Consider the following 57671-nt stretch of genomic DNA (forward strand, 5'->3'; position numbering starts at 1 on the left):
CTTCTTTCTTAGGTTTAGATTCTACAGGTGGCGGTAACGGAAATGGAGGTGGAACAGGAAGTGGTGGCGGAACAGGAACTACCGGAACTAAAGTTTTGGCAAAAATCAATACCTTTGATGATAATGGCGATCCTTTTTCTTTCAGTTTTACTTACGCCAATAAAGCAATTTCTAAAATCACTACTTCTGATAATTCTTATACTTCTATCATTTCTTACAATAATGGTAAAATTTCTAAAGTGGTAAGTGTTTTGGTAGATGCAGAAACCTCTGAAGATGTTACCATTACCTCTATTGTGAGTTATAACGCAACAGGAAATATTGCTAAAGTAGAAGCTACAGAAGTAACCAAATTAAGCGGAACTCTTATTAACACTACCCAAAAAGTGAGCACTTATGTCTATAATGCTGCAAACCAGGTTGCTAAAGTTACTCAAGAATATTCTATGGCAGGAATTTCTACCCAAACTGGAATTTTTGAATATACTTACTCAGGGAAAAATCTTACTAAAATGGTGTTTACAACTAAGCTGAGTTTAGGTCAAATTCCAGATGTAATTGTTACGACCAATTTTTCGGGATATGATAATAAGATTTCGCCAACTTCTACCTTAGGAAATAATTATAACGAGTTTTCTATGTCAGAAAAAGGATTAGGCGTTTACGGAATGTCTAATAATTTTACCAAAGTAGAGATGACAGAATCTATGATGGGAACCACAACTACAGAAACGGTTTCTTACACTTATGACTCACAAAATTATGCTACTTCTATGACGGTTTCAGGTGAGAAAAGTACTTTTGAGTATATGAGTTTATAAAATTTATAAAAACAAAATTTCATCTCAATCTTCTACAAAGGTTGGGATTTTTTATTTTCAAAAAATTATCTTTGCAAAATCAATAAATATTCATGAAATACTTAATCGTAGGTTTAGGAAACAAAGGTGAAGAATACGCAGAAACGCGTCATAATATTGGTTTTAAAGTAGCCGAAAAAATTGCACAAACTTTAGAAGCTCCGTTTAAATCAGCTAATTTTGGTTGGATTTCTGAAGGAAAATACAAAGGCAGAAAAGTTTTTGTTCTTAAACCAGATACCTACATGAATCTTTCTGGGAATGCCGTTCGTTTTTGGATGCAGAAAGAAAATATTCCGTTAGAAAATGTTTTGGTGGTTACGGATGATTTGGCACTTCCTTTCGGAACTTTAAGATTAAGAAAAAAAGGTTCTGATGCTGGTCATAATGGTTTAAAAAATATTCAGGAAGTTTTACAAACACAAAATTACGCAAGATTGCGTTTCGGGATTTCTGCAGATTTTTCCGAAGGAAAACAAGTAGATTATGTTCTCGGGAAATGGAATGAAGAAGAACTCAAAACTTTGCAAGACAGAATAGATATTTTCGCAAAAGCGTGTTTATCATTCGTTTTTGCAGGAGTTAATAATACGATGAATACTTTTAATGGGAAATAGTTGACAGTTGTTGGTTGTCAGTTGATAGAAAATGCCGACAACCAACAACCATCAACCAACAACCAAATTCTTCCTAAAAATACAATACTCTTTATATAGGTTAAAACCTTCCAATTTCTCAATTTCGCCACGCATTTTGGTGTTGTCTTTCATAATTAAATGAGAATCCACCGTTTTGAATCCTAATTTCAATGCAGAACCGAAAAGCATGGTTGCCAAAACCGCATCCAGACCTTTGTTTTGATAATTGGGATGAATCGCGCCCAACAAAAGTTGAAGCCTTTTTGAAGTCTTCATTGCCCATAAAATTCTCGCCCAACCAAAAGGTAAAATTCTACCACGTGAATTTTTTATCGCTTCGCTTAAATCTGCCATTGCAATGATGAAAGCGAGCAATTCGCCGTTTTCATCGGTAATCATTTTGATGAGTTTTGGATTAAGAAGTGGCAAAAAACGTTCGGCAAATTCCGTCATTTCGTCTTCGGTAAGTTTTGTGAAGCCGTAAATTTCGGTGTAGGTTTTGTTGATGAGGTCAAAAACAGGTTTTACATAAGGTTTCACCGCTTTTGTCGAGGTAAATTCTACCGTTTTTATCTTTAAATTTTTAGAAACTCTTTCGTTGAAATTTTTATATCTGTTCAGAATTTGTGCAGTAATCGGAACGTCATATTGCACCAAATCTACAAAATTTTCGTAATGATTTTCCTTGATGAAATCTACCATAAAAGGAAAACTGTGATTGGTGACGAGCATTGCTTTTTCTTCGAAACCTTTGGTAAGAAAACCTTGAGGTTCTTTGTCTGAAAATGCCATCGGTCCGATGATTTCTGTGCAGTTTTTAGATTTTGCCCAAGTTTCCACCGCAGAAATTAAAGCATTGAAAACTTCCTTATTTTCAAAGCATTCAAAAAAGGAAAATCTAGCGTCATTTTTTCCATGAAATTTATTGTAATCGGTAGGAATTACGCCCATAATTCTGCCAACAGCTTTTCCGTTTTCGTGTGCAAGGAAAAGAACTGCTTCATTATGTTTAAAGAGTGAATTTTTGTCTTTGTCAAAGAATTTTTCATCATCCATATACAACGGATGAAGCCAATTTTTATGGTTTTTATGAATTTTTTCGGAAAGATAAATAAACGTTTTTAAGTCTTCTCTGGTCTTAACTTCTTTAATTGAAACGGACATCCAATTTATGGTTTAAAAATTTGTAAAACTTAAAGGTAAGAAAAAATACAATCGGCGCAGAAATAAATCCCGCAACTACATCTACAAAATAATGCGCCTTAATGTAAACCGTAGAAAACATCAATAGAACAACAAACGGAATGAAATATTTTACTGATTTTCTAAAATTTTGATACAACCAAAAAATAACAATCCAAGAAATTCCTACGTGTGAACTTGGGAAAGCAGCGGTGGGAACTTCGCCATTTTTTTGAATGAGTTTGACCATATTTCCGAAAATTCCTTTGGCTTCAATCGTGTTTTCTGGAAACGGAAAATAAAACTGAGGACCTTCTGCTGGAATCAATATAAAAGTGAAATAATACAGTAAAAATGAAGCGATTAAAATGAAACTAAATTCTTCTATTTTCTGTGGAATTTTGAGATAAATAATCAAAAAAGTAGCCAATGGTAATAGGTAATATGAAAAATATCCGAAGTAAAATAGTTCGCTGAAATACAATGAATTAAAGTGTTTTGAAAATTCGATGGAAGGCTGAAAACCGAATATTTTTTGGTCTAAATGAGATAGAAAACCATCAATTTTTGGGAAAATTAAAGTATTTAAAATCGCAGTTTCTTTGTATAGAAAAGTCATCAAAGCGTAAATCGTAATTCCTTCGACTAAGTAAAAAATCTTGGAAGAAATTTTATTTTTCAAAAAAAGAAATGCTAAAAAAATAATTAAAAATAAAAGTCGGACTCCAAAAAAATTGAGGTCTAGAAAAAGGCTTGGTTGTGTAAAAAGTACTACTAATTCTATTCCGCAGAAATAGAAAAGAATGGGCAACCAAATTATAGATATGTTTTTCAAGAGGGTGAAAATTTCATCAAAAGTACAAAAAAAGCCCCTAATTAAGGGGCTATAGCGAGAAAGTGTTAATTAAAAATCAAAGTTATATGAAGAAATTCTCGCTTGTGTTATATGTTAGTCGCAAAAACTAGAGCCATGTTACAACTCCAGTTTCCACATCGTAATTTGCACCTACAATTTTTATCTTTCCTTCTTTCTCTAAATTTCTTAAAGTAGAACTTTGGTGACGAATATCTTCGATGGTTTTTTTGATATTACAAAGCGTTAATCTATCTAATAAATCATCATTTTTAGAAGAACGTTCTTCTCCTTCTTTGATGATTTCGTGGATGCAAGGCTCGAAATGATAGATAAGGTGATTAAGATTGTCCATCCCGAGTCCTTCAATTTGAGGAGCATCTAGTCCACCTTTTAGAGCGCCACATTTGGTATGTCCTAAAACCACCACCAATTTAGAACCTGCTACATTACAAGCAAATTCCATAGAGCCTAAAATATCTTGATTGGCAAAATTTCCTGCAATTCTGATGCTGAAAATATCACCCAAACCTTGGTCGAAAATAAGTTCTGCAGAAGTTCTACTGTCAATACAACTGAGTACCGTAGCAAAAGGCCATTGTCCTTCTCTGGTATCGTTTACTTGCTCAAGAAGGTTTCTGTTTACTTTAAGATTGTTTACAAATCTTTGGTTTCCTTCTTGTAAAAAAAGAAGTGCTTTTTCTGGGGTAATCGTAGATTGAGTTTCTGAAGTATGTGCTTTCATAATTTTTTCTTTTAATTTTTTTAAAAACCTTTTCGGAACGCTGAAGTTGGTTCCGAAAAGGAAACAATGTTAATTTAATAGGTATGAAGTTATGATTTTAAATTACTCTTCTGTGTGAGATGGTAATGTGTGAATGTTGGTCGTTTTCATATTCTTTGTAAGAAGTTTTGAAACCTTCTAAAACCACTTCTATATCTTCTTCTCTAGCTCTTACATTGGCAAAATCCGATATTAAATCGATGATGTCATCCGATACATAAGAAGTTTTCTTAGCATTAATTATCACTTTAGAGTTGGGTTTAATATTTTTAAGCGTTTTTTTGATGGCTGCTTTATTTAAGAATGAAACTTCTTCTGCCAAATCTATGGTGATTTCATCAGCGCTTTCTAGATCTTCTCTGCTCAAATAATAAGCACGTTTCATGTTTCCGAGCAACAAGAACAGAATACTGATGGCTAAACCAATTCCTACTCCTTTTAATAAATCTAATGCCACCACTGCAATAATAGTAGCGATGAAAGGAATAAATTGATATTTTCCTTTGCTCCAGAAATGGCTAAGTTTTGCAGGACTTGCTAATTTATAACCTACCATTAATAAAACTGCTGCTAAAGTCGCCAAAGGAATTTTGTTCAATAAGAATGGAATAGATAAAACAGATACTAACAATAAAATACCATGAACAATAGCCGAAATTTTACTTGTTGCACCAGCATTAGCATTTGCAGAAGTTCTTACTACCACCGAAGTCATAGGTAAACCTCCAATAAAAGAAGAAACTAAGTTGCCAATACCTTGTGCTTTCAACTCTAAGTTAGTATCTGTTATTCTTTTGTGTACGTCCATTCTATCTGCAGCTTCTATACATAATAATGTTTCTATGGAAGCTACTACTGCGATAGTTGCACCAATAATCCAAACTTGCGGATTAAGAAATCCTGAGAAATCTGGAAAGGTAATTAAGTTTTTAAAATCTTCTACCGATTGAGGAACCGGAAGTGTTACCAAATGTTCACTAGAAATTTCTAGAGAGCTTCCTCTGAAAACTTCATTGAATAAAATCCCAACAATTACCGCTACTAAGGCTCCTGGTAAAAGTTTAATTTTTTTGAGGAAATTCACTTTTTCCCATGTAATAAGAATAGCCAATGAAATAATCGTTACCAAAACGGCTCCTGGTGTGATGGCATTTGCTAATCCTGATAAATATTCAGATAAATTAAAACCATCAAAAATCTGAAGGTTTCCTTCAAAATCTTTGTCGTAACCTATTGCGTGAGGAATTTGTTTTAAAATAATAATGACTCCAATTCCGGCTAACATTCCTTCGATAACGTTATTGGGGAAATAGTTAGAAATACTTCCTGCTCTTAGAAAACCAAGTGCCAATTGTATAAAACCTGCAATTAAACCTGCAGTTAAAAATAATTCGAAACTTCCTAAATCGGTTATGGCTCCTAAAACGATGGCTGCTAAACCTGCAGCTGGTCCAGAAACGGAAATGGGAGAGTTGCTGATGAATCCTATCACGATTCCGCCTACAATTCCTGCTAAAATTCCAGAAAGTGGTGGTGCACCAGATGCTAATGCAATACCTAAACAGAGTGGTAATGCTACGAGAAATACTACAATTCCCGAAGGAATATTTTCTTTTATTCCGCCGAATAAAGTGTTTGTTTTTTTCATTGTATGAATATCGATATGAGTTTACAATCAATTACTTAGAGATGAGTAATCAATTCTAATGTTTGAAAATTTAATTTGTTAAAAAGCGTCAAGGAACAGCCCATTTTTTTGAAAAAAGGCATAATTTTCCTATGAAATTTTAGAAATTAAACTTCTGGTGGCGGAGAAAATATCGATTTGAAAGGACTTAGATGAATAGAATCGTCCTTAAGGATGTATTTACTGATTTTTTTATCAGAAAAGAAAACGCCAATGAAATCTTTAGAATTATAAGGTTTTGGCGGAAACTTTTCATTGTAATTGGCGAGATTATTTTTAACCTCTTCTTCTGAAATATTATTATTGAGCGTAGGAATTTCCCAATCAAAAATCACAGCGATACTTGGTAAAGCTGTAAAATTGATGAAAACTGCCAGAACAAAAATGCTCAAATACTTCATATCGTAAACTTTCTTAGAAGTTTTTATTATTTTTTCTGCTCATCACCCAATCAGAATTGGTTAGGTCATAAACTTTTTGAATATTTTTCAATATTTCTTCGAAATCTATATTTAAGTCAATTAATTTCCCTGTTTTTAGGTCGAAAACCCAACCGTGAACTATAGGATATTGGTCTAAAATATATCTTTCTTGTACGCAAGCCATTTTAATAACGTTGATGCATTGCTCTTGAACATTGAGTTCAATCAATCTATCATAGCGTAATTGCTCGTCTTTTATCGCGTCTAATTCTTCTTGGTGCAATCTGTAAACATCTCTGATGGTTCTTAGCCAAGGATTCATTAATCCAAAATCTTGAGGCGTCATCGCTGCTTTTACACCACCGCAACCATAATGGCCACACACAATAATGTGTTTTACCTTTAAATGTTGTACTGCATATTGAATGACAGCGGTAGAACTCATGTCTAAGGTATTCACTAAATTGGCAATATTTCTATGCACGAAAACTTCGCCGGGTTTCATGCCCATTAATTCTTCTGCGGTTGCACGACTGTCGCTGCAACCTATGTAAAGATATTCTGGACTTTGACCTTCTGCTAATTTTTTAAAAAAATCAGCATCTTGACCTAGTTTTTCTTCAATCCACTTTCTATTATTTTCGAAAATAGTTTCGTAGCTTTTACCCATAATTTTTCAGTTACAAATGTAGAATAAAAAATTTTTAAATACATCTAAATTCTGATAGATAGCGTCAATTTTTATTCCAAAATAAGGATTTTAAGACTTTTTAACAGTCTAGTTTGTGGTGCAAATTTATACTTTATGATTGATATAATCTTCAGTAGCATTAAGTTTTGATATAATTTGAGCAGGATTTCCTACTACTACAGAATTGTCGGGAACATCTGTGTTGAGATAAACATTTGGAGCGATTAAGACATTATTCCCCACTTTTACTTTGCCCACGATGACAGCATTTGTGCCAATCCAGACCTCGTTTCCAATTTCTGGAACGCCTTCATGTTTCCCTCGGTTCGCTTGTGCAATGGTTACTCCATGCATAATATTACAGTTTTTGCCAATTTTTACTTTTGGATTAATCACCACCGTTCCCCAATGTCCTAGATAAAAACCTTCGCCAATTTGTGTTTCTGGATAAATTTGAAAACCATATTTAATCTGATGATGGCGCAAAACGAATCTCCAAAAAATTCCCAAAACCGATTTCTTGGAATGTTGTTGGCATTTTCTCAAAAGATAAACGTAATGCAAATTAGGATTGATGCATTTTGCCCAAATTTCAGTTGTAGAAAGCCATTTTCCGCTTTCTCTGTAAAAATCTTTTTGGATGATTGTTTTCTCTGACATACGGCAAATGTATAAAAACTCTCGCTGATTAAGCAGATTTTGCTGATTAAAAAATATCTGCTTAATCAGCGCAATCTGCGAGATTTATTATTCGTCAATAATTTCCATAATTTTATTCACGGAATTTTCTAGGTTGAACGGCATTTTATAGTCTTTCAGATTTTCTTGATATTGAGAAAAACTTTCAGGATTGGAAAGTGCTTTTTTCATGCCTTTGTAAATTCCTTGTTCAGAATTTTCTACAATTAAACCGAGTTTTCCGTTTTCTAACATTTCTTGAACTCCTGAAACATCAGTGGCAATGATGTTTTTCTTCAAAGTGATGGCTTCAAATAAAACGGTAGGGAAACCTTCGTATCTTGAACTCAAAATGTAAAAATCTGCTGCTTTAACATAAGGGAAAGGATTTTCTGTAAAACCAAGCATTTCGGCAGTTTTACCTAAACCGAGTTCTGTTTTTAAATTTTTAATATTTTCAAAATCATAGCCATCTCCGATGATTTTAATTTGATGTTGATAACCTTCGTCTAACAATTTTTTGTGAACTTTTAGCAATCTGTCGAATCCTTTTTGCGGAAAAACAGTTCCCACCGAAACAAAGGTTGGTTGATGATTTGTCATGCTGAGCGGAGTCGAAGCATCTGACTTATTCAAAATCTCTTCTGTGTTCAAAGGATTATAAATCCTCACAATTTTATATTTTTCGACTTCGTTTTGGGCTAAATTTTCAAAATCTTTTTGGATGTGTTCAGAAATAACCATGATTTTATCAAAACCAAAAAACTTGCGAATTTCTTGGTCGGTATAGTTGTGAAATTCAGTTTTTCTTAAGTCATTGTGAATCCAAACGATTTTTTTAGAAGATTTGATTGGTGAGTTCAGAATGTCATCTCTCATTCCGTGAATGGCAGCAAATTCTACATCATATTTCTTATTTTTCAGAATCGTAGAGTAGAGAATTTTCGGAAATGTTTTCAATAAATTTTGATACAAAACACGATAAGCTTTCTTCGGAATATCTTGAATTCTGTTGGTGGTAATCATTCCACCTTTGTTCAAGTAAAGTACATTAATCCAATCAGGAACTTCTGCAAGATATTTTCCAGAGTATAAATTCAGCAATAAATCTATTTCGTATTTGTCTTTTGGAAGATTTTTAAGAAAAGTCACCAGAACTTTTTCTGCGCCACCATGACGCAGAGAACCAATTCTGATGAGGATTTTTTTCTTTTCCAAATTATTTTAATTTTTGATAAATTATTGAAAAAGGGAGTGTTATAATTCCTAAAAATTTTATCCAAGGATTTTTAATTTTTGTAAATATAGAAGAAATTTTTCTTCCACTTTTTAAAGCATAGGTTTGGTAACCAATTAAGTTTCTAAGCAATGCTTTGGGATAAAAAAACAATTGATTTCCGTATGAATTGAGAAATGAAAGATGACCTTCTGTCAATCCAAAAAGATTTTTTCCGCTCCATCTTGTATTGGAAACAGAAGCTTCATCGTCATCATCTTTTAGGTAAAATCGCACTATTTTATTCACAAATCTGGTCTTAATTCCTCTAGCATCATAATCATTGAAAATCACACTTTGCGGAATATAACCTTTGCCTTCGTATTGACTAAAATCTTTGCCGGAAATTTCTCTTTGATAGGTTTTGGTAATAAAAATCCCAAATTTATCTCCTCTAACTTTGTATTTGTAGCGCATCTCGAAAATGCTTCCATCAAAACCATTATTTGGATATTTATCACCAACAATTTTGCCGTTTTCATCAGCAGAAAGTCCCATCACAGAAATATAATCGTCTTGATTTTCTATTTTTTCAACTTCTGAAATTAAATTTTCTAAAGCGTCTTCTGGATATGCATCATCAGAATCTACCACCATAAAATAAGGTGTTTTCACCATTTTTACGCCTTCCAAAACCGTTAAAAATTTATGGCGGTTTTTATCTTTTTTATAAATAATTTCAAAAAAAGGATTCAGCAATTGGAAATTTTCTACCACTGTGGAAGTATTATCCGTGGAACCATCATCTAAAATAATCCAAAGAAAATCTTTGAAACTCTGATGAAGAAGAGATTCAAAAACTTTCGGGAGCGTTTTTGCCCGATTGTAAGTGGGCGTGATAATGGTAATTTTTTTCATTGGAGATACGAGATACGAGATACGAGATACGAGATACGAGGTTTTACTCGAAACTCGAAACACGCATCAATTTATTTTATTAATTTTTTATATTGTTGTTCAAAAACTTCGGTGACTTGTTGATAGATTTTCTTTTCATCAAATTTTTCATCAGCATTTAGAGTTCCTTCGGTGATTTTTTTGACCAATTCGGGTTCGATAAGAAACCTTTTCATGGCTTCGAAAATTTCATTTTCATCAAAGTTAACTAAAATTCCGTCTTTTGCATCATCTATCATTTCTGGAATTCCGCCTACATTGGTAGAAATGATTGGTTTATGCAATCCCATTACTTCGCCAATCGTTAAAGGGTAACTTTCAGATTTTGAAGGAAGTACAAAATAATCAGCCGCTTTTACATAAGGCCAAGGATTTTTTTGAGAATCTAGAAGCAGAAACGTTTTTTCTACGCCCAATTCTTTTGCTTGATTTTTCAAATTTTCCATCTCGTTTCCGCCACCAATTACAGCGATAGAATGCATCAAATTTTCGTCTAAAAGTCTTTTATGAACACGCATCAGTTCGGCATAACCTTTTCTATGATGCAATCTTCCTATGGAAATAAAAGTAGGTCTTATCTCAAAATCTGCTTGAAATTCTTCTGCTTTTTTTCTTACTTCTGGGAGTTTTATCACGTTGTAAATCACAGAACTTTTTGGGTAAGAAACACCGTATAAATCTTCTATCACTTGTCTGGTTTGCGCAGCGCCAAAAATCATCCAGTCGAATTTTTTCATCAAATTGATGCGTTTCATGACTCTGTTTTGGTCTGTGTCATAACTTACATCTGTGTGAAACCAACCGATTTTTCTAGATTTTTTGTTGGGAGAATTCAGCACCATTTCAAATTCCGCATAACCTGGCGAAACTTCTATGTCAAAATCTTCCTTTACTTTTAAAGCATATAAAATGGAGGGGAATTTATCGAAAATTTCTAGTTTTAGTCTTCTTAATCCGAGTTGAAATTTTTGGATAAAAGGATTTTTCGACATTTGTTCACGGCCTTTTTCTACCACGATGAGTTTAATGTCTTTCGGAATTTCTGTAACCAATTCGCCTTGATACAAATTGAGCATCAATGTAAAATCAAATTTATCCTTAGGTAAATTTCTCAATAAATCAAGAACTACTCTAGGAACTCCGCCCATTTCTAATGAGCGAAGCCTAAAAAGAACTTTTATTTTTTTTTGATTCTCCATTATTCTACTTCACAGCCTAAATTTTTGTACTGATTTTTAAATTTTAGCACCCAATTTCTAAATGCTGTTTTATCTATTTTTTCGTTTAAAAATTTCTCAAAATATTCTAAAGAAAAATCTTTGGGGAAATTTTGCATTTCATCAAAACTACCATTGAGCCAAGCCTGATTAATGAGATGATTAAAGTAATTCACATCAAAATCATCACCGTATTTATGGTAAGAATTGGTTGCCGAGGATTGGAAAGTGGTTTTCAGTGCTTCTTTTTCTAATTTTGCAATAAAATTAGGATTGTCTTGATGTTTTCGGTAGTAATTAGAAGCATTTCTGAGTTGTTGTTTTTCGTCTACTTTTCCTTTGGCGTTTTTCCAAATGTGTAGCCAATATTCTTTTTGCCAAAATCCCATCAAAATAGAATTGAGCGCCCAATATTTTTGTTTGGTGGCATTATCTACGATTCCTAATTTGTAAAGAATGGTAAATAACTTGAATTTATTATAAAAGAATAAATCGTTAAAAAATTCTGGAAAAAGGAGTAAGTTTTTCGGTTCCACTCGAAGAATTTCTTCTGTTATTTCTGAAATTTCTACAAATTCATCATCCTTTTTGTTGCCTAGCCAACCTAACTTTAGCAGTGAAATTTGATTTTTTTTACAAATTTCTTGTAAATCATTCACGTTAATTTTATGAGTAAACCAAACGTCATCTTCTATCATCATAAAGTATTCCGAAGCGTTTTTTGCAGTTCTGTACCATAAATTGGTAGGAATAGTGAAGCCGTCAATTTCTTTTCCAAATTGTAAGTTTTCTGCAATTGCTGCAACTTTATTTTGATAATTTTCAGATTTTATAATTTCTATTTTTGGGTGCTTTTCTTTGATTTTAGAAAGATAGATTTCTGGGGTTCCATCATCAAGCACTTTTACGCAAAAATCCCCTTCTACAAAGCTTTCTATGCTTTGCAAACAGCGGTCTAAGTAAAACGGACGGTTAAAGGATTTGATGAAGATATTTACCATGAAAATAGTTTTTTTAAAACTCTGAAAAATGACAGTGGAACACTAGAAAACAACACGTACTTGAAAGGAATCTTTTCTTTGGGATAATATTTTTTGATTTTTCTTATGAGAAGAACTATTTTTTCTTTTTTATTGAGTTTAATGGCTGTTTCTAATGCGAAAAATAATTCCTCTATTTTGTGTTTAAATTCGAAGTTGTTAATCTCTAATACTTCTTCATTGTTGAAGGTTTCGTATAAATCTTGTCCGTTTTCTTTTCTTAATTTATAAAAGTAAAGTGCTTTCTCTACCATTAACTTTTTTACAAAATTATCTCCTTTTCTAGAAATAGAACTTTCTAAAATTCTATAATGGAGGAGCTTTTCATTTATGTTTGCGAGTTTTTTTCCTTGGGTAATTAAATTGAGATAAAGGTCGTAATCTTCACAATAGATGAATTTTTCTCTATATTTTATGTTTTGATGATTTCTAAACATGATGACTGGGTGAAAAAGTTGAATTTGAGAAGTTATTTTATTTACGATTTCTTCATGTTCTAGTGCACCTATTTTTTCTCCGATGATTTCATTTTTTTCGTTTATAAAATCAATCTGAGCTCCAACCATAGATATTTCAGGATTGTTTTCTAAAAAAATGACTTGTTTTTGGAATCTTTCAGGCAAAGAAATATCATCTGCATCCATTCTTGCAACGTATTTTCCTTGTGCCATATTTAAGCCTACATTTAAGTTTTTTATAAAACCTTTTGGACCTTCATTTTTCTCTTTTTGTATGATTTTTATTCTGTTGTCTTTCTCTTTGAATTCTCTTAAAATTTCTAAGGTTTTATCAGTAGAACAGTCTTCAATAATGATAAACTCAAAATCAGTAAAAGTCTGATTTGTTATAGATTCTATGGCACTGTGTAAAAACTTTTCCGCATTGTAAACAGACATTATTACAGAAACTAGAGGAGGATTCATGGTTTTATAGCGGTTTTATTACCAATTCTTGTTTATTAATCACGATAGAATTAGCAGGAATATCTTTGTGGATTACACAGCCCGCTCCTAGAATTACATTGTCGCCTATTGTTACTCCTTTTAAAATGATGCAATTAGCACCAGTCCAAACGTTATTTCCGAGTTTTACAGGAGCGGTATTAAATTCTGTTTTAGATACAGAGAAAGGTTCGGTAGTATATTGATGATTATGGTCGAAAATTTTCATTCCTTCCCCTAAAATACAATTTTCGCCAATTTCTATTTTTTCATAGCACGCAATGGTAGCTCTTGTAATATAGGTGTTTTTTCCGATGATGAACTGACCATTTTTCTTGAGGGCAATATTATTAGATTCATTGATGGTTACTCCTTCTTCTATGGTAATTTCTGCGTTTTCAGAAATGTCTATATAATTGTTAATGCCTAATTTAAAAGAAGAATTAACGCTACTTTTTTTGTTTTTAAAGAATTTTTTTCTCTGGTCTTCAGAAATTAATTTTTTTTGGAGATTATAGAGTTTAATCAGTAAAGATTTCATTTTTCATCGGTTTTCTATTACAAATTTATCAAAATAATTCTATTTTTGCTTATTAACAAATGTTTTAAACTAAGTTCCATCCATGAATCTTCCTTTAGTTACCATTTCTATACCCATTTATCAATGCGAAAATTATATTATTAATTGCTTGAAATCGGTAGTGAGCCAAACGTATCAGAATTTAGAAATACTTTTGGTGGATGATTTTGGGAATGATAACAGTATGCTTTTAGTAGAAGATTTTGTTCAGAAAAATCTTCATTTAAATTTCAAAATTTTAAAAAATAAGAAGAATTCTGGGCTTTCAGTCGTGAGAAATGTAGGAATTGATAACGCTCAAGGAAAATATATTTTCTTTCTAGATTCAGATGACGAAATTACGCCAGATTGCATCTCGAAAATGGTAGAAATTGCCGAACGTGGACAGGTAGAAATGGTTTGTGGAAATACTATTGGTTATAAAGTTTCTAATAAAATCTCTAAAGAATTATTTATAATTAAAAGTGAGAAAGACATCATCACAAATGCAGATGATGCTTTTGATTCTTTTATTAATGGGGAATATCCTGTGAATTCATGTAACAAACTAATACGAGTAGATTTTTTAAAAAAGAACAAGTTATATTTTACAAGAGACTTGTTTGCTCAGGATTCTTTACAAAGTTTTGAAACTGCTCTTAAACTTCAAAGAATTGCTTTTCTAAAAGAGTCAACATATATTTACAACCTTCATGATGAATCTGTAATTCATAATAGGAATAAAAGAAATTTTGACAATTGGATTACGATTATTTCAATCATTGAGAAATATTATAAATTAGAAAAAAATAAATATAGAAAGAGTAAAATTCTAAGTCATATAGTTGAATATAAGGATGCAACGCTTCTCATGAATTGGAAGGCACAGAAAAATGAGCAACTCTGGAAGTACAGTTATGATGCCTACAAAAAACTCGCTTCTCTAGCTTTTGCAGATTATTGGAGTTCTGATTTTTCTAAAGAGACTAAAAAGAAGAACTTCTTACAAAACCTTCCGACGGATATTGGTTATAAAATTTTTAGAAAAAGATTTGGGAGCTAGTAATATCTTTCTAAAATTCTCAGCAAATAATTTTCCTTGTTGGTCAGCTGATGTTTGATGAAATATTGCTCTACTTCTGGAATAGAGATTTTATATGTTTGTCCGCTTTTGTGTAGTTCTGTTTTGGCATTTTTAGAGAAGAATTTTTCTAAAATTTCTAAAATTTCTGAAGTTGAAAAATTCTCCAAATAAGCTACATTAATGATTTGATTTAATCTTCCTTGGTCGATTAATTCTAACGTAATATTTTTAATGTCATCTCCGTCAATAAGGTTTCTGGTGGCCAAAGTATGTACATTGATGATTTTTTCTTCTTTCACAGAATTGACCAAATAATTCATCAAAAGATTGGGATTTCCACCTTTGCCAACTGCGTTACTCACACGGAGAATTAAATATTTATGTGCCATATCTTCTACCAATCTTTCCATTTTTAGTTTATGATTTACGTAGAGACTTCCATTTTTAGAAGAATCATAAATACTACAAGTAGAAAAGTAAATGAAGATTTTTTTAGGATTTTCTGTGAGGTGTTTTCTAAGAAGGTTTTCTTCTCGCAGAAACGCAGATTTTTCGGTTTCTAGAGAGTTAGAAACGCCACTTGCAAAGAAAACTACATTTTCTCTGTCTTCATTTTTAAATAAATTCGCAATGAGTCCGTTTCCTACAATCATTTGATTTTTAGTTTTTTAAAAATTTGATTCTTGAGATATTTCACTAAATAAGAAAGCGGGATTTGATTTAAAACTTTCTCTATTTCTATTTTCTGATGATTGTACACTACGTTTTTTACATTGGTTTTTCCGTCTGGAATTTCAGAGAAAAGTTTCATCAAACCATACGTATTGACTAGATTTTTATAGGTGTTTTTTTCTTCGCTCCATGCTCCATGCCAAGAACCAGAAAAATGATGTGCAATATAATTCTTCGGTAAATCTAGAGAAAAGTAAGTGGAAGGAAAAAGTTTTACCCCGAATTTCAATTCCTGAAAAGCATCTTTTTCAGCATCAGCTCCATATTTTTTGACCAATAAATCAGAGAAAATATGGGTGTTCGGAATTTCTTCGAATGTATTTTTGTCCAGATAATATTGTAAAATGTCTTTTGCCAGTTCATGATTTTTTTCAACCGCCCAAAATGCAGAATAAGGAATTCCCTTCATTTCAAAGCCACAAATAGCTTGATTTTCTAAAAATTCATTGAGCGGAAGTTTCAGTTCCATGTCTGTATCTAAATAAAAACCGCCATGTTCGAAGAGGACTTTAGCTCTTGCAAAATCTGAAACGTAAGCCCATTTTTTATTTTCGTAGGCTTTTTGGGAGAATTCGCATTGGTTTACATCAAAGTTATCTTCTGTCCATTCTATGATTTCAAAGTCTGGTTGGATTTTTTGCCAACTTTCTATACAATGCTTTACAAGAGGAGACTTTTCACCTCTTCCAAACCAGAAATAATGTATTTTTTTAGGAATCATTAAGAGTTGTTTTTAAGCATTCAGTTTTAATCTCATATTTTTAAAAACATCAAAAAGATGAATTTTTCTGTTTCTGAGCAATGAATAATCTATTTTTCTAAATTTTAAATCACTTTGTAAAAATTGTAGTGCAGCATTAGGAAGTTTTGAAATTTCTTTCAATTGAGATAATCTTTCTTTCTTGGAGACATCGTTTTTATACATTCTGTCTAGAATATTGATTCGGAAATGCTTTTCCACCTCGGCGATTATTTTTTTCTTATCAGTTTCAGAAATTTGATAATTTTTAAGAGCGAAAACAAAGAATTTTGTTTTGAACTCAAAACGTGTAAGTTCTCTATCGAAAGGTCTTTTTTGGTTAGAAATAGAACCGGGATTATAGATGTAATGATAATTTGCCTTATCTATGAATTTCATTTTTTTGATGTGAACGAAATATTCAAAATTCCATTTTTCATCATCTGCTAATTTTATGGCAGGATCGAATTGTAGATTGTTTTCTTTAATGATTTTAGCAGAATAAATTTTATTCCAAGGATAACCACCGGGAACGTAATGTGCGTTTTCGTGAAATAATTTCCCAAAATCTTCTTTTAAAACAAAAGATTTATTCTGAAATCCAAAAAAATGTGTTTCAGACTTTTCGTCATTATCACGATTACAATCTTGTATAATCAGCGTTTCGTCATCTTCTATGTGGTCTACAAAATCTTGAAGAAAGTCTTTTTCTGCCCAATCATCAGAGTCTACAAAAACATAAAAATCGCCAGTTGCGAGTTCCATTCCTTTATTTCTAGCATTACAAACGCCACCGTTTTCCAGATGAAGAACTGTAATTCTAGGATCTTTTTCTTTAAACTCATCACAAATTTTTCCGCAATTGTCTGGTGAACCGTCATTTACTAAAATCAGTTCAAAATCAGTAAAACTTTGGTCAAGAAGAGAAGAAATACATTTTTCTAAGTATTTTTCTACATTGTAAATGGGAACAATTACTGAGATTTTAGGATTCATAGTTTAATTTTAACAAAAACAAATGTAAAGATTTAAAAAATAATATCTTTACAAAAATTTTGAGAAAGTATGAAAAAGTATGACCATCTGATTGTAGGCGCTGGTTTTTTTGGAGCGATTTCTGCGTTTGAACTGACTAAGAAAGGATATAAATGTTTGGTGATAGAAAAAAGAAATCACATTGCAGGAAATTGCTATACCGAAAATGTAGAAGGCATCAATGTACATAAATACGGAGCGCATATTTTTCATACGAATGATCAAGAAATTTGGGATTATGTAAACGCTTTGGTAGAGTTTAATAGATATACCAATTCGCCCGTGGCAATTAATAATGGGAAATTGTACAACTTGCCATTTAATATGAACACGTTCTACCAAATTTGGGGCGTAAAAACTCCAAAAGAAGCTGCCGATAAAATTGCAGAACAGACAGAACAGTACAAAGATATTACTCCCAAAAATTTAGAAGAACAAGCACTAAAATTGGTAGGAGATGATATCTATAAATTGCTCATCAAAGAATACACCGAGAAACAGTGGGGAGTAAAAGCTACAGAGCTGCCTGCTTTTATCATCAAGAGATTGCCTGTGAGATTTACTTTTGATAATAATTATTTCAATGATAGATTTCAAGGAATTCCTATGGGTGGTTATACTAAAATTTTTGAAAAATTATTAGAAGGAATAGAAGTACAATTGGAAACAGATTTCTTTGAAAATAGAGCCTATTTCGAAAATATTGCCGAAAACATTATTTACACCGGTCCGATTGATAAATTCTTTAATTACGAAGCAGGAAAACTGAATTACAGAAGTCTAAGATTTGAAAATGAAACCTTAGATATGGAGAATTTTCAGGGAAATGCCGTGGTGAATTATACCTCTCACGAAGAAGCTTTTACCAGAATTATAGAGCATAAACATTTTGAATTCGGGACTCAAGAAAAAACCATTATTACCAGAGAATATCCACAAGATTGGAACGAAAATTTAGAGCCATATTATCCAGTAAATGATGAGGTGAATAATACGATTTACAATGCATACAAGAAAAAAGCAGAAGCGCTAGAAAATGTAATTTTCGGAGGAAGATTAGCGGAATATAAATATTATGATATGCACCAAATTGTAGGATCTGCTTTGGCAAAAATGAAAAAAATTCCTGCTAAAAATTAACCTAAATATTCTATTTTTTGGTAATCGCCAATTCTGAAAATATTTTTCACCCAGTTTTTAATGCTGTATTTTTCAAAAATTTCTGGTGGTAGTTTTTGATAAGGAACAGAGATGAAATCTTTAATCTGGTCTTGATATTCATCTATTTTATCGAAATCTACAATTAAAATATTTTCTGGTCGGTAGAAATCATAGTTTTTCACCGTTTCATTGTCGGTAATGAGTTTTACTTCGTAATACATACATTCGAAGAAGCGAAAAGATAACCCAATGTGATGTTTTTTTCTGATGTCTATTACGATTTTAGAAGATTTCGTTTTCTCCATCGCTTCGTGATAAGAAACGTAATCGTAGATGTATTCAATTTTTGGGTTTTTCAGTTTTTCGTATTCATTTAATAGAAAATTTTTCTCCAAATGAATTTTGACCTCAGTTTTTCCTGTGAAGTTTTTTAATAATTTTTCTAATAATAAATCACGTCTTTGTTCAGGTAATTTTCCACCAAGAGCGCCTATGTAATATAAATCCAGTTCTTTAGCATTGTAATTTTCTCTGTTTTCATCAAAAACATAATAATTGGTCAAAAAATCCATTTTCAGCTCTGGGAATTTCTTGATGTCGTTTTGGTCAAAAGAATAAAGATACTTGAAATATTTTCTACTTTTATGTAGACTTTCTAAGAAAAAAGGTCTTATTCCGTCCCAAATGTAACCAACAGTTATTTCGCCTAATTCAGATGCTTTTTTGATAAATTTCGGTGTAAATTCGTCAGGTTTTATGATGAGAACAAAATCAAATTTTTGATTTTTAAAAAGTTTTAATTTTTCTAAATTGAAACGATTGTAATGATTTTTTTCGGCTATATAAATGTAGGTTTTATCTTTCTTTACAATTCTGTGATAAATATTTTTCAGTTTATCATCCCAATTTTTATTTTGAAATTTTGGCGGATTTTCTACTTCTAAAAACTCAACTTTTAAGCCTAATTTTTTCAGGTTTTCAATCATAGGTTGATGTAAACCTTCGGAAAATTTTCTCCAAGGTTGATAGATCACCAATATTTTTTTTCCTGAAAGTTCTAGGTCTGTCATGCTTATCTGTTCATGTCTTGCATCATCGCCATTTTTCTGAATCTTTCTGAATTTTGATAAAGTTCTGCGTAGTTTCCAGAAGCGATGATTTTTCCTTGGTCTAGAAGATAAATTACATCTACATCTTTTATGGTAGAAAGTCTGTGCGCGATGATGACCATGGTAAATTTACCTTTTAGACTATCAATATTGTCTTTAATAATCATTTCTGTTTCAGAATCTAGTGCCGAAGTTGCCTCGTCCATAATCAGAAGTTGAGGATTTTTATAGAGTTCTCTTGCAATAGAAATTCTCTGTTTTTGTCCACCAGAAATAAGGATTCCGTTATTTCCTAAAGGAAGATTTTCGTCATTTTTGTGAAAAGCTAAAAATTCTTCCAGAGAAGAAAGTTGAATGGCTTTTTTAAATTTTTCTAAATTTTCTGGTGTTTTAGGAGCCCAAAACGTGATATTATTGTATAAAGTGTCATCAAAAATCACAGATTCTTGGGTAATGTATCCTACGTGTTCGCGGAAACTATTGATATTATAGTCGGCTAGATTTTCTTTTTCTTTGAAGAATATTTCCCCAGAACTTGGCGCAACCAAACCACAAATAACATTGGCCAATGAAGTTTTTCCAGCACCACTTTCTCCTACCAATGCGATAGAGGTTTTTGGTTGAATACTAAGGTTGATATGGTCTAAAACCAGATGTTGATCGTATTGAAGAGAGATATTGGTTAATATAATTTTTTCAATGCTTTCTACGATTTTCGGTTTTTCTGCTTCCGAAGATTTTTTAAATTCTGAAAGCATCTCTTCCACCGAATTGAGACCAGGAATATTGGTTAGAAACCTATTCCAGTAGGATTGCATAGAGGTTAAGTAGCTAAGAGAACGATGGAATAAAAGTAAGCTAGCCATCATAGAAGGCATGTTTCCACCCATAATGTTGATTTGAACAATGATTACGATTACTATAATGATAATAATAAGAGGCTCTCGTAAGCTATCTGAAATAGCGGTTATTTTCCCGATTTTGTATTGATTTTCTTCGGAGAGTTCTATTTCTTTTTTTATTTTTTCTTGGTAAGGTGCTATATAATTGGTGGCTTTCAGATATTTAAAATGATTGATATTTTGAAGCAAAAATGCTTGGAAATTTTTACCAATTTGTGATAATCTATTGGCGTATTTTTTAGTGAAAATATTGAGGTATCGGAAAATGAAATTGGTAATTAAACCGCCGAGTAAAACTAATAATGCAAACTGCCAGTTAGATAAAAATGCTAATCCTAAGTATGTAATCACCATGATTACATTTTGCAAGGTGAAGAAATAAAGAATCAGCGATTGTACTAATCTTCCTGTTTCACCGGTCATGTTGTTTTGGATAACGCCAGAATCTATTTTAGAAAACCCAATGTAACTGGTGTCTCTTAATCCTTCTACTAATCTAAATCTTATTTTTCTTGTAGAAGCTAATTGAATTTTACTGAATAATATAGTTCTGATGTAAGATAAAATACCTTTCAAAAAAAATATTATAACCATCAAGATTAATGCGACGGTAAGCGTTAGCTGAAAACCTGTTTTTTCTATCAAGTCTACCAAAAATTGTAATTTTCCTAATGATTGGTTGTCGCTTTTTGTATTCGTAGAAAGGTAGAGTAACGGGATGAATAAGGTGAGGCCAATCCCATCAAGAAGTCCCACTAGAAAATTAAGAACAACATATACGTAAAGTTTATACCCTACAATTTTTCGGTAATAATTGAAAAAACCTATAACAGATGTATGTTTAGATGAATCTGCCATGCATTAATTCACTAATTTTTTTAAATAATCACCATAACCACTTTTGCCATATTTTTCTGCAGCTTGCAAAAGTTGTTCTTTATTGATAAAGCCTTTCTTGTAGGCTATTTCTTCTATGCAAGAAATTTTGAAACCTTGTCTTTTTTCTAAAACTTTTACAAATTCTGAAGCTTCGTGAAGAGAATCAAAAGTTCCTGTGTCTAGCCAAGCGGTTCCACGAGACATTACGCCCACTTCTAATTCTCCTTTTTCTAGATAAATTCTATTAACATCTGTAATTTCTAATTCTCCTCTTGGCGAAGGTTTCAGATTTTTGGCAATTTCTACTACAGAGTTATCATAGAAATATAAACCTGGAACTGCGTAATTAGATTTTGGGTGTTGAGGTTTTTCTTCGATGGATAATGCTTTGAAATTCTCATCAAATTCTACCACGCCATATCTTTCGGGGTCAGAAACTTGATAAGCGAAAACGCAACCTCCCTTTATGTCTGTTTTGCTTTCTAAAAGTTGAGGTAAGCCACTTCCGTAGAATATATTATCTCCCAAAACTAAGGCAACAGAATCCTCGCCGATGAATTCTTCTCCTAAAATAAAAGCTTGAGCCAAACCATCTGGAGAAGGCTGAACTTTATATTCAAACTTACATCCAATAGAAGAACCATCTCCCAATAATTTTTTGAAACTTTCTTGATCTTGAGGCGTGGTGATAATTAAAATCTCACGAATCCCTGCCAAAAGCAATACAGAAAGCGGATAATAAATCATGGGTTTGTCATAAACAGGCATAAGTTGCTTGCTTACTGCAATGGTAAGCGGATACAATCTAGTTCCTGAACCTCCTGCGAGAATAATTCCTTTCATAATATTTACACGAATTGCACGAATTTTCTCTAATCTATCGAATTTTTCGTTGAGTTATAAATTAATTATTCTTTTATATTTCAAGGATTTTTCACCGAAATTGATGAGCAGTCCTAATTTTTTATCTGTAGCTTTTAAGTAGTTTAATGTTTGTTTTGTGAAATTTTCATGAATGAAAGAAACTGCTTTAATTTCTAATATTATGTTATCAAAACAAATAAAATCTGCTTTATATTTTTTATCTAATTTTTCGCCATTGAAAAATAAATCAAGTTTTACCTCTCTCTTATAAGGGATATTATTTTTAACAAATTCTTTTTCTAATACCTCACAATAAACAGCTTCTAAAAATCCATTTCCTAAAGTAGAATGAATGTTCATGCAAATCCCAATAATTTTATAGCTTTCTTCTTTAAAAATTATTTTTTCATCCATCAATTAGAGAAATTCCTTTTAATTGGAGTTATTTAGAATATTGCGAAGCATAATACTTCTGATAATCTCCCGAAGTTACATTGTTTAGCCAATCTTCATTTGCCAAGAACCAATCGATGGTTTTCGCTAATCCTTCTTCGAAAGTTACACTTGGTTTCCAGCCTAAATCTTTGTTCAATTTTGTTGCATCAATCGCATAACGTTTATCGTGACCTGGTCTATCTTTTACGAAAGTAATCAATTTCTCACTATAACCTGCTGGTTTTCCTAATTTTGCATCCATTTGTTTGATGAGTTCTTTAATCAAATCTATGTTTTGCCATTCATTCCAGCCACCGATATTGTAAGTTTCACCTGTTTTCGCTTCATGGAAGATTTGGTGAATTGCTTTAGCATGATCTACTACATATAACCAGTCTCTGGTGTATTTTCCATCGCCATAAATTGGCAAAGGTTTCTCATGGATAATATTATGAATGCAAAGCGGAATTAACTTTTCTGGGAAATGATTCGGCCCATAATTGTTAGAACAATTAGAAATCACGAAAGGCAATCCGTAGGTGTTTCCATAAGAACGCACGAAATGGTCAGAAGCTGCTTTGCTGGCAGAATAAGGCGATTTCGGGTCATAAGAAGTTTCTTCGGTGAAGAATCCTGTTTCGCCGAGCGCACCATAAACTTCGTCTGTAGAAACGTGGTAAAAAAGGTTTTCTCTTTTTCCTTCAGGAAAGTTTCCGTGGGTGTGTTCTGGATTGAGCGTCCAAAATTCTTTACATAAATTCAGAAGATTTGCCGTTCCAAAAACATTGGTATTGATAAAAGCATTCGGGTCTGTGATGCTTCTGTCTACGTGAGACTCTGCAGCCAAATGAATGACTGCATCAGGATGATGTTTCTCGAAAACTTTTCTGAGTTCTTCAGGTTGGGTAATATCTGCTTTCTCGAAAAAATAATTGGGTTCGTTTTCTATATCCTTTAAATTCTCAAGATTCCCAGCATACGTTAAAGCATCTAGGTTAATGATGTTATATTCTGGATTGTTTTTTACAAATTCACGAACTACGTGCGAACCTATAAATCCCGCTCCTCCTGTTATGATGATGTTTTTCATATTGTTGCAATCGGCTTTCAGCAGTCAGCAATTAGCTTTTTTAATATTTTACTTGTATCTTTTTACTTTTTACTTGGTTCTTACCTAACGGTTTTTCTTCCGATAGATTTGTAGAAGAAACCACTTCCTTCTGCTTGTTCCATAGAGAACATATTTCTACCATCGAAAATCACTTTGTTTTTCAGTTTAGAAGCCATTAATTCAAAATTAGGATTTTTGAATTCACTCCATTCTGTGGCAATTAATAAACAATCTGCACCTTCTAGAGCAGAATACATGTCTTTTGAGTATTCTATTTTGTCGCCTAAGATTTTTCTTACATTTTCTTCTGCGATGGCATCATAAGCTACGACTTGAGCTCCTTTTTCTAATAAAAGTTCTATATTATCTAAAGAAGAAGCTTCTCTAATGTCGTCTGTATTTGCTTTAAAAGCCAATCCCCACATTGCAATCTTTTTACCTTGAATATTTCCTCCGAAATATTTTTCGATTTCGTCTACTAAGATTACTTTTTGTTTTTTATTGATGTATTCTGTGGCTTCTAAAATTTTAAAATCAAAATTTTCTTCTTTTCCTGATTTGATTAATGCTTTTACATCTTTTGGGAAACAACTTCCTCCGTATCCAATTCCTGGGAAAAGAAAACGATGCCCAATTCTATCATCACTACCCATTCCAAGACGAACTTTGTCTACATCTGCGCCTACTTTTTCGCAATAATTGGCGATTTCGTTCATGAACGTAATTTTCACTGCTAAGAAAGAATTGGCAGCATATTTGGTTAATTCTGAAGATTTTTCATCCATGAAAATAATCGGAACTCCAGTGTTGGTAAATGGCTGATAAATTTTTGCCATAATGTCTTTTGCTTTTTCAGAAGAACTACCTACCACTACTCTAGAAGGATTCATAGAATCTTCCACTGCGAAACCTTCGCGTAAAAATTCTGGGTTAGAAACCACGTCAAAAGGGATTTGAGTTTTAGCAGAGATTACTTCTCTTACCTTGTCTGCAGTGCCTACAGGAACGGTTGATTTGTTTACAATCACTTTATAACTCGTCATCATTTCTCCAATTTGATTGGCTACACTAATGACGTATGATAAATCAGCACTGCCATCTTCTCCTGGCGGAGTAGGTAAGGCTAAATAAATAACATCAGATTTATCCAATGCTTCTTTTATGTTGGTGGTAAAGAATAATCTCTCTGCCTGTATGTTTCTAAGGAACATTTCCTCTAATCCAGGTTCGTAGATTGGGACGATGCCCTGTTTCATTCTTTCTACTTTATTTTCGTCAATGTCTACACAATATACAGTGTTACCAAGTTCGGCGAGGGTGGTGCCAGTTACGAGTCCTACGTATCCGGTTCCTACTATTGAAATATTCAAAGCTTTATATTTTTAAAATTTATGCAAAGTTAATGAATTTTTGAGTTCTAGGGTAAATTCTTAATCTTTTGAAAACCAACAATCTTTGCAAAATTCAAAATTATTATGTATATTTGCCTCGGATTTACGGAAAAGAAATGGGAAGGCTTCGAAAGAAAGCCTTTTTTCGTAGCGTAACCTCAAATGTGATTATGGATTTTAGAGCAAAAGTAGAGCAACTCGTTCATGAGTTTTTAGAAACTAGAAAAGACCTGTATCTCGTTGATTTAAAGATTTCTGCAGGAGATGATATTACGGTAATTTTAGATGGAGATGAAGGTTTAAGTCTTCAGGATTGTTTGGATGCAAGTAGAGCAATAGAATTTAACCTTGATAGAGAAGAGCATGATTTTTCTTTGCAAGTCATGAGTCCTGGCTTAAGTGAGCCGTTGAAACTTCCTCGTCAGTTTAAGAAAAACATGGGCAGAGAAATAGAAGTACTTCTGAATTCTGATGAGAAAATACAAGGTGAAGTGGTGGCGGTAGATGAAGATAAAGTAACCATTGTACTAAGATACAGAAGACCTAAATTAATAGGGAAAGGGAAAGAAGATGTGGTAGAAAATAAAGAAATTCCTTATACTGAGATAAAAAAGGCTCTTGTAGTCATTAAATTTTAGTCTTTTTAGGGCTAAAAATGGTTTAAATAACATTAAAATTAATATAAAAAAATTAAAATGGACAATTTAGCGTTGATTGAATCCTTTGGTGATTTTAAAGACGAAAAAGGGATTAGTAAGATTGATTTAATGGCCATCATTGAAGATTCATTGAAAACTCTTTTGAGAAAAAGATATGATTCTGATGACCATTTTGACGTGATTGTAAACCCTGATAAAGGAGATTTTCAGATATTTCTAAATAAAACAATTGTGGAAGATGAAATGTCAGAAGATGATGATTTAGAAATAGAAATTTCAGAAGCGAAAAAAATAGACCCTACTTTCGAAGTAGGTGAAGAATATACTCAAGAAATTCCTGTAGCACAACTGGGAAGAAGAAATATTTTAACCCTTAAACAAATTCTAGCAACTAAATTGCAAGAGCATAACAATGCAATGCTTTATGAGCAGTTTAAAGATAGAATTGGAGAATTGGCCATCGGTGAAGTACATCATATTCGTCACAAACATGTAATTTTGCTAGATGACGAAGGTAATGAATACATTTTGCCAAAAGAAAACCAAATTCCTTCTGACTTTTTCAGAAAAGGAGATAATGTAAGAGCGGTAATCGAAACGGTAGATTTCAAAGGTTCTAAGCCTCAAATTATCGTTTCTAGAACTGCTCCTAAATTCTTAGAAAAGTTATTAGAACTTGAGATTCCAGAAATTCAAGATGGTACTATTATTTTGAAAAAAGTAGTGAGAATTCCTGGTGAAAAAGCGAAAATCGCGGTAGATGCTTATGATGATAGAATAGACCCAGTTGGAGCTTGCGTAGGGGTAAAAGGTTCTAGAATTCATGGCGTGGTAAGAGAATTGAGAAATGAAAATATAGACGTTATTCAATGGTCTAAAAATTCAGAAATTCTTGTGAAGAGAGCACTTGGTAATGTAACGATTAATAAAGTAGAAATCAATGAAGATGAAAACTACGCACTCGTTTATACGCCAGTAGAAGAAATTTCTAAAGTAATCGGTAAACAAGGTCAAAATATTAGATTGGCATCTTGGTTATCTGGTTTTGAAATAGATGTTTACAGAGAAAAACAAGCAGATGATGATGTGGAATTAACAGAATTTGACGATGAAATCGAAGCTTGGATTATTGCTGAGTTTAAGAAAGTAGGTTTAGAAACTGCGAAAAGTGTGTTAGATAAAGATACAGAAGCGCTAGTAAACATGACAGACTTAGAGGAAGAAACGATAGAAGAAGTAAAAAGAATTCTAAAAGCAGAATTCGAAGATTAATATCTTTAATTTTATAACAAAAATAATTTGGCTTAATAGCCTAAAAGCAATTTACAATCAATGCCAAAAATTAGATTAAATAAAGCGGTAAAGGAATTTAATATCTCGATGTCTAGATTAGTAGAGTTTCTACAATCAAGAGGCTTCGAAGTAGAAAGCAATCCAAACGCTCAATTAGAAGAAGCGGCATATGCAGCATTAGAAGCGGAGTTTGCTAGAGATAGCGAACAGCGTAAAGCTTCTCATGAGGTAGTGATTTCTAAGGTTCCAGAAGAAAAGTTAGAAATTGAACCTAAAAAACCAGAAGTGATCAAAGCGAAAGCTCCATCTATCGGTGAAGCTAGAGTTTTGGGTAAAATAGAATTAGAAAAACCTAAGGCAGAAGTTCCTGCTGTAGAGCCAGTAATCGCTCCAGAGGAACCTAAAAAGGAAGAAATCAAAAAAGAAGAGCCTAAAAAAGAGGAGCCTGTGGAACTTAAAGTTTTGGATAAAATTGATTTAAGTAAAATAGAATCTAATAAACCAAAACCTTCTCCTAAAAAAGAAGAAAAACCTAAGCAAGAAGCTCCGAAATTTGAGAAAAAAGAACTTCCAAAGCCAGAAGTGAAAAAAGAGCAACCAAAAGCTCCGGTAAAAGAAGAAACCACTTCTGTTAAATTTGATGAGCCTGAAAAAATTAAAACGGTTTATCAAAAATTAGATGGTCCAAAAATTGTCTCTACAGAAAAAATAGACCTTTCTCAGTTCCAAACTAGACCTTCTAAACCAGATCCAAATAAGAAGAAGCAGAGAAAGAGAATTAATAATGGTCCAGCTCCTACACAAGGTCAAAATCAACAAGGTCAAGGTGGTGGTAACAATAACCAACAAGGTGGCGATAAAAAACCTTTTAACAGAGATAATAACAATCGTCCAAACCAAGGTGGTGGAAACAACAACCAAGGTGGTGCGAACAGAAACAGACCTCATAGCCCTAATTATAAAGGAGGAGGTGCTCATAAAGGCAGAGAAAAAGTAATGCCTGTAGAACTTTCTGATGAGCAAATTAAAAATCAAATTAAAGAAACTTTAGAAAAACTCACCAATAAAGGAGGTAAATCTAAAGGTTCTAAATATAGAAAAGAAAAGAGAACCTACCGTAGAGAGCAGGATGAATTACAGCAAGAACTAGAAGCAGCGGACAGAACACTTCGTGTTACGGAATTTATCACTGTTTCAGAGTTGGCATCTTTAATGGATGTAAGTGCTACAGAAGTAATTTCTGCGTGTTTCTCTTTAGGGGTAATGGTTACCATGAACCAAAGATTAGAAGCAGATACACTTACTTTAGTGGCTGATGAATTTGGTTACAAAATAGAATTTGCAGATGCAGATTTAGAAGCAGAATCTGAAGAAGAAGTACAAGATACTGAAGAAGATTTATTACCAAGAGCTCCTATTGTTACGGTAATGGGACACGTAGACCACGGTAAAACTTCATTATTAGACTACATCAGAAAAACCAATGTAATTGCTGGTGAATCTGGAGGTATTACACAGCATATCGGTGCATACAATGTGAAATTAGAAGGAGGGCAAAGAATTACATTCTTAGATACCCCTGGTCACGAAGCCTTTACCGCGATGAGAGCAAGAGGTGCACAAGTTACCGATATTGTAATTATTGTAGTTGCTGCGGATGATGATGTAATGCCACAAACCAAAGAAGCGATTGCTCACGCACAAGCTGCTGGTGTTCCTATGATTATTGCCATCAATAAAGTAGATAAACCAAACGCTAATCCAGACAACATTCGTCAACAACTTTCTGGAATGAATATTTTAGTTGAAGAATGGGGAGGAAGTGTACAAGCTCAAGAAATCTCTGCGAAATTTGGTAATAATGTAGACTTATTATTAGAAAAAGTATTGCTTCAAGCAGAAATGCTAGAACTGAAAGCTAATCCTAATAAACATGCAACTGGTGCAATCATTGAAGCATCTTTAGATAAAGGAAGAGGATATGTTTCTACTGTATTGGTACAAGCTGGTACACTTAGAGTAGGAGATTATGTAGTAGCGGGTAAAAACCATGGTAAGATTAAAGCGATGCTAGATGAAAGAGGAAGACAGCTTACTGAAGCTGGTCCTTCTATTCCTGTAACGATTCTAGGTTTAGATGGAGCGCCAACTGCTGGTGATAAATTTAAAGTTTACGAAGACGAAAGAGAAGCGAAATCTATAGCAAACAAGCGTGAACAATTACAGAGAGAACAAACCATCAGAACTAAAAAACACCTTACTTTAGATGAATTAGGAAGAAGAATTGCTCTAGGTGATTTCAAAGAATTGAACATTATCCTTAAAGGAGACGTGGATGGTTCTGTAGAAGCGCTTTCTGATCAGTTACAAAGACTTTCTACTGCTGAAATCAGCGTGAATATTATTCACAAAGGTGTTGGTCAAATCACTGAGTCAGACGTGTTATTAGCTGCAGCATCTGATGCTATTATGATAGGATTTAATGTAAGAGCTGGTGCTAACGCAAAAGAATTGGCAGACAGAGAAGAAATAGAAATCAGAACTTATTCTATTATCTATGCAGCAATAGACGATGTAAAAGAAGCGATGGAAGGTATGCTTTCTCCGGAGATCAGAGAACAAGTAATAGGAAATGTAGAAATTAGAGAAACGTTCAAGATTTCTAAAGTAGGTACTATTGCAGGTTGTATGGTTCTCAACGGAAAAGTAACCCGTAATTCTAAAATTAGACTTCTGCGCGATGGAATTGTAAAATACGATGGTGAATTAGAATCTCTAAAACGTTTCAAAGACGATGTAAAAGAAGTTACCAAGGGTTATGAGTGTGGTCTTAACATTAAAGGCTATAATGACATAGAAGTAGGTGATATCTTAGAAGTCTATGAAGAGATAGAAGTAAAGAAAAAACTTAAATAGTTTATTTACAATAGCAAATCCCGAGTAACATCGGGATTTTTTATTGACTAAATGCTATTTAGAATCATTATAAATAATCATTATTGTTTTTGATGAATTTTTAAAAAACAGCATGATAATTATGTTTTGGATGTAAAATAACTAAAATTACACACTTGTTAATGATTAGATTTGAAATGTAATTTTTTATCAATAAAATAAACTTGGTATTGCATAAAATTTAACATATTTAATATTTGGTTATGTTAAAATTAATTAACATTTTTGCCGCAATAATATTAAATATTGTTAATATGAATGGGAAATTAAAAGTTTTAACAGCTGGTGTACTTTTTTTTATGGGTGGACAATTTGTTCAGGCTCAACAAAAAAAAGACGAGGCAAAAGAAAAAGAAATTGAAGAAGTAGTAGTTGTAGGTTACGGTACGCAGAAAAAATCTGATGTAACGGCAAGTCTAACTACAGTGAAAGGATCTGCTATTGCAGATAAGCCAGTGCAAACGTTTGACCAAGCGATGGCAGGTAGAAGTACTGGGGTGCAAATAACAGTCCCAAGTGGTGTGCTTAACGCAGCACCAGTTTTTAGGATAAGAGGAACAAGTTCTATCTCTCTGAGTTCTTATCCTTTAATTATTATTGATGGAGTACCTACATTTACAGATAATAATAGTACTACTTCGGCTGCAAGTAATCTCCCTTAGCTTCTATTAATCCATCAGATATTGAAAGTATCGATATTGCAAAAGATGCTGCGGCAACTGCAATTTATGGTTCTAGAGCTGCAAATGGAGTGGTTTTTGTGACCACTAAGAAAGGAAAAAGTGGAAGGGCTAAGATTAATTATAGTACTTGGCTAAGCGTAGCTAGTCCTTTTAGATTGCCAGAAACTCTGGGGGCAGAAGATTATGTTAAGTTTAAAAATGCTGCAGTTGCTAATAATCCTACAGCTAGTGCTTTTAAATTTAGTACAGCCTTAGATGCTAATGGAAATCTTATTGATACAGATTGGTCTAAGATTATATATAGAACGGGTATTTCATCTAATCATAATATTAATGTATCTGGTGGTAATGAAGGTACATCTTATTATTTTTCTGCTGGATATACTAATCAGCAAGGGATCATTCAAAAGAATGATTTTAAAAGAATTAGTGCCTTGTTAAATATTGACTCTAAAGTAACTAAAAACATTTCAATTGGGGGGAAATTATCTTTCTCTAATGAGATGAACTTAGCGGCTACTAATTCTGGATCGCTTTCAGGTGGTGCTTTTTCCACGGGTGGTTTAGGTCGCTTGCAATTTGTATTGCCTTCTACATTAGCTCCATTTAATAATGATGGCTCATATAACTTAAACGGGGCTGCTATCGGGAGTTCTCCACAAATTGTTGGAACAAGCAACTTGGGTTATTATAATCCGCAATTTTTGTTAGATAATAATAAGGAATCAACAGAGAATAATCGTATTCAAGGGAATGTTTATGGTCAAGTTAAACCATTGTCTTGGTTAACTGCTCGTACTCAATTAGGTTTGGATTTCATGTTTACTGATAATAATGTTTTTTGGAGTCCAAGAGCTGGTGATGGTTATTCTAGGAATGGTTATGCTTGGGCGGGTAATGATATTGCAAAAACTATTGTTTGGACTAATACATTACAGGTGGATAAGTCTTTTGGTGATAGCTCATTTAATTTATTATTTGGTAACGAACAGCAATTCTCTAAATTTAAAGGGATTGGTTTGCAAAGAGAAAATTTATCAGATCCTGATTATGATGTAATACAAGCGGGGTTTACAATTAATAACCCTGCAAATTTATATAAGTCTGAAAATTATCTAGTATCATTCTTCTCTCGTTTAAATTATAATTATGGAGGTAAATATTTCTTGAGTGGAAACTTACGTCAAGATGAGTATTCTGCTCTAGCTGTTAAAAAAGGTATTTTTTGGGGTGTTAGTGCAGGATGGGAATTATCAAAAGAGAACTTTTGGAATACTTTAGGAGTTAATGATGTGTTTTCTAATTTTAGATTAAAAGGAAGTTATGGTAAAGTGGGGAATGTGAGTGGAATTGGTAATTACCAATCTTTATCTACTTTTGGTTCTGGACTTTATGGAGGTACTTCTTCATTGATTTTTAATAATGTTGGAAATCCAAATCTTACATGGGAGACCAGTAAAAAAATGGATGTAGGGGCATCGTTTGGAATTTTAAATGGACGAGTTAATGCAGAAGTAAGTTATTATGATAATAAAATTGATGGTTTAATTTTATTTGTACAACAATCGCCATCTGCAGGTTTACCTACCAGTGTTCCTCAAAACATTGGAAAAATGTATAATAAAGGATGGGAGGTAGACGTTAAGTCGTCTATTATTCAGACGGATAATTTTTCTTGGAATTTAGGAGCTAATGCTTCTTTCAATGAAAATATGGTGACAGAGTTAGCGCCAACTATGTCTAACCTTCAGACGGCTACATCTAATCTAGAGACCGTTAACAGAACTATGCCAGGCTATTCATTAGGACATTTATTTGTAGTGAGAACAGCAGGTGTAGATCCAGAAACAGGGAAACGTATTTTCTTAAATAAAAATGGAGAAAAAGTTTATTATCAATACTATGCAGCTCCAGGAACTTACCAATGGTCTAAAACAGCTGATGGTACAGTAAAGGCAGACGCAGTATCTATTGCTGATGGGGTAATGTATGGTAATACACAACCTAAAATATATGGTGGTTTCGATAATACTTTCCGTTATAAAGGATTTGAGTTAAATTCATTATTTACTTTTCAAATGGGTAATTATGTTTACTACGGATCAAATGCAGGTTTGCATGATCAACGTTGGTGGAATAATAGTGTAGATGTATTGACAGATGCTTGGAAAAACCCTGGAGATACTGGTATGAAATATGCTAAACCTGTATTTAACGATAATGTATCTAATGGTTCTTCTATGCCCCTTGATATTAATGTATTTAAAGGAGATTTCTTAAAATTAAAAAGTTTAACATTAGCTTACAATTTGCCAAAATCTGTCCTTGATCAATACAAAATTAATAATATAAGATTGTATGTAAGTGGTCAAAACTTATTTATATTGACGCAATATCCAGGACCAGATCCTGAGGTTTCTTCTAATGGTAATACTGCATCAGCACCTGGTGTTGATAGAAATACGGTAGGAAATGCAAGAACATTTTTATTTGGGCTTAATGTAGGGTTTTAATTTTAAATTTAAAAAAAATGAAAAATAATAAAATATTTATAGGACTGGCAATAGCTGTATTATCTTTAGTTACTTCATGTAGAAATGAAGATTCTTTGTCTCCTGAAAACGAAACAGCGATTACTGATGCTTCTGCATTTACAACTTCAACTCGTATTGATGGAGTTTTGTTATCAGTGTATAGTTCTTTTAAAAGTGGAAATGTACATGGGGGTCGATATGTAGTTTATGGAGATATTAGAGGAGAAGACATTTTAAAAGAAACAGATAATTTAGTAACGGCGGCTGATATTTTTAGTCAAATACCTACGAATTCATCCAACTCTATTACGTCTTTTTGGTCAAGTAGTTATTACGCAATTAACAATGCTAATCTTTTTATTGACGGAATGAATGCGCAAGGTATAAGTGTAGTTGGAGAAACAAAGGGAAAAGCATATATTGCTGAGGCAAAGGCTCTTAGGGCAATGTTGTATTATGGGTTATTGCAGTTTTTTGCAAAACCGTATGCAGATGGTAATGGTTCTAAACCAGGTTTACCATTGCGTCTAACAGGTATCAAAGGAAGTGGTAGTTCAGAATTAGCTAGAAGTACTGTAGGCGAAGTCTATACACAAATTTTAAAAGATTTGAATGAAGCAGAGGCTGATTTACCTTTAAGTAATGGTACTGCAACTTTAAATACTACTCGTGTTCATAAAAATACTGTAATTGCTTTTAAAACAAGGGTTTATTTATCTATGCAGAAGTATACGGAAGCGGTAAACGAAGCAAATAAGATAGTTTCATCTACAGCTCCTTTCACTGCAACAACAGGGGTGGCGCATAGACTAGAAGCTAATTTGTCTACTGTTTTTACAAATTATACAACTAATGAGTCTATTTTTTCATTGCCAATGACTAATACTGCAGGTGATTTTCCTGGGACTCAAAATCAAATTGCATACTATTGGACTCCAGTGACTTCTTTAGGAGGAGTTGGTAATGGAGAATATTCAGTAAATCCGAACGGTATTTTGGCAAATACTACACAGTTTACCGCAAATGACAAAAGAAGAGCGTTTGTATTAGCAACCAATTCTGGAACTAAACTATGGAATATGAAGTTTAAAACCCCAAATCCTTATACTGATTGGGTGCCAGTAATTAGATATGCAGAGGTTCTACTTAATCTTGCAGAAGCTAAAGTTAGATCAACTAATACTGTTGATTCACAAGCAATTGCTTTATTAAATGCAGTGCATAGTCGTTCAGATGCGGATAAAGTTTTTACAGCTGGGGATTTTGCTTCATCAGCAAGTTTCTTAATTGCATTAGATAATGAGCGTAGAATGGAGTTTATGGGAGAAGGACACAGAACTAAAGATGTTACAAGGTTGTTAGCTACCTTCCCAGCTCATGGATCTGCACCATCTAAATCACTTAATGATGTAGGGTATATTTGGCCAATTCCTTCTGCTGAGTTATCACTTAATTCATTATGCGTTGATAATTAGATTAGAAAGTACTCTATAATTATATTACGAAATTATATTTATGTTGTATTGATATTATAAATAAGCCACTCTTAGAGAGTGGTTTTTCTGTATAACGCCTCTTATTTATATTTATTCTAAATAAATAAAATATTATATGATAATATGTTAAAAATAATAAATATAAATTTATCTTATTTGTGTTTTTTTTAAAAAAAACTTATTTTATTTTTTATTTTTCAATTTATTAAAATTCAAAAGGAAATAAAATATGATATATATTTTAAATTAAATAACAGCAATTTGGATATGTTAAAATTTATTAACAATTTTGTCTATTAAAATATTAAATATTGTTAATATGAATGTAAAATTAAAAGTTTTAACAGTAGGTGCTCTATTTTTTATAGGAGGTCAAGCTGTTATGGCACAAAAGAAAAAAGATTCTTTAGGTGAAAAAAAGATTGAAGAAGTCGTAATTGTAGGTTTTGGTCAAAAGAAAACAGTAAATGAATTGACGGGAGCTGTGGGTAACATCAAAGCAGATGCTATCGAAAACGTTCCTGTAGCATCAATTGATAAAATGCTACAAGGTAGAGTTGCTGGTGTACAGACAGGGAATGCTTCTGGTCAACCTGGTGGATTTGCTACTGTAAGAGTAAGAGGGATTGCTTCAGTTAATGGTGGAGTAAATCCAATTTATATTGTAGATGGAGTAAGAGTTACTGCTGGAGATGTAACAAGAGGAGCAATTACAGCAAACATCCTTGCCAACCTTAACAGTGATGATATTGAAAGTATGACGGTACTTAAAGATGCTGCATCTACTGCAGTATATGGTGCTGATGCTGGAGCTGGAGTAGTAGTTATTACAACGAAATCTGGTAAAAAAGGTAAACCAAAAATCAATATTAATTTTGAGCATGGTACTAACTCAAGAGCTATTGAAGGACAAAGAGGTTTAAATACTGAACAATATAGATATTTATTATCTCATACTTTTGCAAATGCTACAGGGCAAACACCTGAGGAATTTACAGCAGATGCTGTAGCTGGTTTATATAATAATAACGCAACTTTTGCAGCTTTACAAAACATTTTTACAACTTCTAATAGTACAGATTGGAGAAAAGCATTGAGTAGATCTGCTTACCAACAATCAGCAAATGTATCAATTAATGGAGGTAATGATAAAGTAACTTATTATAACTCGGCAAACTACTTTTTACAAGAGAGTGAAATTAAAGGATCTGATTTCAAGAGAGTTGCTTTTACGAATAAAGTAAATTATGAAGCATCTGATAAATTTAAGGTAGGTACAGATATTCAGATGTCTTATAGTAAAATTAATACGCTAAATAATGGTGGAGCTTTTGCTAACCCAATTTTAACAGAATTATTTGCTAGACCGACAGACGCGGCTTATAATCCTGATGGTTCTTATTATTTAGGGGTAAATGGTAGATTAAGTAATAACTTATTTAATAATGCATACTTAGCTGAACATAATTATTACAGAGCAGAAACAGCAAGAGTTTTTGCTTCATTAAATGCTGATTATAAAATCCTTAAAAATTTAAATTATAGATTTGTATTTGGTGGAGAATTCATCAATGTAGAAAACCAAACTTATCTTAACCCTGTTCACGGAGATGGATATGCAGTAAATGGTAGAAAAACAGAGTCTATAGACAGATTATTTAACTGGAATTTACAAAACATTTTAAGTTATAACTTTAAAATTGGAGATAAAAATAACTTTGATGTAAGATTAATCCAAGAAGCTTATCAAAGACAGAGCCATGTAGTAGGAGCTAGTGCTACTTCTGTAGGTTCTCCATTATTAGAAACTTTAACAAATTTTGTTAAGCCTGCTTCTTTCCAAGGAGATAGAGGGCAAAGTTCTAGAACTGGTTATGCAGCAGTGTTTAATTACAATTTTGATAAGTTAATTAACTTAGATGCTTCATATAGAAGAGATGCTTTATCTAACTTTACAGAAGATCAAAAATGGGGAGATTTCTACTCAGTTGGTTTAGCAGTAGATTTAGCAAAAATAAACTTAATTAAGCAAATTGATCAAATCTCTATGTTTAAATTGAGAGGGTCTTATGGTAAAGTAGGTAACCAAATTTCTAGTAGCCCTTATTCATTACTAGGATTCTCTACTAACTATAATGATTTAGCTGCTGTAACTTATGGTGGAGTTTACAATCCAGATTTAAAATGGGAAGCTATTAATCCTTTAAGCCTTGGTATTGATGCTGGTTTATTTAATAATAGATTAACATTTACTGCAGAATATTATAATAAGAAAACTACTGATTTAGTATTCTCACAACCATTATCATTATCTCAAGGTTTAGCCTCTATGGATAGAAATATTGGCTCTTTAGTTAATAAAGGCTGGGAATTTGCGGTAAACGGAGAAATTATTAGTACAGAAAATCTTAGCTGGGAATTAGGTGGTAACTTCAGTACATTAGATAATGAAATTACCAAATTATATGGTGGAGCTGATATAATCTCTGGTTCTACAATCTTAAGAGAAGGTGAAGCAGTAGGTACATATTATATGAGAAAATGGGCTGGAGTAGATGCTACAACAGGTAGTGCACTATGGTATATCAATGGTAAAGATGGAGAAACAACATCTAACTATAACGCAGCACAATTAGCGGTTCAAGGAACTAACTTCTCTAAATATTATGGAGGTATTAATACTAAAGTGGTTTACAAAGGATTTAGCGTTGAGGCTTTAGCAACTTACGGTTTCGGTGGTAGAGTATTAAATGACTGGGCTAATTACACTCAATCTGATGGTCAATATTCTTATAATTATGCAGGTTCTACAGACCAATTAGATTTCTGGACTCCTGATAATCCAAATGCTGCAAATCCTAAACCAGTTTATGGTAATACAACATTATCAAATAGAGTTTCTACAAGATACTTATCTAAGACAGACTACTTAAGATTAAGTAATGTTAAGATTGGTTATAAATTTAATTCTGAGTTATTAAAGAATACAGGTTTAGCAGGATTTGAAGTGTATGTTCAAGGGAATAATGTTTGGACTCATCTATATGATGATACTTTAAGATTTGACCCAGAAAATAACTTAAATACTGCAAATAATCTTAATTTACCAGTTCAGAAAACTTATTCATTAGGATTTAATTTACAATTTTAAAAAATTATAAAAATGAGAAAAAACATTTTAAAATATACAATAGCATGTCTTTCAATAGGTCTTACTATGGCGTCATGTAGTAGAGACTTTGTTGAGACAGAATTTTTCCAGTCTGTAGAGCAAAGACCGTTAGTTTCTATTGAAGAATTAGAATCTTCGGTAAGAGGACAATATAATGCAATGAGAAGTGCCTCTTATTATGGATGTGATTTCACCATGATTTCAGAAGTGAGAAGTGATAACATGTTTTCTAATAACGCGAGTGGTTATTATAATACTGTAAGTAATTACTCTATGTTATCAAGTGACTCTTATGCTTCAGGTCCTTATACACAAATGTATAGAGTGGTAGCTTTAGCTAATTTAGTTATTAATAACCAATCTCCTACTCCATTAACTTGGAAAGTAAGTACTGATCCTACAGCAATTAAAAATAAAGAAAATTACTTAAAAGGACAGTCTTATGCAGCTAGAGCTTTAGCATTTTTTGATGCTTTAAGACTTTATGGACAAGAATATTCAGGAGGAACAACAGGTATTGTAATTCCTACTAAATATGAGCCTACTAAATTACAAGCTAGAGCAACAGTTGACGAAGTGAGAACTCAAATTGAAAATGATTTCACTACAGCTCTTTCTTTAATGTTGCCAAGTTTAGATTCTTATACAGATAAAACAGTTCTTAATACAGTTTCTGTAAAAGTTTTAATGTCTAGATATTATCTTTACAAAAAAGATTATGCAAAAGTTAGACAATTAGTAAATGAAGTTATTACTGCTAGCTCTGGTAGATATTCAGTAATTGGTAGAGGTGATTATGCTAACAGTTTCAGAAATAGCTCTGCTCAAAATTCAATTTTTGAATTAGCAATTGGTACTTTAGGTGATTTAGGAACTACTTCTACTTCTTATAAACTTCTTAACGCTCCTCTTGGATATGGAAACATGAAAGTTCTTTCTGCGCTTAGAAGTTCATATAATGCTAATGATATTAGACTTGCAGGTATAACTACTGGATTGGTTCTAAATGGAAAATATGCTAATACCTTTGATAATATTAAAGTAGTAAGATTTGAAGAAGTTTTACTAAATGGTGCAGAAGCAGAGTTAATGCCAGGTGGAGATCCAGCAAAAGCTTTATTATATTATAATTTATTACTACAAAATAGAGTATTAAATTATGTTCCAGCTGTAGCTGTTACATTAGCAGATGTTTATCAAGAAAAGAAAAAAGAGTTTGTAGGAGAAGGTCATGGTATGTTTGACTTATTGAGAAGAGGACAAGGCATCACTCAGAGAAATACTTCTGGTGCAGCTGTAAGAGTAAGAAATGTTGGTGACAACTTACTTGCTTTCCCAATTCCAAGAGCAGAAATTAATGTTCCTGGTTCATTAGTAGTACAAAATCCAAGCTACTCTAACTAATTAAATTTAGTTCATCATAAATACCCTCCGATTTCGGAGGGTTTTTTATTTCCATTAATTCTCTTACTTTTGTACTTCAAAATATTAAAATGAAACACCCTTGTTATTTTTTACACAAAAGCATGATTATGGGTGTTCCATCTGACCATTAAAAATTAATAAATATAAACAGATGAAATACATCTTATTCATCATATTTTTTGCAGTACATTTTTTAGGCGCTCAAATTGTTAATAAAACCGATGGAAATGTTCCTTCTGATACATTAATAATAGATAAAGGAGGTAAAGATTCTTTGAAAATCTTTAAGCCAACCATAAATGACTACCAGCATTATACTCAGTTTTCTGAAAAGAAAATTTTTGATACAGTTTTTACTATTGACAAATCTTATCAATTTACACAATACAATAACCAAGACAACTTTGGTAAAATACAATTTGCCAACATCGGTTCTGGATTTCAAGATTTAATGTTTCGTGTCAACAAAGAACAAAATTTAGCATTATTACCTACTCGAAAATCACATTTTATTTTAGGAATTGATGATGTTAAATATTATGATGTAAAAACACCCACTACATCTTTCATTTACCATAACGCGATGAAACAAGGAGCAGCCTTGAAAACTACTTATACTCAAAATGTAGGAAAAAATTTCAACGTAGCAGTAGAATATATGGGACTGCGTTCTCAAGGTGTTTACCAAAGAGAATTGGCGTCGTCTAATAATTTCATCTTGTCTTCTCGTTTTAATTCTAAGAACAATCGTTATCGATTTTTCACACATTACATTCACCAAAATGTAAACAACGAAGAAAATGGTGGAATAGAAGATTTAAGTCTGTTCTTGGGAGATGACACTCGTTTTAATAACAGACAAAACCTTGCGGTAAATCTTACCTCTACAGATTCTAGATTTTCGTACAGAAGATATTATTTCTCTCAAGAATTTCAGTTTGTCAATTCAGAGAAATATCCTTTTAAAGTAAGACATACCATTTTCCATCAAGCCAATAAATATTGGTATAAACAACAAGGTTCTGAGTCGTTTTATAATTCAGATGTTGTAGAAGATTATGGAACGTCTGCTTATAAGTTTTCTAAAAATTTAAGCAATACATTTACCTTACTTTTTGATAAACCTACTTTCAAATTAGAAGCAGGAGTTCGTCACCAAATGATTAATTTAGGAACGGACAAAGAACTTCCAGCCATTGTTGGGGTCAATATTCCTTTAGACAATAAAGAAAATAGATTTGGTGCAGTAGGGAATTTAGAAATCAAATTATGGGACAAGGTAGATTTAAAATCTAATCTAGAATATTCTAACGGAAGTACTTTTGGCAATTTCCTTCGTTCAGAAAACAATTTGAAGTTAGAACCGATTAAAGATTATATTTTAGATGCCCATGTAAATTTACAAACCTCTAAACCAAGTTTTAATTATTTAATCAACCCATCGTTTTACCAAAATTTCAATTATAATTTCTTAGATGCTAAAAATGAAAGCACTTTAGAAATCGGAGGTAAAGTCAATCTAAAGTGGTTCCAAAGTTCAGTTTTTGCCAATTATTTTAGAATAGAAAATTACACATACATTGGAGCTGATTATCAACCAAAGCAAAGCGAGTCATCACTCAATATTTCTCAAATCGGTGGCGAAGCTACTTTTTCTTATTGGAAACTTAATTTCAATACCAAATTGCTTTTCCAATCGGCTTTGTCTGAGAAGAATCTTTACCCAATGCCTAGTTTTATCGGTAGATTAAATGCGTATTATCAGGCAAAAGCGTTCAAAGATGCTGCAGAAATTCAAACTGGAATAAAAGTGTATTATTTCTCTAAATTTAATTCTAGAGAATATTTCCCAGTACTCAATGAATTTGCAGTTTCTGCAAATACGGCTTCTATTGGTGGTCAACCAATTGCAGATGCTTATTTTAACATGAAGGTAAAAAGAATGCTTATTTATGCAGAAGCGCAGCATGTAAACACTACTTTTATGAAAAACAAATCATTCGCTGCTCCCAATTATCCTATTTATGATTTTCGATTGAATTTAGGAATTGTTTGGTATTTATTTCACTAAATTTGCTTCATGCCGAAGTTTAAATTTCCGTTTCAAGATTTAGAAACCATCCCGAAATTAATCAAGGACTTTCTTCAACAAGAGATTCCGCAGTTTTCTGCATATCAGTTTACTTTAGATAACGCACTGTTACAAGCAGAAAAAAAAGCACATAACTATACACTAGAGCAAAGAAAAATACTGGTAGACGTTCTTAGAGCGCAGCATCAGCATTTAGATTTAAGTGCTAAGCAATCGCAGAATTTAGATTTGCTCTTGTCCGAAAATACTTTTACCGTAACTACAGGTCATCAGTTGAATTTGTTTTCTGGGCCAGTTTTTTTTGTCTACAAAATTTTACAAACCATAAAAACGGCTGATTTTTTAACTCAAAATTCCGATAAAAATTTTGTTCCTATCTTTTGGTTGGCTACAGAAGATCACGATTTTGAGGAGATTAATCATTTCAAAACTGCAAATGGATTTTATCAAATCAAAGGAAGTTCTGGTGGTGCAGTTGGCAGAATTATTATAGAAGACAATAGTTTTTTAGAAGAATTCGAAAAAGAGTTTAAAGATGATGTTTTCGGAACACAGCTTATTCTTCTTGCCAAAAAAGCTTATCAAAAAGGAAGAACTTTTACCGAAGCTACTCAGATTTTGGTTCAAGAGATTTTTGCAGAATTTGGACTTTTAATGATAGATGGAGACGATGTTTTGCTCAAAAATCAAATGCAAAATATCTTCAAAGAAGAACTGGTAAATCACACGACACATCATTTTTCTCAAGAAAATGTAAAATTCCTAACCGAGAAATACGGAAAAGTACAAGTAAACCCTAGAGAAATTAATCTTTTCTACTTGTCCGACACCAGAAATAGAATAGAATTTGATGGAGAACAATTTCAGATTGTAGATAAAAATCTCACGTTTACTTTAGAAGAATTGGCAGAAGATTGGTCTAAAATTTCACCGAATGCTTTGTTAAGACCTGTTTTTCAAGAAAAAGTTTTGCCCAATATTGCTTACATTGGTGGGAATGCAGAAATCATGTATTGGTTAGAAATGCCAAAGGTTTTTGAAAAATTTGGGGCAGAATTTCCTCTTTTGGTTCCGAGAAACTCTATGTTGTTCCTTAGAGAGAAAACTTTAGATAAAATAGAAAAATCTGGAGTAGCCTTACAAGACTTTTTGGGAGATTTTCAGAAATTCTTAAATCAAAAATTGCTGAAAGAATCAGAACTGAATGCCGATTTAGAAAAGCGAGAGCAATTGTTAAAAGAAAATTTCGAAATTTTAAAAAATAAAGCTTCACTTACTGCCGTTACCTTTAGAAATATGGTAGAAGCAGAAGAAACGAGACAATTGAAGTCTTTTCAGAAATTTAAGAAAAGATTGTTACGTGCAGAAAAAATTCTTCACGCAGATAAAATAGATTATCTTCAGCGTTTGTATTCAGAAATTCACCCTGCTAATAATTGGCAAGAAAGAAGCCTCAATTTCAGTGTCTTTTTCGCAGAAAATGGCGAAAAATGGCTCAAAAATTGTTACCAAGAAATGGAGGTTTTAAATTCTGTCTTAATTGTTAGCGAATTTTAGCCCGAAAAACATTAATTTTGTAACTTAAATAACGAGGATGAAAAAATATCTTGTATTCATATATACGTTAATAGGTTTTGTAGCTTTTGCGCAGAAAACACATACTGTAGCAAAAGGTGATACTCCGTATAATATTTCTAAAAAATATGGGGTAACACTAGACGAACTCACGAAGCTAAATCCTCAAATCAAAGAGGGAAAATTAGCGATTGGAGATGTTTTAATCATCACTAAGAAAAACTCAGAAGTTGTAAAAACTACTGAAAAAGCGGTGGCTACTACCAATCAAAAATTAGGCAAAATCGTACTTCAACCGAAGCAAACGATTTACGGAATTACCAAACAATATCATATTTCTGAAGCGGATTTAAGAAAATTGAATCCTAACTTAGACCAGCATATGAAAATTGGTGACGAGGTAACTTTGCCTGCTGAAAATATCAAAAAATATGCAGATCAAAATGCATTTGTAAAAACAGAAATTCCAGTAGAAAAACCTGTGGAAAAGGCAGTAGAAAAGCCAAAAGCAGATGAAGGAACTTATGTAATTCAGCCAAAAGATAATTATTACAGAATTACCAAAAGTTTTAACCTTACTCAAGAGGAATTATTTGCCATCAATCCTGGTTTAGAAGAAAAAGGATTGCAACCCGGCGAAGTCATTAATGTGAAAAAACCTCAAAATTCTAAGGTTAAAGAAACCGTAACTTGGCAAGAAGACAAAAAAACCGAGAAAGCAGAAGTTCAAAATGTAGTTGCAGACGAATACCAAACGTACACGGTTCAGAATGGGGATACAGTTTTCGGGATTCTTAATAAATTTAATGTTTCGCTAGACCAATTGCTAGAACTTAATCCTAAACTTTCAGAAGGTTTAAAACCAGGAATGGTTCTAAAAGTGAAGAAGCTAGAAGCGGGTTATGTTAAAAAATCTGGTGATGAACTAAATGTAGTTTTAATGTTGCCATTCGGTTTTGATGATGGTGATAGTAAATACAGAAGTATGGCTGCTGATTTCTTAACGGGTGCAAAATTAGCCATCGAAAGAAATGCTAAAGCTGGTCAAAAACTAGATGTAAAAGTAGTAGACGCAGGAAGTGAAGCAAGTTTTAAAAATTCACTTACGCAAATCAATCAAAATAATACAGACTTAATCATAGGACCGTTTTTCAAGTCAAACGTTTTAGAAGTTTTAGACTATGTAAAAACTCAAAAAATTCCTGTGGTAGCTCCGTTTGCTAACTCTCCAGAGCTTAGAAATTATAGCAATTTGGTGATTATTGAAACGGAACAAAGTGTTTTTGCAGACAGAATTGTAAAAGAAGTTTCTTTGGCTTATTCTGACCAAAAAATATATATCGTGGCAGATTCTGATAAGACTTATGCCAATTATATGAAAAAACAGTTAGAAGGTCAGTTGAAAAATGCAAACATCACCGTAGTAAATTCTTCGGCAGATATTCAGTTAGATACAAATATGATGACTGGTCAAACCGCTCCTATAATTGCGATTTTGGCGAATGATAATGATGATGCAGGAAGTGATTTTTCAAAAAGAATCATTGAGTTAGCTAAAGAAACCAGCGGAATGAAATCATTCAGTATGTATTATCATCCATCTTTTGAAAAAAATATTGCCGAACTCAGCAATGCGAGCTTGGTGTATTTGATGGATAGAAAAATAAACACAGACGGTGACTTCGAAAAAGAAGTTCTCGCAGATTATAAGAAAAAATATTGCAAAGCACCTTCTAAGTATGCTGTAATTGGTTTTGACGTAGTGAATGATATGTTGACCAGAGAAAACAGCAAGGGAGAATTGTTTAAGCAAATGAATAAACCTCAAACCCAATTGGCTACCAAGTTTGAATTTGTACGAAACAAAAACGGAGCATACGTGAACCAGGGGTACAGAGTAGTGAGATTAGTTCCTTAATAGCGAAAACTAATACTAAACAAAAGAAGAATAAGACTCAAATTTATCGAAAAAAAATTATGAAAGCACTTGTATTTCCAGGGCAAGGTTCTCAGTTCGTAGGAATGGGAAAAGAACTCTATGATAGTAGAAAAGAAATTAAAGACCTCATGGATTTCAGTAATGAAATTCTAGGTTTTGATATACTAAAAATCATGTTCGAGGGAACTGATGAAGACCTTAAAAAAACAAAAGTTACCCAACCAGCAATATTTATTCATTCTGTAGCTGCTGTAAAAGCAATTGACGGAACAGGAGCTCAAATGGTAGCAGGACATTCTCTAGGAGAGTTCTCTGCTTTAGTTGCTAATGGAGTTTTGAGTTTTGAAGACGGACTTAAGTTGGTTTCAGAAAGAGCTTTGGCGATGCAAGAAGCATGTGATGTTAATCCATCTTCTATGGCAGCAATTCTAGGTTTAGATGATGCTAAAGTGGAAGAAATTTGTGCTTCAATTGGTGGAGTAGTAGTTCCAGCGAATTACAACTGTCCAGGACAATTGGTGATTTCTGGTGAAACCAAAGCGGTAGAAGAAGCGTGTAATGCAATGAAAGAAGCTGGTGCGAAAAGAGCATTAATTTTACCTGTAAATGGTGCGTTTCATTCTCCATTAATGCAGCCTGCACAAGAAAGATTGGCTGCGGCAATAGAAAATGCAAAATTTAGAAAAGCGACCATTCCTGTTTATCAAAATATTACCACGACTGCTGTTACAAATCCAGATGAAATTAAGAAAAATCTGATTGCTCAATTAACAGGACCTGTAAAATGGACACAGTCTGTACAAAACATGATTAAAGACGGCGCTACAAATTTTGTAGAAGTAGGACCGGGAAAAACTTTGCAAGGACTGATAAAGAAGATTAACTCCGAAGTAACAGTTGCATCTGCAATTTAAAATAAAGTAAGCCACAAATTTTTTTGTGGCTTTTTTTTTTTATTTTTGTTAAAAATAAAATCCTTTGAAAAATCATATATTTTCACCAGGCAAATTACTGATTACTTCAGAATACTTTGTTTTAGATGGAGCTTTAGCTTTAGCAGTACCTACTCGATTGGGGCAAGATTTTTATTCAGAAGAAGAAAAAGATAGTGCTTCCATGGTTTTTTGGGAGGCTTTGCATGAGAACAAACCTTGGCTTTCTATCCAAATAGATTATAAAAATTGGGAAATTATACAAACCAACCTTCCTGAAAGCGCAGCATTTATTCTTAAAGTGCTTCAAAACGTACAGAAACTTTCTACAGAAAAATTTCATAGCGATTCTACGTATAAGATTACTACTAATTTACAGTTCCCCTCGAATTATGGATTGGGGAGTAGTTCTACATTGATGAATAATTTAGCAGAATGGTCTTGTATAGATGCTTTTCTTCTTAATGAACTTTCTTTGGGTGGAAGTGGTTATGATATAGCTGTGGCTCAAGAAAAATCTGCCATTCTTTATCAAAATAACCCTAGAAAAGTGGAAAGAGTAGAATTCAATCCTAGTTTTACTGATGATTTAATCTTCATTCATTTAAACCAAAAGCAAGATAGTAGAGAAGGAATAAGAGCTTTTCAGTCTCAAAAAAAATCTTTAGATTTAAGAACTGACTTTTCAGAAATTACTCAAAAAGTACTACAATGTAAAACCTTGGAAGAGTTTTCTAACCTTATGATGCTGCATGAGAGTAAGTTAAGTGAATTTTTAGGAATGAAAACCGCTAAAGAAAAACACTTTCAAGACTGCCCAAGTTTCATCAAAAGTTTGGGAGCTTGGGGCGGAGATTTCGTTCTAGCTTCAAAATTTGGGGATTACAAAAATTACTTTTTTGAGCGCAATTTTAAAAATATATTAGAATGGAAAAATTTAATTGCTTGATAATTAATGAATTAAGAATTTTAGTCATGATGGATTTCAGTGACCAATATCATCAATTAAGATTTAATAAAACTATATACTTTTGCTAATTTTGTAATACAAAAAAATAAGAATCATTAATATAATTTTTTTAACTATGAAAAATTTAAAAATCATCCAAGAACTACACGATTTAGGAATCACAGGTTATCATGAAGTAGTGTACAATCCAAGTTATGAAGAGCTTTATCAAGCAGAAATGTCTGCTAAAAATAAAGGCTTTGAAAAAGGTGCGGTTACTGAATCTGGTGCAGTTGCAGTTAAAACAGGTGTTTTTACTGGAAGATCTCCTAAAGACAGATATATAGTATTAGATGATGTTACTAAAGATACTATTTGCTGGGACGGAAAAGTTAATTTTCCTACAACTCCAGAAATTTTCGCAAGCTGTAAAACCTTAGTATTAGAGCAATTATCTACTTCTAAAAGATTATATGTAGTAGATGCTTTTTGTGGTACTAATCCAGATACAAGACTTAAAGTAAGATTTGTAATGGAAGTAGCTTGGCAAGCACATTTCGTGACTAATATGTTTATTAGACCATCTATCTACGAACTAGAAAACTTTGGTGAGCCAGATTTCGTAGTAATGAACGGTTCTAAAACAGTAAATCCAGATTGGCAGGCTCAAGGATTAAATTCTGAAAACTTTGTAATGTTTAACCTTACAGAAAGAATCCAAATTATCGGAGGAACTTGGTATGGAGGTGAGATGAAGAAAGGGATGTTTGCCATGATGAACTACTATCTTCCATTAAAAGGAATGGCTTCTATGCACTGCTCTGCAAACGTAGGTGAAGAAGGTGATGTAGCATTATTCTTCGGACTTTCTGGTACAGGTAAAACTACACTTTCTGCAGACCCAAAAAGATATTTAATTGGTGATGACGAACACGGTTGGGATGATAATGGTGTATTTAACTACGAAGGAGGTTGCTATGCAAAAGTAATTGACCTTACTGAAGAAAAAGAACCAGACATTTTCAGAGCGATTAAGAGAGATGCTTTATTAGAAAACGTAGTGGTAAACGAATATGGCGAAATAGACTATAAAGATAATTCTATTACAGAAAATACTAGAGTTTCTTACCCAATCTATCATATTAATAAAATTGTACTTCCTTCTAAAGCTGGTCACGCTAAAAAAATCGTTTATTTATCAGCAGATGCATTCGGAGTATTGCCTCCAGTATCTATTTTAAGTGATGATCAAGCTCAATACCACTTCTTATGCGGATATACCTCTAAATTAGCAGGAACAGAGAGAGGAATTACTTCTCCAGAACCTTCATTCTCTCCAGCTTTCGGTGAAGCTTTCCTTACTTTACACCCAACAATGTATTCTAAAACATTAATTGGTAAAATGAAAGAACACGGAGCGAAAGCTTATTTAGTAAATACAGGTTGGAATGGTACTGGTAAGAGAATTTCTCTTAAAGATACTAGAGCAATTATTGACTCAATCATAGATGGTTCAATAGAATCTGCACCTAAAACTGTAGTTCCAATTATGAATTTAGAAATTCCTACTTCTTTACCAAATGTAACTGAAGGAATTCTTGATCCAAGAAATACTTATGCTGATGTTTCTGAATGGGAAGCTAAAGCTAAAGATTTAGGAGCTAGATATATTAAAAACTTTGAACAATATTGTGATACAGAAGAAGGTAAAAGATTAGTTTCAGCTGGACCTCAATTATAAAAATCAGAGAAATACCTAAATATAAAATCCTCAGTTTTAGACTGCACCCAAAAGTTTAGACAAAATTAAACAATATTCTCAAAGGAAAGAGTTCGGTACTGTACCGGACTCTTTCCTTTGAGATTGAGTCTTATTCTATCATTGTTGTAATAGTGAATGTACTTCACTATTTCGATCTTAAGTTCCTGAATGGAACCAAACTTTCTGGTATAAAACATTTCTGATTTTATCGTTCCAAAAAAGTTTTCTATCACCGCATTGTCCAAACAGTTTCCTTTTCGGGACATACTTTGAATAATACCTTTTTCTTTTAACAAGTTTTGGTAATGTTTCATTTGATATTGCCAACCTTGATCAGAATGTAGAATGATGTTCTGTGTAGATTTTACTTTTCTGAATGATTTCTTTAGCATTCTGATGATTTGGCTAAACACAGGTCTTTCAGATAAGTCAAAACTGACAATTTCACCATTAAATAAATCGATGATTGGAGATAGGTAAAGTTTATTACCCGATACATTAAACTCTGTAACATCGGTTGCCCATTTCTGATTAGGAGCGTCCGATTTGAAATTCCTCTGTAGAACATTGGGCGCAATTTTCCCTTGCTCTCCCTTGTAAGATTTATATTTCTTCACTCGGATAATACTCTTTAAACCTAATATTTTCATAAGTCGTAAAACAGTTTTGTGATTAATCAAAATTCCTTTTTCTTTCAAAAGCAAAGTAATTCTTCTATAGCCCAACCTTCCTTTGTGACGATGATAAATCTGCTTAATCATTTCTTTTATTTCCGCATATTTATCTTTCATTTGAAAGCGTTTTTGATAGTAATAAAAACTGCTTCTTGCCATCGATGTACAATGCAGTAGTACTGCTAAATCAAAGTCCTGCCTTAACTCTTCGATGGCTTTGGATTTTTCCTTTCCTGAATTAAGGCGTCTAACTTTTTTAAAATGGCGTTCTGGGCTTCTAAATAATAAATCCTCTCCAACAGTTCTTCCTCCCTTGTTAAGGGCTTGCCTGTTTTCTTTTTTTTTCGCTTGTAATTACTCATGGTTTTAGGTCTTCCTTTGGGTCTGTTTTCTAAACCTAAAATACCATTTTTTTTGTAATTACGCTGCCAACTAAGAATACTGGACTCCGCAGGAATATTAAACCTTCTCGACGCTTCTTTTAAACTTAAATTCTCTTTCTCAATTACTGATAAAATCTTTAATTTAAAATCTTTTGTGTAATGCGTATTGGAAAGCCGAACAAGTCCTGAAACTCCATAAAGTTCATAAAATTTTATCCATTTACGAACCAATGAACCACAAACTCCAATGCGTTTTCCTAAATCGTCTGTTCCAATATCCCCTTTGTGATATCTCTTTATAGCTTTTAATTTAAAGTCTAATGAATATTTACTTTTTCCCATAAAAAATACCCCTAAAAAGTGTCTAACTTTTTGGGGGCAGTCCATTTACGCTGAGGATTTTTTTATTTTACTATAGAAATTAAATGAATAATCGCTAATCTGTAGCCTTCTGTACCAAAACCGGAAAGAACAGCATCGGTATAAGCTGCGGTAACTGATTTCTGCCTGAATTCTTCCCGTTGATAAATATTGCTAATGTGAACTTCAATTTTGGGTTTTCTGAGGTTTTTAAGCGCATCTGCGATGGCGTAAGAATAATGGGTAAAAGCACCCGGATTAATGACAAGAGCATCAAATTCATTTTCTTGAATTTTTCCGATGATTTCCCCTTCAAAATTTGACTGGAAATATTCAATAGCGTGTTGAGAATACTCAGATTTTAAATGTGTTAAAACATCATCCATTGAAGTACTTCCGTAGATGTCTGGCTCACGAGTTCCTAGAAGATTGAGATTGGCTCCGTTTAATATTAGAATTTTCATATTCTCAAAGGTATGAAATTTTTAAAACAAAAAAAATCCTCAGAAATTTTCTGAGGATTTTGGTAGCCCGTAGGGGAATCGAACCCCTCTTGCAAGAATGAAAATCTTGAGTCCTAACCGATAGACGAACGGGCCAGAAATTTATTCTTAAGCTAACTTGTTAACGTGTTTAGTTAACTTGCTTTTTAAGTTAGCAGCTTTGTTTTTGTGAATAATATTCTTCTTTACTAGTTTGTCTAATAAAGAGATTACTTTCGGCAATTGCTCTGAAGCAGCTGCTTTGTTTTCTTCATTTCTTAATACTTTCACAGCTGTTCTAGCAGTTTTGTGATAGTATCTGTTTCTCAATCTTCTTTTCTCAGATTGTCTGATTCTCTTAAGTGCTGATTTATGATTTGCCATAATTGTTTCTGAAATGTGGGTGCAAAGATAAAAACTATTTTTTAATTTGCAAATTATTTTTTAATTTTTTTTTAAAATTTGTAGCCTATAGGGGAATCGAACCCCTGTTGCAAGAATGAAAATCTTGAGTCCTAACCACTAGACGAATAGGCCATTCTTTTTTTGTGCGTGCAAAAATAAGAACTTTTTTAGAACTCGCAAAATTTTCTTGATTATTTATAAACTTTTTCTATTGTAGTATTGGTAATACCCTTTTCTTCAAGGTCTTTTTGAAGTTTAGTGGCCGCTTCTAGAGATTTTACATTGCCATAAGTGTAGTAAAATATGCCATTAGCTTTTACTCTTTCTACGTCTTTTAATAGTTTTAATATTGGGGAAGAGCTAGGTAATTTATCTTTTCCGGTGTAGACTTCTAATCTATAGTAGCCAGTGTTCATGTCTTGGTTAGGAATAAAACTTACAGCAGTGACATTTCTAAATCCAGCATCTTTAGCGGTTTTAAGGTTGTTCTCTTTAATAGAAGCAAAATTAGTTACGCTGTAGTAATATTTGTACAAACCATTTTCTTTGATGGTTAAGATGTAATTAAGTCCTTTGAGAGCAGGATCTCCCACAGCATATTTGTTTGGAGTGCTCATCAAAAGAATTCTGAAATCATTTTTTAGAGGAAGTTCTTTTGGTTCTTCTACTATTTTTTTCTGGTTTCTATCGATTCGTTTTTTGTAGCTGGTAATCGCGTCGTAAATAGATTCTGCAATTTCATCTTGACCTTTGTCAGAAGCTAAATATGCCGCCTCTTCAGCATTACTGATGAATCCCGTTTCTATTAAAACAGATGGCATCGCATTAAGACGTAGTACGTGAAGGTTTTTCTGCATCACTCCTCTGGAATATCTTTTGTCTTTTTTTACAAAATTTTCTTCTACATAACCGCCGAAAATCAAACTGCTTTCTAGATATTTACTTTGCTGAATTCTTAATGCAATTAAAGATTCTGGAGAAGTTGGGTCGTAAGAAGCGAATCTTTCGCGGTCTTTATCATCTAAGAAAATTACGTCATTTTCTCTTTTGGCAACTTCTAAATTGGTTTTGTTCTGGTCTGGACCTTGTACATAAGTTTCTGTTCCGTAAGGTGTAGATTTGGTGCTTGCATTACAATGTACAGAGATAAATAAATCGGCATGACTTCTATTGGCAAGGTCTGTTCTATCTGCTAGAGAAGGATATTCGTCTATTTTTCTGGTGTAGATGATTTTATAATCTTTATTTTTTTCGAGCATTCTGCCAAGCTTCAATACGATGCCTAGTGTAACGTCTTTTTCTTGTACTAATCCTATATTTTCGTATTTTCTAGTTGCTCCCACATCAGAACCGCCGTGACCGGCATCTAATACAATAACAAACTTCTTTTGAGCGCCTAATTGAGCAAATATTAAAAATAATACTGTTAAAATTATATTAAATGCGTGTTTATGCGTATTCATTTTTTAAAAATTATTAATTTTGGAGCCTGAAATTATACACTCCATTGATTAAAAACGGTCTCAAAAATACCTTACAAATTTTAATTATCCTAATTTTTAACAATTTTTTAGCACAAAATAAGCTAGAAAATGCGCCTAAAAATAGTGATAAGGTAACTGCTGTTTCCAAAACAGATACCGTAAAAATAGAAAAAGAGCAAATAGATGATATTGTACGTTCTAAAGCGGATAATATTAGAAACGAAGTTCCGAAAAAAATGTCTTATCTCAATAAAAATGCAGAAGTTTCATATCAAGATATGAAGATTAATGCAGATTATATCCAAATAGATTGGGACAAAGGACTGATTTTTGCAAGAGGAAAAGTAGATTCTATAGGAAAAATTACAGAACCTGCTGTAGCAACTCAAGGTGGTAAAAAATATGAATATTCCGAATTCAGCTACAATTATAAAACCAAACAAGCCATTGCTTACAATGCTAGAACAGAAGAAAGTGAAGGTGTAATTGTAGCAGAAAAAACCAAAAAAGTAAATGACTCTGTTTTTTATCTTAAAAGAGGAAAATATACTACAGACGAATATTTCCTTAAGAAAAAAGATACCATAGCAGATTATTATTTGCTTGCGCCAGATATTAAATTGGTAAAGGGTAAAGAGAATTCTAAATTAATTACGGGGCCTATACAGATGTATATAGAGCAAGTTCCTACACCACTTATTCTACCATTTGCAATTCTTCCGTTTTCTGAAAAAAGAATGGCGGGAATTCTTATTCCGAGTTTTGGGGAAAGACAAGATGTGGGATTTTTCTTGAATAGTTTGGGGTATTATTTGCCAATTGGGGAGCATTTTGATGTGAAAACCTACTTTGATTATTATACTAAGGGAAGTTGGAACTTCAGACCAGAAGTAACTTATCGAAAAAACTATAAGTACAATGGTTCTTTCCGAGGTGAAATAGGAACTACCATTAGAGGAATTAAAGGTCTAGAAAATTATACCAAAAGCAGTGTTTATAATATTGCATGGACACATACTCAAGATTCTAAAGCCAATCCATTTTTTAATTTTTCGGCATCTGTAAATATTACGAGTAACAAATTCTACAATAACACGGTTAATAACTCCCATATTTTTAACCAAAGTGCTCTAAATGCACAACAAAACTCTACGGTGAGCTTTACCAAAAGATTTTTGAATTTGCCGATAACTATCACGGGAACAGGTAGTTATTCACAAAACTTTACTACGGGACTTACCGATATTAGATTGCCGCAGTTGAATGTTTCTACCAATCAGTTTTATTTATTTAAACCAAAGACAGGAATTAGAACGGGGATGTTAGAAAACATTACCGTAAATACTGGATTGCAATTCAGTAATTATGTTTCTGGGGTGAAAAATGACGATTTATTCACCAAAACCATGTGGGATAATATGCAAACTGGTGCTAAAAATAACATTGCGCTTGCTACAAACACGACTGTTGCTAAATTTTTCACATTTTCATTAGGCGCTAATATTGATAATGTAGCAACTACTAAAACGATTAGTAAAAATTACAATCCAGTTACCAATACTTTAGAAAGGAATTTGAATAAAAATTTGACGGGTTATTCTACGTTTTCTACATCTGCAAGTTTGCAAACCGTTTTGTATGGAATGTTGAAATTTGGTGAAAAATCTAAAATTCAAGCCATCAGACACATGGTAACTCCGAGTATTGGGTTCACGTATTCTCCAGATTTTGGAGATCCAAAGTTTGGATATTTCAAAAGTTATTATGACGAAAGAGGCGTTTTAACCACTTATTCTATATTTGAAGGAGGGATGTTTGGTTCACCTAATCAAGGTTTAACACAGTCTATTGGTTTCAATATCAATAACAACTTAGAGATGAAGGTGAGAAGTAAAACCGATTCTACAGGAACCAAAAAAGTTAAAATTTTTGAAAGTTTAAATATTTCTGGAGGTTATAATTTTGCTGCGGATAAATACAAATGGTCATTGATTTCGATTAGTACACAGACTTCTTTCTTTCAAAATAAATTAAGTGTAAATTCTAATGTTTTGATAGACCCATATCAAATTGTATTTATTCCAGGTCAAGAAAACGGTATTAGAACTGAGAATTTTGGACATTTTAATATCCAGAGTTTCAGCATGAATTTTTCTTTCCCTCTGAACAATGAAACTTTTGGGAAAAAAGAAGATTTAGCGACTAAGTATAAAACCAAAGGAGAAATACGAAACGAAGTCTATTATTTTGACCAAGATAATTACTCCCGATTTAATCAACCTTGGACTTTGAATCTTAATGCCAATTATGGTTATTCTAAAACCAATACCAGATTTGGGAAAAGTGTAGCTTCACTAGGTTTAGATGGTAGCGTAAAACTTACACCTTATTGGAGTTTAAGCGGAAACACGCATTATGATTTTGTTTCAAAAAGTTTAGCGTATACCAGATTAGGATTTTCTAGAGACCAAAGAAGTTTCTCTTTTACCTTTAATTGGGTGCCTTTTGGTCAATATAAAGTATATGATTTCTTTATCAGCATAAAAGCAAATATTTTAAAAGACGCTGTAAAATACAAGGAAAGAAGTTTCCAACAAAGTGGCAGTACTTTCTAAAAAACGAAGGAATCTCTGAACACTATTTTTTATTTGTTCAGAAATTTTATCTTTGCATGATAATTTTACAAAAATATGAAGAAGATAGTTTCTACTAACAATGCACCCGCTGCAATTGGTCCGTATTCACAAGCTAACCTTGTAAATGGCGTTCTCTATATTTCTGGTCAAATCCCTATTGATCCGTCTACTGGGAATTTATTGGATGGAATAGAAATAGAAACACACCAAGTGATGAAAAATCTAAAAGCCATTTTAGAAGAAGCAGGAATGGGATTCGGAAATGTAGTAAAATCTACTATTTTCTTAAAAAGTATGGATGATTTCGCAGTGATGAACGAAATCTATGCATCTTATTTCGAAGGAGGGAATTATCCAGCAAGAGAAACAGTAGAGGTTTCTTGTTTGCCCAAAAATGTGAGTGTAGAAATTTCTATGATTGCACATCAGTTCTAAGACATGAATTTTTTAAGAAATACATTAGGCGTTTTATGTGGCTTGGCGATGGCAGGAGTCGTTATTTCGCTGGGTGTAAAAATTAATTCATCATGGGTGAATTATGAAGGTTTTTTTCCGTTTGAACATTGGTGGGAATTGTTGAAAAGTGTAGAAAATAAGCCAGGTTTTTTCTGGACATTACTTCTTTCTTCAGGTTTTGGAGCAACAATTGGTGGTGTTACTACGGCGATTATTGTAAAGTATGCTAAAGTAGCTTATGCAATTCTTATTGGCTTCATTTTGCTGTTTATAGCCATGTTAGACATTATTGTTTTCCCTTATCATCCTACATTTTATAAAATTTTAATCTTCATTACTTATTTTCCTTTTGCATGGTTAGGAGGAAAAATAGTAGAAGTAATTTACGAACGAAATAAAAGGAAAGAATTTCCTAAGTCTAAATAAAAAAAGCCTTTCAAAATTTTTTGAAAGGCTTTTTCTTTGGAATTTATAAAACTATGATTAAGGCATTTTAAAACCTCTGGTGTACATTCTACCGTATTCGTCTACGTATTTTATTTGTACGGTTCCCTTATATCCATCTAAGATTTTTTCTACATCTTTTTGTGAATTTACAGGTTTTCCATTGACTTCTATAATGATGTAATTGTCATAAACGCCTATTCTTTCTAACTCACCACCTTCTACTATATTTCTTGCAATTACACCGCTATTTAAACCATAATCCGTTTTAAAACGGTCACTTAAAACCTCGAATTCACCTCCTATTTTTTCTGTAACAGATAAATCTGCTTTGCTTCGGAATGAAGTTCCTCCTTTTTGGTCTTTAAGCGTTACGGTTTCAGTATAAGATTTACCATTTCTAATATAAGTTACCATAACTTTATCTCCAGGTCTTTTGCTACCAATTGCTGCCGATAAATCCGCGAAAGTTTCTATGGTAGAATTATCTATTTTTTTGATAATATCTCCTTTTCTTAATCCAGCATCTTCAGCACCGCTATTTTCAGTGATTTCAGTAATCATAATTCCGCTACTTGCTTTGATGTTGGCTTTTTGACTTTGATTATAAGTGGCAACTTGTCTATCATCAGAGAGGTCTAAACTTACAACTCCTAAGAATCCTCTTTGTACCAAACCGAATTTTTTAATGTCTTCAACTACTTTTTTAGCTAAGTTAGCAGGAACCGCAAAACCATAACCTTCATAATAACCGGTATTAGAAGAAATGGCAGAGTTGATTCCGATTAAGTCTCCGTTTACATTAACCAAAGCACCACCAGAATTTCCTGGATTAATCGCTGCATCTGTTTGAATGAAGCTTTCAATAGGAGTTCTAGATTGTTGACTTAGCAAGTCTATGCTTCTTCCTTTAGCTGAAACAATTCCTGCAGTAACTGTAGAATTTAAACCTAGTGGATTTCCTACTGCTAAAACCCATTGTCCTACTTCTACTAAATCTGAATTGGCAAAATTAAGATAAGGCAAACCTTTTTCTTCAATTTTTAGAAGAGCGATGTCTGTACTTGGGTCTGTTCCAATAAGATTAGCTACGTAACTTTTCTTGTTACTTAGAATAACTTCTAATTTATTGGCACCAGCAACTACGTGATTATTAGAAATAATGTAACCGTCTGGTGAAATAATCACGCCACTTCCTAATCCAGAAGGAACATCTTTAGGAGGCTGCTGTTGTTTTTGATTTTGTCTTTGATTTCCAAAAGGATTTCCGAAAAATTGTTCAAATAAGTCTTGTTCGGACATTCTGTTTGAACTTGAACTTCTGGATTGATAATTTTTAATGGTAACCACTGCAGGAACTGTCGTTTTTGCAGCTTTTACAAAATCATCGCCCACATTTGCGGAATTTATTCCTGCGAATTTTACATTATCATTTGCAGTATGGAAATAAGAAAAATCGCTGTTATTTTCATTCGTTTTGAAATACTCTATTGCACCAAAAGTTGTGGCACCAGATAATATACCTACAACAGCAAAAGGTAATAATTGTTTTAAACTGTTCTTCATTGTTAATTCTTCTTTTATAGTTTATGTATAACAAATTTAATGCAAAATTAGTGTTCACTAAATTATTAGTGTTACACTTTTAACAAAGTTTAACGAGTTTAAGAAAATTTTAGAATTCTTATTGAATATCATACAATTTACGTATTGA

At 32.7% G+C, this 57671-nt stretch carries 48 protein-coding genes and 2 tRNA genes (1 of these 50 cut by a window edge); 21 read left to right on the top strand and 29 right to left on the bottom strand.

Annotation, left to right across the window (positions count from 1 at the left end):
• Nucleotides 1-821, top strand: the 3' portion of a protein-coding gene (locus EB819_RS12165; protein ID WP_069800109.1) for a hypothetical protein. 67 nt of this gene lie to the left of the window's left edge; only the last 821 of its 888 coding nucleotides appear in the window; its start codon lies off the left edge, out of view; its stop codon occupies nucleotides 819-821.
• A gap of 92 nt (nucleotides 822-913) precedes the next feature.
• On the top strand, nucleotides 914-1477 hold the full coding sequence (pth, locus tag EB819_RS12170) for an aminoacyl-tRNA hydrolase (RefSeq protein ID WP_069800111.1): 564 nt from the start codon (nucleotides 914-916) through the stop codon (nucleotides 1475-1477).
• Nucleotides 1478-1528: 51 nt separating this feature from the next.
• Here the strand turns inward: pth and EB819_RS12175 are convergent, their stop codons facing one another.
• From EB819_RS12175 to EB819_RS12235, 13 genes are all read right to left on the bottom strand, one after another.
• Nucleotides 1529-2662, bottom strand: a complete 1134-nt coding sequence (locus tag EB819_RS12175) for a hypothetical protein (protein ID WP_069800113.1) — start codon at nucleotides 2660-2662, stop codon at nucleotides 1529-1531.
• Entirely contained in the window at nucleotides 2646-3362 is a 717-nt protein-coding gene (locus EB819_RS12180) for a phosphatase PAP2 family protein (protein ID WP_124878770.1), read from the bottom strand. The genes EB819_RS12175 and EB819_RS12180 overlap by 17 nt, the downstream gene beginning before the upstream one ends.
• A gap of 280 nt (nucleotides 3363-3642) precedes the next feature.
• The gene (locus EB819_RS12185) at nucleotides 3643-4278 is read right to left on the bottom strand and encodes a carbonic anhydrase (protein ID WP_069800117.1); all 636 of its coding nucleotides are present in this window, start codon (nucleotides 4276-4278) and stop codon (nucleotides 3643-3645) included.
• A gap of 97 nt (nucleotides 4279-4375) precedes the next feature.
• Nucleotides 4376-5965, bottom strand: a complete 1590-nt coding sequence (locus EB819_RS12190) for a SulP family inorganic anion transporter (protein ID WP_069800119.1) — start codon at nucleotides 5963-5965, stop codon at nucleotides 4376-4378.
• A gap of 146 nt (nucleotides 5966-6111) precedes the next feature.
• Nucleotides 6112-6405: a hypothetical protein gene (locus EB819_RS12195; RefSeq protein WP_069800120.1), complete on the bottom strand. Its 294-nt coding sequence runs from the start codon at nucleotides 6403-6405 to the stop codon at nucleotides 6112-6114.
• 13 nt (nucleotides 6406-6418) lie between these two features.
• Complete coding sequence (locus EB819_RS12200) at nucleotides 6419-7096, bottom strand: carbonic anhydrase (protein ID WP_069800122.1); 678 nt, start codon at nucleotides 7094-7096, stop codon at nucleotides 6419-6421.
• Between the two features lie 126 nt (nucleotides 7097-7222).
• The gene (locus EB819_RS12205) at nucleotides 7223-7777 is read right to left on the bottom strand and encodes a serine acetyltransferase (RefSeq protein ID WP_069800124.1); all 555 of its coding nucleotides are present in this window, start codon (nucleotides 7775-7777) and stop codon (nucleotides 7223-7225) included.
• 87 nt (nucleotides 7778-7864) lie between these two features.
• Entirely contained in the window at nucleotides 7865-9013 is a 1149-nt protein-coding gene (locus EB819_RS12210) for a glycosyltransferase (RefSeq protein ID WP_069800126.1), read from the bottom strand.
• A 1-nt stretch (nucleotide 9014) separates the two neighbouring features.
• Nucleotides 9015-9929 (bottom strand): glycosyltransferase family 2 protein, encoded by a 915-nt coding sequence (locus EB819_RS12215; protein WP_069800128.1) that lies wholly within the window; start codon nucleotides 9927-9929, stop codon nucleotides 9015-9017.
• A 71-nt stretch (nucleotides 9930-10000) separates the two neighbouring features.
• Nucleotides 10001-11167: a glycosyltransferase gene (locus EB819_RS12220; protein WP_069800130.1), complete on the bottom strand. Its 1167-nt coding sequence runs from the start codon at nucleotides 11165-11167 to the stop codon at nucleotides 10001-10003.
• Entirely contained in the window at nucleotides 11167-12186 is a 1020-nt protein-coding gene (locus EB819_RS12225; protein WP_069800132.1) for a glycosyltransferase family A protein, read from the bottom strand. The genes EB819_RS12220 and EB819_RS12225 overlap by 1 nt, the downstream gene beginning before the upstream one ends.
• A complete protein-coding gene (locus tag EB819_RS12230; protein WP_069800134.1) occupies nucleotides 12180-13148 on the bottom strand; it encodes a glycosyltransferase family 2 protein in 969 nt (322 codons plus the stop codon). Before EB819_RS12230 ends, EB819_RS12225 begins: the two co-directional genes overlap by 7 nt.
• A gap of 4 nt (nucleotides 13149-13152) precedes the next feature.
• Entirely contained in the window at nucleotides 13153-13707 is a 555-nt protein-coding gene (locus EB819_RS12235; RefSeq protein ID WP_074650878.1) for an acyltransferase, read from the bottom strand.
• An 82-nt stretch (nucleotides 13708-13789) separates the two neighbouring features.
• Between EB819_RS12235 and EB819_RS12240 the strand changes: the two genes are divergently transcribed.
• Nucleotides 13790-14788 carry a glycosyltransferase gene (locus EB819_RS12240; RefSeq protein WP_069800136.1) on the top strand — a complete coding sequence of 333 codons (999 nt, stop codon included), beginning with the start codon at nucleotides 13790-13792 and terminating at the stop codon, nucleotides 14786-14788.
• Here EB819_RS12240 and EB819_RS12245 read toward each other — a convergent pair.
• The 3 genes from EB819_RS12245 to EB819_RS12255 are packed head-to-tail and all read right to left on the bottom strand — an operon-like array spanning nucleotide 14785 to nucleotide 17276.
• The gene (locus EB819_RS12245; protein WP_069800138.1) at nucleotides 14785-15462 is read right to left on the bottom strand and encodes an NAD-dependent epimerase/dehydratase family protein; all 678 of its coding nucleotides are present in this window, start codon (nucleotides 15460-15462) and stop codon (nucleotides 14785-14787) included. The two genes, EB819_RS12240 and EB819_RS12245, sit on opposite strands and share 4 nt — an antisense overlap.
• Entirely contained in the window at nucleotides 15459-16262 is an 804-nt protein-coding gene (locus EB819_RS12250; RefSeq protein ID WP_069800140.1) for a glycosyltransferase family 32 protein, read from the bottom strand. The genes EB819_RS12245 and EB819_RS12250 overlap by 4 nt, the downstream gene beginning before the upstream one ends.
• Nucleotides 16263-16274: 12 nt before the next feature.
• The gene (locus tag EB819_RS12255; RefSeq protein WP_069800142.1) at nucleotides 16275-17276 is read right to left on the bottom strand and encodes a glycosyltransferase family 2 protein; all 1002 of its coding nucleotides are present in this window, start codon (nucleotides 17274-17276) and stop codon (nucleotides 16275-16277) included.
• A gap of 69 nt (nucleotides 17277-17345) precedes the next feature.
• Between EB819_RS12255 and glf the strand changes: the two genes are divergently transcribed.
• Nucleotides 17346-18455 (top strand): UDP-galactopyranose mutase, encoded by a 1110-nt coding sequence (glf, locus tag EB819_RS12260; RefSeq protein WP_069800144.1) that lies wholly within the window; start codon nucleotides 17346-17348, stop codon nucleotides 18453-18455.
• Here glf and EB819_RS12265 read toward each other — a convergent pair.
• The 6 genes from EB819_RS12265 to EB819_RS12290 all read right to left on the bottom strand — a co-directional run bounded on the left by EB819_RS12265 (nucleotide 18452) and on the right by EB819_RS12290 (nucleotide 25146).
• Nucleotides 18452-19546 (bottom strand): WaaS/CpsH family glycosyltransferase, encoded by a 1095-nt coding sequence (locus EB819_RS12265; RefSeq protein WP_069800146.1) that lies wholly within the window; start codon nucleotides 19544-19546, stop codon nucleotides 18452-18454. The genes glf and EB819_RS12265 overlap by 4 nt on opposite strands.
• A gap of 2 nt (nucleotides 19547-19548) precedes the next feature.
• Nucleotides 19549-21345, bottom strand: a complete 1797-nt coding sequence (locus EB819_RS12270) for a peptidase domain-containing ABC transporter (RefSeq protein ID WP_069800148.1) — start codon at nucleotides 21343-21345, stop codon at nucleotides 19549-19551.
• A 3-nt stretch (nucleotides 21346-21348) separates the two neighbouring features.
• A complete protein-coding gene (gene rfbA, locus EB819_RS12275; protein ID WP_069800150.1) occupies nucleotides 21349-22209 on the bottom strand; it encodes a glucose-1-phosphate thymidylyltransferase RfbA in 861 nt (286 codons plus the stop codon).
• 54 nt (nucleotides 22210-22263) lie between these two features.
• Entirely contained in the window at nucleotides 22264-22644 is a 381-nt protein-coding gene (locus EB819_RS12280) for a GxxExxY protein (protein ID WP_069800152.1), read from the bottom strand.
• Between the two features lie 28 nt (nucleotides 22645-22672).
• Nucleotides 22673-23755 carry a dTDP-glucose 4,6-dehydratase gene (rfbB, locus tag EB819_RS12285; RefSeq protein ID WP_069800154.1) on the bottom strand — a complete coding sequence of 361 codons (1083 nt, stop codon included), beginning with the start codon at nucleotides 23753-23755 and terminating at the stop codon, nucleotides 22673-22675.
• Between the two features lie 80 nt (nucleotides 23756-23835).
• Nucleotides 23836-25146, bottom strand: coding sequence for a UDP-glucose dehydrogenase family protein (locus tag EB819_RS12290; RefSeq protein ID WP_069800156.1), 1311 nt, complete (start codon nucleotides 25144-25146; stop codon nucleotides 23836-23838).
• A gap of 191 nt (nucleotides 25147-25337) precedes the next feature.
• Here EB819_RS12290 and rimP point away from each other — a divergent pair, with 191 nt between their 5' ends.
• The 14 genes from rimP (at nucleotide 25338) to pckA (ending at nucleotide 48612) form a co-directional block, all read left to right on the top strand.
• Entirely contained in the window at nucleotides 25338-25805 is a 468-nt protein-coding gene (gene rimP, locus EB819_RS12295; protein WP_069800158.1) for a ribosome assembly cofactor RimP, read from the top strand.
• A gap of 57 nt (nucleotides 25806-25862) precedes the next feature.
• Nucleotides 25863-27098, top strand: coding sequence for a transcription termination factor NusA (nusA, locus tag EB819_RS12300; protein WP_069800161.1), 1236 nt, complete (start codon nucleotides 25863-25865; stop codon nucleotides 27096-27098).
• 60 nt (nucleotides 27099-27158) lie between these two features.
• Complete coding sequence (gene infB / locus EB819_RS12305; RefSeq protein ID WP_069800163.1) at nucleotides 27159-30035, top strand: translation initiation factor IF-2; 2877 nt, start codon at nucleotides 27159-27161, stop codon at nucleotides 30033-30035.
• A gap of 293 nt (nucleotides 30036-30328) precedes the next feature.
• Nucleotides 30329-30736: a TonB-dependent receptor plug domain-containing protein gene (locus tag EB819_RS12310; RefSeq protein ID WP_158005963.1), complete on the top strand. Its 408-nt coding sequence runs from the start codon at nucleotides 30329-30331 to the stop codon at nucleotides 30734-30736.
• Between the two features lie 35 nt (nucleotides 30737-30771).
• Complete coding sequence (locus EB819_RS12315) at nucleotides 30772-33270, top strand: SusC/RagA family TonB-linked outer membrane protein (RefSeq protein ID WP_245993258.1); 2499 nt, start codon at nucleotides 30772-30774, stop codon at nucleotides 33268-33270.
• Nucleotides 33271-33287: 17 nt separating this feature from the next.
• Complete coding sequence (locus EB819_RS12320; protein WP_069800169.1) at nucleotides 33288-34766, top strand: RagB/SusD family nutrient uptake outer membrane protein; 1479 nt, start codon at nucleotides 33288-33290, stop codon at nucleotides 34764-34766.
• A 340-nt stretch (nucleotides 34767-35106) separates the two neighbouring features.
• On the top strand, nucleotides 35107-37938 hold the full coding sequence (locus tag EB819_RS12325; RefSeq protein WP_069800171.1) for a SusC/RagA family TonB-linked outer membrane protein: 2832 nt from the start codon (nucleotides 35107-35109) through the stop codon (nucleotides 37936-37938).
• 12 nt (nucleotides 37939-37950) lie between these two features.
• Nucleotides 37951-39363 carry a RagB/SusD family nutrient uptake outer membrane protein gene (locus EB819_RS12330; RefSeq protein ID WP_069800173.1) on the top strand — a complete coding sequence of 471 codons (1413 nt, stop codon included), beginning with the start codon at nucleotides 37951-37953 and terminating at the stop codon, nucleotides 39361-39363.
• Nucleotides 39364-39535: 172 nt separating this feature from the next.
• Nucleotides 39536-41455 carry a putative porin gene (locus EB819_RS12335; protein WP_069800175.1) on the top strand — a complete coding sequence of 640 codons (1920 nt, stop codon included), beginning with the start codon at nucleotides 39536-39538 and terminating at the stop codon, nucleotides 41453-41455.
• Between the two features lie 9 nt (nucleotides 41456-41464).
• Nucleotides 41465-43033, top strand: a complete 1569-nt coding sequence (gene bshC, locus EB819_RS12340) for a bacillithiol biosynthesis cysteine-adding enzyme BshC (protein ID WP_069800177.1) — start codon at nucleotides 41465-41467, stop codon at nucleotides 43031-43033.
• A gap of 37 nt (nucleotides 43034-43070) precedes the next feature.
• Complete coding sequence (locus EB819_RS12345) at nucleotides 43071-44969, top strand: amino acid ABC transporter substrate-binding protein (protein WP_069800179.1); 1899 nt, start codon at nucleotides 43071-43073, stop codon at nucleotides 44967-44969.
• Nucleotides 44970-45028: 59 nt separating this feature from the next.
• Nucleotides 45029-45904 (top strand): ACP S-malonyltransferase, encoded by an 876-nt coding sequence (fabD, locus tag EB819_RS12350; protein ID WP_069800181.1) that lies wholly within the window; start codon nucleotides 45029-45031, stop codon nucleotides 45902-45904.
• A gap of 64 nt (nucleotides 45905-45968) precedes the next feature.
• A complete protein-coding gene (locus EB819_RS12355) occupies nucleotides 45969-46871 on the top strand; it encodes a GYDIA family GHMP kinase (RefSeq protein ID WP_069800183.1) in 903 nt (300 codons plus the stop codon).
• Nucleotides 46872-47007: 136 nt separating this feature from the next.
• Nucleotides 47008-48612: a phosphoenolpyruvate carboxykinase (ATP) gene (gene pckA / locus EB819_RS12360; RefSeq protein ID WP_069800185.1), complete on the top strand. Its 1605-nt coding sequence runs from the start codon at nucleotides 47008-47010 to the stop codon at nucleotides 48610-48612.
• Between the two features lie 65 nt (nucleotides 48613-48677).
• On the opposite strand, the gene EB819_RS12365 is transcribed toward pckA, so the two are convergent.
• The 6 genes from EB819_RS12365 to EB819_RS12390 all read right to left on the bottom strand — a co-directional run bounded on the left by EB819_RS12365 (nucleotide 48678) and on the right by EB819_RS12390 (nucleotide 52400).
• Nucleotides 48678-50032 (bottom strand): IS3 family transposase gene (locus tag EB819_RS12365; RefSeq protein WP_124878624.1). Its coding sequence is split into 2 segments (ribosomal slippage): nucleotides 48678-49558 and nucleotides 49558-50032, totalling 1356 coding nucleotides; the frame shifts between segments, so codons are not numbered across the junction.
• Between the two features lie 62 nt (nucleotides 50033-50094).
• Nucleotides 50095-50514, bottom strand: a complete 420-nt coding sequence (gene aroQ, locus EB819_RS12370) for a type II 3-dehydroquinate dehydratase (protein WP_069800819.1) — start codon at nucleotides 50512-50514, stop codon at nucleotides 50095-50097.
• 60 nt (nucleotides 50515-50574) lie between these two features.
• A tRNA-Glu gene (locus tag EB819_RS12375) sits at nucleotides 50575-50649 on the bottom strand.
• Between the two features lie 12 nt (nucleotides 50650-50661).
• Entirely contained in the window at nucleotides 50662-50916 is a 255-nt protein-coding gene (gene rpsT / locus EB819_RS12380) for a 30S ribosomal protein S20 (RefSeq protein ID WP_069800821.1), read from the bottom strand.
• 81 nt (nucleotides 50917-50997) lie between these two features.
• Nucleotides 50998-51069, bottom strand: a tRNA-Glu gene (locus EB819_RS12385).
• Between the two features lie 59 nt (nucleotides 51070-51128).
• Complete coding sequence (locus tag EB819_RS12390; RefSeq protein ID WP_069800823.1) at nucleotides 51129-52400, bottom strand: N-acetylmuramoyl-L-alanine amidase family protein; 1272 nt, start codon at nucleotides 52398-52400, stop codon at nucleotides 51129-51131.
• Nucleotides 52401-52444: 44 nt separating this feature from the next.
• Between EB819_RS12390 and EB819_RS12395 the strand changes: the two genes are divergently transcribed.
• The 3 genes from EB819_RS12395 (at nucleotide 52445) to EB819_RS12405 (ending at nucleotide 55939) form a co-directional block, all read left to right on the top strand.
• Nucleotides 52445-55036, top strand: coding sequence for a putative LPS assembly protein LptD (locus EB819_RS12395; RefSeq protein WP_069800825.1), 2592 nt, complete (start codon nucleotides 52445-52447; stop codon nucleotides 55034-55036).
• Nucleotides 55037-55111: 75 nt separating this feature from the next.
• Nucleotides 55112-55492 carry a RidA family protein gene (locus EB819_RS12400; protein WP_069800827.1) on the top strand — a complete coding sequence of 127 codons (381 nt, stop codon included), beginning with the start codon at nucleotides 55112-55114 and terminating at the stop codon, nucleotides 55490-55492.
• 3 nt (nucleotides 55493-55495) lie between these two features.
• Entirely contained in the window at nucleotides 55496-55939 is a 444-nt protein-coding gene (locus tag EB819_RS12405) for a hypothetical protein (protein WP_069800829.1), read from the top strand.
• A gap of 57 nt (nucleotides 55940-55996) precedes the next feature.
• Here EB819_RS12405 and EB819_RS12410 read toward each other — a convergent pair whose 3' ends face one another.
• Nucleotides 55997-57523: a trypsin-like peptidase domain-containing protein gene (locus EB819_RS12410; protein ID WP_069800831.1), complete on the bottom strand. Its 1527-nt coding sequence runs from the start codon at nucleotides 57521-57523 to the stop codon at nucleotides 55997-55999.
• Between the last annotated feature and the right edge of the window lie 148 nt (nucleotides 57524-57671).

This window comes from Cloacibacterium normanense (assembly GCF_003860565.1).
Taxonomy (GTDB): domain Bacteria; phylum Bacteroidota; class Bacteroidia; order Flavobacteriales; family Weeksellaceae; genus Cloacibacterium; species Cloacibacterium normanense.

Excerpts from the sequence above, each read along its gene's own strand:
- pth (WP_069800111.1), top strand. The coding sequence starts at position 914 with ATGAAATACTTAATCGTAGGTTTAGGAAACAAAGGTGAAGAATACGCA.
- EB819_RS12175 (WP_069800113.1), bottom strand. The coding sequence starts at position 2,662 with ATGTCCGTTTCAATTAAAGAAGTTAAGACCAGAGAAGACTTAAAAACG.
- EB819_RS12185 (WP_069800117.1), bottom strand. The coding sequence starts at position 4,278 with ATGAAAGCACATACTTCAGAAACTCAATCTACGATTACCCCAGAAAAA.
- EB819_RS12190 (WP_069800119.1), bottom strand. The coding sequence starts at position 5,965 with ATGAAAAAAACAAACACTTTATTCGGCGGAATAAAAGAAAATATTCCT.
- EB819_RS12195 (WP_069800120.1), bottom strand. The coding sequence starts at position 6,405 with ATGAAGTATTTGAGCATTTTTGTTCTGGCAGTTTTCATCAATTTTACA.
- EB819_RS12200 (WP_069800122.1), bottom strand. The coding sequence starts at position 7,096 with ATGGGTAAAAGCTACGAAACTATTTTCGAAAATAATAGAAAGTGGATT.
- EB819_RS12205 (WP_069800124.1), bottom strand. The coding sequence starts at position 7,777 with ATGTCAGAGAAAACAATCATCCAAAAAGATTTTTACAGAGAAAGCGGA.
- EB819_RS12215 (WP_069800128.1), bottom strand. The coding sequence starts at position 9,929 with ATGAAAAAAATTACCATTATCACGCCCACTTACAATCGGGCAAAAACG.
- EB819_RS12220 (WP_069800130.1), bottom strand. The coding sequence starts at position 11,167 with ATGGAGAATCAAAAAAAAATAAAAGTTCTTTTTAGGCTTCGCTCATTA.
- EB819_RS12225 (WP_069800132.1), bottom strand. The coding sequence starts at position 12,186 with ATGGTAAATATCTTCATCAAATCCTTTAACCGTCCGTTTTACTTAGAC.
- EB819_RS12230 (WP_069800134.1), bottom strand. The coding sequence starts at position 13,148 with ATGAATCCTCCTCTAGTTTCTGTAATAATGTCTGTTTACAATGCGGAA.
- EB819_RS12235 (WP_074650878.1), bottom strand. The coding sequence starts at position 13,707 with ATGAAATCTTTACTGATTAAACTCTATAATCTCCAAAAAAAATTAATT.
- EB819_RS12240 (WP_069800136.1), top strand. The coding sequence starts at position 13,790 with ATGAATCTTCCTTTAGTTACCATTTCTATACCCATTTATCAATGCGAA.
- EB819_RS12245 (WP_069800138.1), bottom strand. The coding sequence starts at position 15,462 with ATGATTGTAGGAAACGGACTCATTGCGAATTTATTTAAAAATGAAGAC.
- EB819_RS12250 (WP_069800140.1), bottom strand. The coding sequence starts at position 16,262 with ATGATTCCTAAAAAAATACATTATTTCTGGTTTGGAAGAGGTGAAAAG.
- EB819_RS12255 (WP_069800142.1), bottom strand. The coding sequence starts at position 17,276 with ATGAATCCTAAAATCTCAGTAATTGTTCCCATTTACAATGTAGAAAAA.
- glf (WP_069800144.1), top strand. The coding sequence starts at position 17,346 with ATGAAAAAGTATGACCATCTGATTGTAGGCGCTGGTTTTTTTGGAGCG.
- EB819_RS12265 (WP_069800146.1), bottom strand. The coding sequence starts at position 19,546 with ATGACAGACCTAGAACTTTCAGGAAAAAAAATATTGGTGATCTATCAA.
- EB819_RS12270 (WP_069800148.1), bottom strand. The coding sequence starts at position 21,345 with ATGGCAGATTCATCTAAACATACATCTGTTATAGGTTTTTTCAATTAT.
- rfbA (WP_069800150.1), bottom strand. The coding sequence starts at position 22,209 with ATGAAAGGAATTATTCTCGCAGGAGGTTCAGGAACTAGATTGTATCCG.
- EB819_RS12280 (WP_069800152.1), bottom strand. The coding sequence starts at position 22,644 with ATGGATGAAAAAATAATTTTTAAAGAAGAAAGCTATAAAATTATTGGG.
- rfbB (WP_069800154.1), bottom strand. The coding sequence starts at position 23,755 with ATGAAAAACATCATCATAACAGGAGGAGCGGGATTTATAGGTTCGCAC.
- rimP (WP_069800158.1), top strand. The coding sequence starts at position 25,338 with ATGGATTTTAGAGCAAAAGTAGAGCAACTCGTTCATGAGTTTTTAGAA.
- nusA (WP_069800161.1), top strand. The coding sequence starts at position 25,863 with ATGGACAATTTAGCGTTGATTGAATCCTTTGGTGATTTTAAAGACGAA.
- infB (WP_069800163.1), top strand. The coding sequence starts at position 27,159 with ATGCCAAAAATTAGATTAAATAAAGCGGTAAAGGAATTTAATATCTCG.
- EB819_RS12310 (WP_158005963.1), top strand. The coding sequence starts at position 30,329 with ATGAATGGGAAATTAAAAGTTTTAACAGCTGGTGTACTTTTTTTTATG.
- EB819_RS12320 (WP_069800169.1), top strand. The coding sequence starts at position 33,288 with ATGAAAAATAATAAAATATTTATAGGACTGGCAATAGCTGTATTATCT.
- EB819_RS12325 (WP_069800171.1), top strand. The coding sequence starts at position 35,107 with ATGAATGTAAAATTAAAAGTTTTAACAGTAGGTGCTCTATTTTTTATA.
- EB819_RS12330 (WP_069800173.1), top strand. The coding sequence starts at position 37,951 with ATGAGAAAAAACATTTTAAAATATACAATAGCATGTCTTTCAATAGGT.
- EB819_RS12335 (WP_069800175.1), top strand. The coding sequence starts at position 39,536 with ATGAAATACATCTTATTCATCATATTTTTTGCAGTACATTTTTTAGGC.
- bshC (WP_069800177.1), top strand. The coding sequence starts at position 41,465 with ATGCCGAAGTTTAAATTTCCGTTTCAAGATTTAGAAACCATCCCGAAA.
- EB819_RS12345 (WP_069800179.1), top strand. The coding sequence starts at position 43,071 with ATGAAAAAATATCTTGTATTCATATATACGTTAATAGGTTTTGTAGCT.
- fabD (WP_069800181.1), top strand. The coding sequence starts at position 45,029 with ATGAAAGCACTTGTATTTCCAGGGCAAGGTTCTCAGTTCGTAGGAATG.
- pckA (WP_069800185.1), top strand. The coding sequence starts at position 47,008 with ATGAAAAATTTAAAAATCATCCAAGAACTACACGATTTAGGAATCACA.
- aroQ (WP_069800819.1), bottom strand. The coding sequence starts at position 50,514 with ATGAAAATTCTAATATTAAACGGAGCCAATCTCAATCTTCTAGGAACT.
- rpsT (WP_069800821.1), bottom strand. The coding sequence starts at position 50,916 with ATGGCAAATCATAAATCAGCACTTAAGAGAATCAGACAATCTGAGAAA.
- EB819_RS12390 (WP_069800823.1), bottom strand. The coding sequence starts at position 52,400 with ATGAATACGCATAAACACGCATTTAATATAATTTTAACAGTATTATTT.
- EB819_RS12400 (WP_069800827.1), top strand. The coding sequence starts at position 55,112 with ATGAAGAAGATAGTTTCTACTAACAATGCACCCGCTGCAATTGGTCCG.
- EB819_RS12405 (WP_069800829.1), top strand. The coding sequence starts at position 55,496 with ATGAATTTTTTAAGAAATACATTAGGCGTTTTATGTGGCTTGGCGATG.
- EB819_RS12410 (WP_069800831.1), bottom strand. The coding sequence starts at position 57,523 with ATGAAGAACAGTTTAAAACAATTATTACCTTTTGCTGTTGTAGGTATA.